Source organism: Lysinibacillus halotolerans, assembly GCF_003711845.1.
Classification (GTDB): domain Bacteria; phylum Bacillota; class Bacilli; order Bacillales_A; family Planococcaceae; genus Ureibacillus; species Ureibacillus halotolerans.
In genome coordinates, this window is record NZ_RHLQ01000009.1 from 1 (window position 1) to 57,021 (window position 57,021).

Annotated in this window: 68 protein-coding genes and 2 other annotated features (1 of these 70 only partly in view); of the genes, 67 read left to right on the forward strand and 1 reads right to left on the reverse strand. The window is 37.9% G+C overall.

Translation table 11 applies throughout. The annotated features are described in order from the left end of the window. Positions 1-177: 177 nt before the first annotated feature. A complete protein-coding gene (locus EC501_RS05160) occupies positions 178-1,488 on the reverse strand; it encodes a globin-coupled sensor protein (protein WP_174232653.1) in 1,311 nt (436 codons plus the stop codon). A gap of 248 nt (positions 1,489-1,736) precedes the next feature. On the opposite strand from EC501_RS05160, the gene EC501_RS05165 reads away from it, so the two are divergent. From EC501_RS05165 to EC501_RS05500, 67 genes are all read left to right on the forward strand, one after another. Next, a complete protein-coding gene (locus EC501_RS05165; protein WP_122971237.1) occupies positions 1,737-1,967 on the forward strand; it encodes an accessory gene regulator B family protein in 231 nt (76 codons plus the stop codon). A gap of 146 nt (positions 1,968-2,113) precedes the next feature. Then, positions 2,114-2,419 carry a magnetosome magnetite crystal formation protein family gene (locus EC501_RS05170; protein WP_122971238.1) on the forward strand — a complete coding sequence of 102 codons (306 nt, stop codon included), beginning with the start codon at positions 2,114-2,116 and terminating at the stop codon, positions 2,417-2,419. A gap of 295 nt (positions 2,420-2,714) precedes the next feature. After that, positions 2,715-3,179 carry a CtsR family transcriptional regulator gene (locus EC501_RS05175; RefSeq protein ID WP_122971239.1) on the forward strand — a complete coding sequence of 155 codons (465 nt, stop codon included), beginning with the start codon at positions 2,715-2,717 and terminating at the stop codon, positions 3,177-3,179. 76 nt (positions 3,180-3,255) lie between these two features. Further along, the gene (locus tag EC501_RS05180; protein ID WP_122971240.1) at positions 3,256-3,807 is read left to right on the forward strand and encodes a UvrB/UvrC motif-containing protein; all 552 of its coding nucleotides are present in this window, start codon (positions 3,256-3,258) and stop codon (positions 3,805-3,807) included. Beyond that, entirely contained in the window at positions 3,804-4,901 is a 1,098-nt protein-coding gene (locus tag EC501_RS05185) for a protein-arginine kinase McsB (RefSeq protein WP_122971241.1), read from the forward strand. The genes EC501_RS05180 and EC501_RS05185 overlap by 4 nt, the downstream gene beginning before the upstream one ends. Next, the gene (locus tag EC501_RS05190; RefSeq protein WP_122971242.1) at positions 4,891-7,335 is read left to right on the forward strand and encodes an ATP-dependent Clp protease ATP-binding subunit; all 2,445 of its coding nucleotides are present in this window, start codon (positions 4,891-4,893) and stop codon (positions 7,333-7,335) included. Before EC501_RS05185 ends, EC501_RS05190 begins: the two co-directional genes overlap by 11 nt. Positions 7,336-7,474: 139 nt before the next feature. Beyond that, positions 7,475-8,851, forward strand: a complete 1,377-nt coding sequence (radA, locus tag EC501_RS05195) for a DNA repair protein RadA (protein ID WP_122971243.1) — start codon at positions 7,475-7,477, stop codon at positions 8,849-8,851. Between the two features lie 220 nt (positions 8,852-9,071). Next, positions 9,072-10,169: a PIN/TRAM domain-containing protein gene (locus tag EC501_RS05200; protein WP_122971244.1), complete on the forward strand. Its 1,098-nt coding sequence runs from the start codon at positions 9,072-9,074 to the stop codon at positions 10,167-10,169. A 35-nt stretch (positions 10,170-10,204) separates the two neighbouring features. Beyond that, the gene (gene ispD, locus EC501_RS05205) at positions 10,205-10,897 is read left to right on the forward strand and encodes a 2-C-methyl-D-erythritol 4-phosphate cytidylyltransferase (protein WP_122971245.1); all 693 of its coding nucleotides are present in this window, start codon (positions 10,205-10,207) and stop codon (positions 10,895-10,897) included. A 2-nt stretch (positions 10,898-10,899) separates the two neighbouring features. Continuing rightward, on the forward strand, positions 10,900-11,376 hold the full coding sequence (gene ispF, locus EC501_RS05210) for a 2-C-methyl-D-erythritol 2,4-cyclodiphosphate synthase (protein ID WP_122971246.1): 477 nt from the start codon (positions 10,900-10,902) through the stop codon (positions 11,374-11,376). A 186-nt stretch (positions 11,377-11,562) separates the two neighbouring features. Next, positions 11,563-13,023, forward strand: coding sequence for a glutamate--tRNA ligase (gltX, locus tag EC501_RS05215; RefSeq protein WP_122971247.1), 1,461 nt, complete (start codon positions 11,563-11,565; stop codon positions 13,021-13,023). 92 nt (positions 13,024-13,115) lie between these two features. Further along, positions 13,116-13,348: a binding site (T-box leader), on the forward strand. Between the two features lie 81 nt (positions 13,349-13,429). Then, positions 13,430-14,077 (forward strand): serine O-acetyltransferase, encoded by a 648-nt coding sequence (gene cysE, locus EC501_RS05220; RefSeq protein WP_122971248.1) that lies wholly within the window; start codon positions 13,430-13,432, stop codon positions 14,075-14,077. Positions 14,078-14,079: 2 nt separating this feature from the next. Continuing rightward, entirely contained in the window at positions 14,080-15,483 is a 1,404-nt protein-coding gene (cysS, locus tag EC501_RS05225) for a cysteine--tRNA ligase (RefSeq protein WP_122971249.1), read from the forward strand. Between the two features lies 1 nt (position 15,484). Beyond that, positions 15,485-15,901 carry a Mini-ribonuclease 3 gene (locus EC501_RS05230; protein WP_122971250.1) on the forward strand — a complete coding sequence of 139 codons (417 nt, stop codon included), beginning with the start codon at positions 15,485-15,487 and terminating at the stop codon, positions 15,899-15,901. A 1-nt stretch (position 15,902) separates the two neighbouring features. After that, complete coding sequence (gene rlmB, locus EC501_RS05235) at positions 15,903-16,655, forward strand: 23S rRNA (guanosine(2251)-2'-O)-methyltransferase RlmB (protein ID WP_122971251.1); 753 nt, start codon at positions 15,903-15,905, stop codon at positions 16,653-16,655. A gap of 5 nt (positions 16,656-16,660) precedes the next feature. After that, on the forward strand, positions 16,661-17,176 hold the full coding sequence (locus tag EC501_RS05240; protein WP_122971252.1) for an NYN domain-containing protein: 516 nt from the start codon (positions 16,661-16,663) through the stop codon (positions 17,174-17,176). Positions 17,177-17,248: 72 nt separating this feature from the next. Next, positions 17,249-17,896 carry an RNA polymerase sporulation sigma factor SigH gene (gene sigH / locus EC501_RS05245; protein ID WP_122971253.1) on the forward strand — a complete coding sequence of 216 codons (648 nt, stop codon included), beginning with the start codon at positions 17,249-17,251 and terminating at the stop codon, positions 17,894-17,896. A gap of 83 nt (positions 17,897-17,979) precedes the next feature. Then, positions 17,980-18,126, forward strand: a complete 147-nt coding sequence (gene rpmG / locus EC501_RS05250; RefSeq protein WP_122971254.1) for a 50S ribosomal protein L33 — start codon at positions 17,980-17,982, stop codon at positions 18,124-18,126. Between the two features lie 59 nt (positions 18,127-18,185). After that, positions 18,186-18,371 (forward strand): preprotein translocase subunit SecE, encoded by a 186-nt coding sequence (gene secE, locus EC501_RS05255; protein WP_122971255.1) that lies wholly within the window; start codon positions 18,186-18,188, stop codon positions 18,369-18,371. 161 nt (positions 18,372-18,532) lie between these two features. Beyond that, the gene (gene nusG / locus EC501_RS05260) at positions 18,533-19,069 is read left to right on the forward strand and encodes a transcription termination/antitermination protein NusG (protein ID WP_122971256.1); all 537 of its coding nucleotides are present in this window, start codon (positions 18,533-18,535) and stop codon (positions 19,067-19,069) included. A 280-nt stretch (positions 19,070-19,349) separates the two neighbouring features. Beyond that, positions 19,350-19,775 (forward strand): 50S ribosomal protein L11, encoded by a 426-nt coding sequence (rplK, locus tag EC501_RS05265; RefSeq protein WP_141396955.1) that lies wholly within the window; start codon positions 19,350-19,352, stop codon positions 19,773-19,775. Between the two features lie 132 nt (positions 19,776-19,907). After that, positions 19,908-20,606, forward strand: coding sequence for a 50S ribosomal protein L1 (gene rplA / locus EC501_RS05270; protein ID WP_122971257.1), 699 nt, complete (start codon positions 19,908-19,910; stop codon positions 20,604-20,606). A gap of 67 nt (positions 20,607-20,673) precedes the next feature. Beyond that, positions 20,674-20,817, forward strand: a sequence feature (ribosomal protein L10 leader region). Between the two features lie 33 nt (positions 20,818-20,850). Beyond that, complete coding sequence (rplJ, locus tag EC501_RS05275) at positions 20,851-21,351, forward strand: 50S ribosomal protein L10 (protein ID WP_122971258.1); 501 nt, start codon at positions 20,851-20,853, stop codon at positions 21,349-21,351. An 80-nt stretch (positions 21,352-21,431) separates the two neighbouring features. Next, positions 21,432-21,794, forward strand: coding sequence for a 50S ribosomal protein L7/L12 (gene rplL, locus EC501_RS05280; RefSeq protein WP_122971259.1), 363 nt, complete (start codon positions 21,432-21,434; stop codon positions 21,792-21,794). 88 nt (positions 21,795-21,882) lie between these two features. Further along, positions 21,883-22,485 (forward strand): class I SAM-dependent methyltransferase, encoded by a 603-nt coding sequence (locus EC501_RS05285; protein WP_122971260.1) that lies wholly within the window; start codon positions 21,883-21,885, stop codon positions 22,483-22,485. Positions 22,486-22,759: 274 nt separating this feature from the next. Continuing rightward, positions 22,760-26,323, forward strand: a complete 3,564-nt coding sequence (gene rpoB, locus EC501_RS05290) for a DNA-directed RNA polymerase subunit beta (RefSeq protein ID WP_174232654.1) — start codon at positions 22,760-22,762, stop codon at positions 26,321-26,323. 125 nt (positions 26,324-26,448) lie between these two features. Next, a complete protein-coding gene (rpoC, locus tag EC501_RS05295) occupies positions 26,449-30,132 on the forward strand; it encodes a DNA-directed RNA polymerase subunit beta' (RefSeq protein ID WP_122971262.1) in 3,684 nt (1,227 codons plus the stop codon). Between the two features lie 155 nt (positions 30,133-30,287). Further along, a complete protein-coding gene (locus EC501_RS05300; protein WP_122971263.1) occupies positions 30,288-30,539 on the forward strand; it encodes a ribosomal L7Ae/L30e/S12e/Gadd45 family protein in 252 nt (83 codons plus the stop codon). Between the two features lie 94 nt (positions 30,540-30,633). Beyond that, positions 30,634-31,053 (forward strand): 30S ribosomal protein S12, encoded by a 420-nt coding sequence (gene rpsL / locus EC501_RS05305; RefSeq protein ID WP_122971264.1) that lies wholly within the window; start codon positions 30,634-30,636, stop codon positions 31,051-31,053. 166 nt (positions 31,054-31,219) lie between these two features. Next, a complete protein-coding gene (rpsG, locus tag EC501_RS05310; RefSeq protein ID WP_122971265.1) occupies positions 31,220-31,690 on the forward strand; it encodes a 30S ribosomal protein S7 in 471 nt (156 codons plus the stop codon). Between the two features lie 91 nt (positions 31,691-31,781). After that, positions 31,782-33,860, forward strand: a complete 2,079-nt coding sequence (fusA, locus tag EC501_RS05315; RefSeq protein WP_122971266.1) for an elongation factor G — start codon at positions 31,782-31,784, stop codon at positions 33,858-33,860. A gap of 129 nt (positions 33,861-33,989) precedes the next feature. Continuing rightward, positions 33,990-35,177 carry an elongation factor Tu gene (gene tuf, locus EC501_RS05320; RefSeq protein WP_122971267.1) on the forward strand — a complete coding sequence of 396 codons (1,188 nt, stop codon included), beginning with the start codon at positions 33,990-33,992 and terminating at the stop codon, positions 35,175-35,177. 139 nt (positions 35,178-35,316) lie between these two features. After that, positions 35,317-36,000: a response regulator transcription factor gene (locus tag EC501_RS05325; protein ID WP_122971268.1), complete on the forward strand. Its 684-nt coding sequence runs from the start codon at positions 35,317-35,319 to the stop codon at positions 35,998-36,000. Between the two features lie 218 nt (positions 36,001-36,218). After that, positions 36,219-37,019 carry a sensor histidine kinase gene (locus EC501_RS05330; protein ID WP_241559279.1) on the forward strand — a complete coding sequence of 267 codons (801 nt, stop codon included), beginning with the start codon at positions 36,219-36,221 and terminating at the stop codon, positions 37,017-37,019. A gap of 103 nt (positions 37,020-37,122) precedes the next feature. Then, a complete protein-coding gene (locus EC501_RS05335) occupies positions 37,123-37,884 on the forward strand; it encodes an ABC transporter ATP-binding protein (RefSeq protein WP_122971270.1) in 762 nt (253 codons plus the stop codon). Further along, positions 37,874-39,844, forward strand: a complete 1,971-nt coding sequence (locus EC501_RS05340; RefSeq protein WP_122971271.1) for an ABC transporter permease — start codon at positions 37,874-37,876, stop codon at positions 39,842-39,844. The genes EC501_RS05335 and EC501_RS05340 overlap by 11 nt, the downstream gene beginning before the upstream one ends. A 142-nt stretch (positions 39,845-39,986) precedes the next feature. Beyond that, positions 39,987-41,318, forward strand: a complete 1,332-nt coding sequence (locus tag EC501_RS05345; RefSeq protein WP_122971272.1) for a Na+/H+ antiporter family protein — start codon at positions 39,987-39,989, stop codon at positions 41,316-41,318. Positions 41,319-41,671: 353 nt separating this feature from the next. Further along, the gene (gene rpsJ / locus EC501_RS05350) at positions 41,672-41,980 is read left to right on the forward strand and encodes a 30S ribosomal protein S10 (RefSeq protein WP_036172433.1); all 309 of its coding nucleotides are present in this window, start codon (positions 41,672-41,674) and stop codon (positions 41,978-41,980) included. Positions 41,981-42,029: 49 nt separating this feature from the next. Next, complete coding sequence (gene rplC / locus EC501_RS05355; protein WP_122971273.1) at positions 42,030-42,659, forward strand: 50S ribosomal protein L3; 630 nt, start codon at positions 42,030-42,032, stop codon at positions 42,657-42,659. A 26-nt stretch (positions 42,660-42,685) separates the two neighbouring features. Then, complete coding sequence (gene rplD / locus EC501_RS05360; RefSeq protein ID WP_122971274.1) at positions 42,686-43,309, forward strand: 50S ribosomal protein L4; 624 nt, start codon at positions 42,686-42,688, stop codon at positions 43,307-43,309. Next, complete coding sequence (rplW, locus tag EC501_RS05365; RefSeq protein ID WP_122971275.1) at positions 43,309-43,593, forward strand: 50S ribosomal protein L23; 285 nt, start codon at positions 43,309-43,311, stop codon at positions 43,591-43,593. Before rplD ends, rplW begins: the two co-directional genes overlap by 1 nt. Positions 43,594-43,638: 45 nt before the next feature. Further along, on the forward strand, positions 43,639-44,469 hold the full coding sequence (gene rplB / locus EC501_RS05370; RefSeq protein WP_122971276.1) for a 50S ribosomal protein L2: 831 nt from the start codon (positions 43,639-43,641) through the stop codon (positions 44,467-44,469). A gap of 60 nt (positions 44,470-44,529) precedes the next feature. Continuing rightward, positions 44,530-44,808 carry a 30S ribosomal protein S19 gene (rpsS, locus tag EC501_RS05375; protein WP_036183148.1) on the forward strand — a complete coding sequence of 93 codons (279 nt, stop codon included), beginning with the start codon at positions 44,530-44,532 and terminating at the stop codon, positions 44,806-44,808. A 22-nt stretch (positions 44,809-44,830) separates the two neighbouring features. Further along, a complete protein-coding gene (gene rplV, locus EC501_RS05380) occupies positions 44,831-45,175 on the forward strand; it encodes a 50S ribosomal protein L22 (RefSeq protein WP_122971277.1) in 345 nt (114 codons plus the stop codon). 3 nt (positions 45,176-45,178) lie between these two features. Continuing rightward, on the forward strand, positions 45,179-45,835 hold the full coding sequence (rpsC, locus tag EC501_RS05385; RefSeq protein ID WP_122971278.1) for a 30S ribosomal protein S3: 657 nt from the start codon (positions 45,179-45,181) through the stop codon (positions 45,833-45,835). Between the two features lie 2 nt (positions 45,836-45,837). Beyond that, a complete protein-coding gene (gene rplP, locus EC501_RS05390) occupies positions 45,838-46,272 on the forward strand; it encodes a 50S ribosomal protein L16 (protein WP_122971279.1) in 435 nt (144 codons plus the stop codon). After that, a complete protein-coding gene (gene rpmC, locus EC501_RS05395) occupies positions 46,262-46,462 on the forward strand; it encodes a 50S ribosomal protein L29 (protein ID WP_004233646.1) in 201 nt (66 codons plus the stop codon). Before rplP ends, rpmC begins: the two co-directional genes overlap by 11 nt. A gap of 17 nt (positions 46,463-46,479) precedes the next feature. Then, positions 46,480-46,743, forward strand: a complete 264-nt coding sequence (gene rpsQ, locus EC501_RS05400) for a 30S ribosomal protein S17 (protein ID WP_122971280.1) — start codon at positions 46,480-46,482, stop codon at positions 46,741-46,743. Between the two features lie 42 nt (positions 46,744-46,785). Further along, entirely contained in the window at positions 46,786-47,154 is a 369-nt protein-coding gene (gene rplN, locus EC501_RS05405; RefSeq protein ID WP_097149259.1) for a 50S ribosomal protein L14, read from the forward strand. 36 nt (positions 47,155-47,190) lie between these two features. Beyond that, positions 47,191-47,499, forward strand: a complete 309-nt coding sequence (gene rplX, locus EC501_RS05410) for a 50S ribosomal protein L24 (protein ID WP_122971281.1) — start codon at positions 47,191-47,193, stop codon at positions 47,497-47,499. Positions 47,500-47,527: 28 nt separating this feature from the next. Then, the gene (gene rplE, locus EC501_RS05415; RefSeq protein WP_122971282.1) at positions 47,528-48,067 is read left to right on the forward strand and encodes a 50S ribosomal protein L5; all 540 of its coding nucleotides are present in this window, start codon (positions 47,528-47,530) and stop codon (positions 48,065-48,067) included. Between the two features lie 21 nt (positions 48,068-48,088). Continuing rightward, positions 48,089-48,274, forward strand: coding sequence for a type Z 30S ribosomal protein S14 (locus tag EC501_RS05420; protein ID WP_118876548.1), 186 nt, complete (start codon positions 48,089-48,091; stop codon positions 48,272-48,274). Between the two features lie 29 nt (positions 48,275-48,303). Then, on the forward strand, positions 48,304-48,702 hold the full coding sequence (rpsH, locus tag EC501_RS05425; protein ID WP_122971283.1) for a 30S ribosomal protein S8: 399 nt from the start codon (positions 48,304-48,306) through the stop codon (positions 48,700-48,702). A 31-nt stretch (positions 48,703-48,733) separates the two neighbouring features. After that, positions 48,734-49,273, forward strand: coding sequence for a 50S ribosomal protein L6 (rplF, locus tag EC501_RS05430; RefSeq protein ID WP_122971284.1), 540 nt, complete (start codon positions 48,734-48,736; stop codon positions 49,271-49,273). A 32-nt stretch (positions 49,274-49,305) separates the two neighbouring features. Then, positions 49,306-49,665, forward strand: a complete 360-nt coding sequence (gene rplR / locus EC501_RS05435) for a 50S ribosomal protein L18 (RefSeq protein ID WP_122971285.1) — start codon at positions 49,306-49,308, stop codon at positions 49,663-49,665. A 21-nt stretch (positions 49,666-49,686) separates the two neighbouring features. Next, positions 49,687-50,187 (forward strand): 30S ribosomal protein S5, encoded by a 501-nt coding sequence (gene rpsE / locus EC501_RS05440; RefSeq protein ID WP_122971286.1) that lies wholly within the window; start codon positions 49,687-49,689, stop codon positions 50,185-50,187. A 13-nt stretch (positions 50,188-50,200) separates the two neighbouring features. Then, positions 50,201-50,383: a 50S ribosomal protein L30 gene (gene rpmD, locus EC501_RS05445; protein ID WP_122971287.1), complete on the forward strand. Its 183-nt coding sequence runs from the start codon at positions 50,201-50,203 to the stop codon at positions 50,381-50,383. Between the two features lie 33 nt (positions 50,384-50,416). Next, positions 50,417-50,857: a 50S ribosomal protein L15 gene (gene rplO, locus EC501_RS05450; protein ID WP_122971288.1), complete on the forward strand. Its 441-nt coding sequence runs from the start codon at positions 50,417-50,419 to the stop codon at positions 50,855-50,857. Further along, the gene (gene secY, locus EC501_RS05455; RefSeq protein ID WP_122971289.1) at positions 50,857-52,149 is read left to right on the forward strand and encodes a preprotein translocase subunit SecY; all 1,293 of its coding nucleotides are present in this window, start codon (positions 50,857-50,859) and stop codon (positions 52,147-52,149) included. Before rplO ends, secY begins: the two co-directional genes overlap by 1 nt. A 65-nt stretch (positions 52,150-52,214) precedes the next feature. Continuing rightward, a complete protein-coding gene (locus EC501_RS05460; protein WP_122971290.1) occupies positions 52,215-52,871 on the forward strand; it encodes an adenylate kinase in 657 nt (218 codons plus the stop codon). 421 nt (positions 52,872-53,292) lie between these two features. Then, complete coding sequence (infA, locus tag EC501_RS05470) at positions 53,293-53,511, forward strand: translation initiation factor IF-1 (protein WP_016839390.1); 219 nt, start codon at positions 53,293-53,295, stop codon at positions 53,509-53,511. A gap of 37 nt (positions 53,512-53,548) precedes the next feature. Then, on the forward strand, positions 53,549-53,662 hold the full coding sequence (gene rpmJ, locus EC501_RS05475; RefSeq protein ID WP_000868344.1) for a 50S ribosomal protein L36: 114 nt from the start codon (positions 53,549-53,551) through the stop codon (positions 53,660-53,662). A gap of 23 nt (positions 53,663-53,685) precedes the next feature. Beyond that, positions 53,686-54,051 (forward strand): 30S ribosomal protein S13, encoded by a 366-nt coding sequence (gene rpsM, locus EC501_RS05480; protein WP_122971291.1) that lies wholly within the window; start codon positions 53,686-53,688, stop codon positions 54,049-54,051. A 25-nt stretch (positions 54,052-54,076) separates the two neighbouring features. After that, positions 54,077-54,466: a 30S ribosomal protein S11 gene (gene rpsK, locus EC501_RS05485; RefSeq protein WP_036172483.1), complete on the forward strand. Its 390-nt coding sequence runs from the start codon at positions 54,077-54,079 to the stop codon at positions 54,464-54,466. A gap of 141 nt (positions 54,467-54,607) precedes the next feature. Beyond that, entirely contained in the window at positions 54,608-55,552 is a 945-nt protein-coding gene (locus EC501_RS05490; protein ID WP_122971292.1) for a DNA-directed RNA polymerase subunit alpha, read from the forward strand. 48 nt (positions 55,553-55,600) lie between these two features. After that, positions 55,601-55,981, forward strand: coding sequence for a 50S ribosomal protein L17 (rplQ, locus tag EC501_RS05495; RefSeq protein WP_122971293.1), 381 nt, complete (start codon positions 55,601-55,603; stop codon positions 55,979-55,981). A gap of 504 nt (positions 55,982-56,485) precedes the next feature. Next, positions 56,486-57,021, forward strand: partial view of an energy-coupling factor ABC transporter ATP-binding protein gene (locus EC501_RS05500; protein ID WP_122971294.1) — the 5' portion only. Its footprint extends 310 nt past the window's final position; the window shows 536 of its 846 coding nt (coding positions 1-536); the start codon lies at positions 56,486-56,488; its stop codon lies beyond the right edge, outside the window.

Below are 57,021 nucleotides of genomic sequence, written 5' to 3' on the forward strand. Positions count from 1 at the left end.
TAAGGATGTTTCTTGAGTAATTTCTGTTCTTGATCTGTAAATAACTTTTTCGACATGTTCTTCCGCTCCATCAACCATTTATTTTATTTCATTATAAATAAAAGTACCCTATAAGAGAGACCTTTTTTCAAGTGTCTTTCTTATAGGGTACATTTTAATAGAGAAGGTCCTTTCTATTTAATCTGTTAATTCGTGAACAACATTTAGCAATGAATCGGAAGAAGCGGATACTTGGTCTACACTTTCGGTTAATTCGTGGATTAGTCTTGAAATCTCAGTAATGTCTTTAGTTGTGTTTGTATATTGTTCTTTAATCCCTGATACAGCTTTGGCTATAGAATTAAAGGATTCCTCAAGACTACGTTGTGTTTGTACACTCTTTTGCACTTGTTCATCCACATTGCCTACTGATGAAGTCATATTTTCGATATTTTCTTCTGTTTCGCGAATTAAGTGAGAAACATTTTGAACTGCGCTCTTCGTCTCTTCGGCTAGTTTACGAACCTCTTCAGCAACAACTGCAAAGCCTTTTCCATGCTCACCAGCCCGTGCAGCTTCAATGGAAGCATTTAATGCTAATAAGTTTGTTTGATCGGCGATACCTGTTACTAAACCAACGATTTCTGTTATTTTCTGAGAAGAAGCTCGTAAGTTGATCATCGATTTTTCTAACATATTGACTCGTTCTAAAATAACATTCATTAACTCTGTTTGTGTTTCAATATGTGCTTTTCCATAATTTGATTTTTCTTCTGTATCCGCTACAAAATCTAGTCCTTGTTTTGTTGCTGTAGCAATACTTCCAGATTCCGAAGAAATGGCATGTAATGAAGCAGTCGTTTCTTGGCTGATAGCATGTAATTCTTCAGCAGTATTTTGTACTGTGTTCAATAAGGAATGTTTCATATCTTCCACAATCTGACGAATTCGTTGTTGTTCCGCATCGTAAGCTTGAATAACTAATTGTTGTTCCAAATTAATGATTTTCGAAAAGGCATTAATCGCTTTTGTCGTATCTTCTTTTGAAATATCTAATCCATTAACAAAATGGATAAATGTAGTCATTAATGATTGGAAGGAGCTTATATACCATTGGGATTCTAATCCAATACGTACATGAGTAGCGGCAATTTTTTTTCGTTCTTCTATATAGTTGCTATTAATACGACTTTCAAAAATATCGGTAATATGTTTTGTAAGGGTTACTTTTAATCGTTCAATTTTCGAATGTTTATTAATAATCCCCATTAAATGATCGCTTTGCATAATTGCTGCATAAAATTGATTCACCATTTCTGGAATAAATTGTTCAGTGAAAGGTTTTAATTGTCTTAAAATCGCTAATTCTTCTTTTGTTAATTTAATTAATTGAATTTGTTTAGTTAAGTCTGGGTACTTTGCAACATCTAGCTCGACTTCGTTTATGTATTTTTCAACTTCGAAATAGTTTGCTAACACTTTTTGTGAATTACTTCTGAAAATAGCCATCCTTTTATCCATTCCATTCCATTATGTATTTACCTATATTATCGTTCTATTTTCATAGATTGTAACAATAATATATTGAAAATATTATGAAATTTTACATAGATTGTTAGTTGGATTAAATTATGAAATAGTAACCTAACTATAGGGCTAATTTGTATTTTGTTTTTATCCCATGTAAAATACGAGTAGTTTATGATGTAACTAACGTGGAAAAGTGAAGTAAATATTTATAGAAAAGGAAGTTAAAGATGGAAAAGCACCGCTTTAAATTTGTTATCCCAACAATGGTCATTGTTGCTATAGGCTCTATTTTCATGTTAAGAAACTATTTTCAGGAAGTTTCAACCCGTGATAGTGTATTACTTGTAGTAATAGCAACTATCTTTTCTGGAATGATTGCTTATTTATTATTCCCGTATAATAATGAAGAAAAACCAGATCCAAAGCCAGAAAGTAGTAAGAAAAAAGTATCCAAATAATGAATTATGTTGATAGACCGCTAGTTTTACTGGCGGTTTTTTATTTTTAAATAAGGTTTATTCGTTTGAAAAAAAGTGAAACTATTTAGTACGAACTTCGTAAATATACTATAACTATAAAAACGAAACGAAAGGTTGATTTATAAATGGATAATAAATGGGCAAAGGTAATCATACATGCAAGTGCCTTTTTGATGCCTGTACTTATTCCAGTCCTATTCTGGCTACTAAGTTCAGAACATGAAATTAAAAGAATTTCGATCCAAGCTTTACTATTCCAAGGTGTTATGTGGATTTTAAATACTATTTCAATAATCTTTAGCTTTTTAATTATTGGAATTCCGTTTTTAATTGTCTTCGGAATTATGACGGTTGTTGTTCCGATTATTGGCATTGTGAAAGCGTTAATGGGTGAAAATTGGAATTACCCGATTGTTGGTCGTTGGGTATAAAAATAGGTTTAGTTTAAGTGAATAAAAGGAATACTAAGAAATAAATCCAAAATTAACCAGAATGGTATGTGGAGACTATTTCTTAATCCTTCGCTCAAAAAGCTAAAATGAGGGTGGTCTCAACTATTAATGAGACCGCCTTTTTTATGGATATAAATAGGATAGCTATAAAATAATTTAAACGCTATTCGAACGAAAAAATAGTATAGGCATTTGATTTGCATTTTGATTTTGATGTTAATATAATATAGTCAAATATAGTCAAAGTCAGAAATGGATGGGGTGAGGTATAAAAATGAGAAATATATCTGACATCATTGAAGGGTATTTGAAACAAGTTATCGAATTAGGTGGTCAAGGACATATTGAAATCAAACGAAGTGAATTGGCGGATAAATTTCAATGTGTACCATCGCAAATCAATTATGTTATTAATACGAGATTTACCGCCGAAAGAGGCTACTTAGTTGAAAGTAAACGTGGTGGTGGGGGATATATTCGAATTTTACGAGTAAGAGCTCATTCTAAGATTGATTTGATTGAAGATATGATAGACCAAATTGATAACGGTGCTACCCAATCGATGGCAGAGGATATTATCTATCGTTTGATCGATGAAGAAGTCATTTCTAAACGGGAAGCAAAATTAATGCTTGCTGCAATTGATCGGTCGACTCTTCGAATACAATTGCCGACGAGGGACCAATTGAGGTCATTGATTTTAAAGTCTATGTTAACAACATTAAAATACGATAAATAGGAACAATAGGTAATATAAAGGAAGTTCATTACTTATTTATTACTTTCCATACTTATTTGATAAAAGAGGTGAGGTCATGAATTGTGAACACTGTAAGGAACGTCAGGCTACAGTAACGGTTACACAAGTAATTAATGGCCAAAAAAGCGAAAAACACTATTGTGAGGTATGTGCACAAAATTTTCATCCTTTCAATTTAGATTTTCATAAAGAAGAACAAATTCCAATTCATCAACTTGTTTCCAATTTATTTGGTTTACCAGTGTGGAATAACGGGGTAGAAAAGGTCCAATCGACAAGTCAGAAAGCAACTGAATGCCCAAAATGCGGTTTTACTTTTCGTAAGTTCTTGAATGAAGGGAAGCTTGGTTGTCCACAATGTTATGAAACTTTCAGTACACAGCTTCCACAAGTATTAAATAAAATTCAAGCTGGAACAAAGCATAGCGGTAAAGCTCCGGGCAAACCAAGTCATCATAACGAGTGGATCAAAAAACAAATTGAAACAGCTCGAGAACAACTACAATTAGCGATTGCAGATGAACGTTTTGAAGATGCTGCCAAGCTGCGGGATGAAATAAGAGATATGGAACGCAAGCTTGATCGTGGAGGTGTTGATACACCATGAATTTAGAACATTTTTTGAAAAGTGAGGCGCCAGGCTGGATGGATGTTAAAGGTCTTGATGCAGATATTGTATTAAGTACACGCATTCGATTAGCAAGAAACTTAGATGGATATCGTTTCCCTTTAAGTTTTACGGATGGGGAAGCACAACAAATTGATGACGTTGTCACACAAGCTTTAATGGCGATTAATGACGAGCATAAGTTTTCCCATTTTACAATTAAAGAAATGCCTTCATTGCAACGTCAAGTGTTAGTTGAAAAACATTTAATTAGCCCTCTATTAGCTAAAAAAGAAAAGTCAGCTTCCGTTCTTATTTCAAATGACGAAACGATCAGCATTATGGTAAACGAGGAAGATCATTTACGAATCCAATGTTTAGCTCCTGGATTACAGCTTTTAGAAACATATGCAGAGGCTTCGAAATTGGATCATCAATTGGAGAAACATTTACCATATGCGTATAATGATACATTTGGTTATTTAACAAGTTGCCCAACGAATGTTGGAACAGGACTTCGTGCATCCGTTATGATGCATCTACCTGCCCTAACGATGTCTAAGCAAATTAAGGTTGTTACACAAATGCTAGCCCGCTTAGGAATGGTTGTAAGAGGGATATATGGAGAAGGTAGTGAAAACCTAGGAAACATTTATCAAATCTCCAACCAAGTAACTCTTGGAAAGTCGGAAGAGGAAATTTTAGAAGACTTACAAAATGTAGTTGTCCAAATTATTAAAAATGAACGAGGCGCACGAGAGGCATTATTCAAAAATTCTCGAATAGTATTAGAAGACCGCTTTAATCGCTCATTAGGTATTTTAAAATATGCGTGTATTATGACGAGCGAAGAAGCTGCTGCTTGTTTATCCAATGTTCGCCTTGGAGTGGATTTAGGAATCATTAAGGAAGTTCCATTACATGTTTTAAATGAGTGTATGATCCTCATACAACCCGGCTTTGTACAACAATATGCCGGTACAACTCTTCAAGCAAGTGAACGCGATATGTATAGAGCAAAACTTTTACGTGAAAAGCTTAATACGAACAATCAAAAGTTAATGGGAAAAGGAGAGGAAAGATATGATGTTTAACCGTTTTACTCAACGTGCACAAAAAGTATTGCAATTAGCACAAGAAGAAGCTATTCGTTGGAAGCACGAATCTATAGGAACAGAACATATTTTACTTGGCCTTATTCGTGAAGGCGGTGGAATTGCAGCAAAAGCATTAGAAGCAATCGATGTAAGTCCACAAATTATTGAATCAGGCATTGAGGAGTTAGTGGGGAAAGGTTCAAAAGATGTCGGTCCAATCGTTCATTATACTCCAAGAGCTAAAAAGGTAATTGAATTATCGGTAGATGAATCTAGAAAATTAGGTCATGCTTATATAGGAACAGAACATATATTACTTGCTTTAATCCGAGAAGGTGAAGGAGTAGCTGCTCGAGTTTTAGCGAATGCGGGTGTTAGCTTAAACAAAGCTCGTCAACAAGTTCTTTTATTACTTGGAAACAATGACGCAGCTCAAAACTCAACAAACCCAACTCAATCGGTAAATACACCGACTTTAGATGGATTAGCTCGTGACTTAACGGCCATTGCCCGTGAAGGTTCATTGGATCCAGTGATTGGCCGTAGCAAAGAAATTACACGAGTAATTGAAGTACTATCCCGCCGTACGAAAAACAACCCTGTATTAATTGGTGAACCCGGGGTAGGTAAAACGGCTATTGCAGAAGGTCTTGCACAACAAATCGTCAATAATGAAGTACCTGAAACCCTTCGTGATAAACGGGTGATGACATTAGATATGGGTACTGTTGTTGCGGGTACTAAATATCGCGGTGAATTTGAAGACCGCTTGAAAAAAGTAATGGATGAAATTCGCCAAGCAGGTAACGTAATTCTTTTCATTGATGAATTACACACATTAATCGGTGCTGGCGGTGCAGAAGGTGCTATTGATGCATCGAATATTTTAAAACCTTCATTAGCCCGTGGTGAACTACAATGTATTGGGGCTACAACATTAGATGAATATCGTAAATACATTGAAAAGGATGCAGCGTTAGAACGTCGTTTCCAACCAATTCAAGTAGATGAACCAACTGTAGATGAAACAATTCAAATTATTAAAGGTTTAAGAGATCGTTATGAAGCGCATCACCGTGTGAAAATTACGGATGAAGCAGTAGAAGCGGCAGCAAAATTATCTGATCGATATATTTCCGATCGTTTCTTACCAGATAAAGCGATTGATTTAATCGATGAAGCAGGTTCAAAAGTACGCTTACGTTCTTTCACAGTGCCACCAAACTTAAAAGCTTTGGAAGATAAATTAGAAAACGTTCGTAACGAAAAAAATGCGGCAGTTTCAAGCCAAGAGTTTGAAAAAGCGGCTGCCCTTCGTGATACAGAACAAAAAATTAAAGATGAATTAGAGCAAACAAAGAAAACATGGAAAGAAAAACAAGGTAAAGAAGAGTCTAAAGTGACTGTTGAAGACATTGCAATGGTTGTTTCCATGTGGACTGGAATTCCTGTTTCAAAAATTGCTCAAGAAGAATCAGCGAAATTACTAAACTTAGAAGAAGAATTGCACAAACGTGTCGTTGGTCAAGGAGAAGCGGTTGAAGCGATTTCTCGTGCTATCCGCCGTGCCCGTGCAGGGTTAAAAGATCCAAAACGACCAATCGGTTCATTCATTTTCCTAGGTCCTACTGGTGTTGGTAAAACAGAACTTGCCCGTGCTCTAGCAGAAGTAATGTTCGGCGATGAAGATGCAATGATTCGAATCGACATGTCAGAATACATGGAGAAACATTCGACTTCCCGTCTTGTAGGTTCACCTCCAGGTTACGTTGGATTCGATGAAGGCGGACAGTTAACTGAAAAAGTTCGTCGTAAACCATACTCTGTTGTATTGCTGGATGAGATTGAAAAGGCTCACCCAGATGTGTTCAACATTTTACTTCAAGTATTAGATGACGGTCGTTTAACGGATTCAAAAGGTCGTACAGTAGACTTCCGAAACACGGTTGTTATTATGACTTCTAACGTCGGCGCAGATGCCCTTAAATATCAAAAATCTTTAGGTTTCGGAATTGGTGATAATTCTGCTAACAAATATAAAGATATGAAAGGGACAATGCTTGAGGAATTGAAAAAAGCATTCCGTCCTGAATTCTTAAACCGTATCGATGAAATGATTGTGTTCCACTCTCTAGAAAAAGACGAATTAAAACAAATTATTTCATTAATGGCAAACTCTTTAACAACTCGCTTAAAAGAGCAAAATATTGAGCTTGAGTTGACAGATGCTGCATTAGAGAAAATTGCAGAAGAAGGATACGATCCACAATACGGAGCTCGTCCATTACGTCGTGCCCTTCAAAAACATGTGGAAGATCGTTTATCCGAAGAGTTGCTAAAAGGTACGATTTCAACAGGTCAAAGTGTTGTGATTGACTATGTTGATAATGAATTTATCGTCTTACCCAAAAGCGAAGTTCTTTCAAATTAATGCATAATTATAGGTGGTTGACTTAATTTCTAGTCAACCACCTTTTTAATATGGAAGGATTTTACGTGGGGAAATATAAGGAACTTTCAAAGGTTGTCATGTACAATGAACATAAGATTACTAATGAAGGAGAGACGATATGGTAAAAAAGAAAACGAAATTCTGTTGTAACTCCTGTGGCTATGAATCTCCAAAGTGGATGGGGCGTTGTCCGGGCTGTGGTGGATGGAACACGATGGTTGAGGAAGTAGAAGTAATAACGAAAGGTCCTCGAGGTGCTTTTCAACATTCAAATTCCATCTCGCAAAAAGCCACTCCTATTATCAATGTAGAAACTTCGGATGAACCGCGTGTTGAAACCGAAATGGAAGAGTTAAATCGGGTGCTAGGTGGAGGGATTGTTCCGGGATCCCTCGTATTGATTGGCGGAGACCCTGGGATAGGGAAATCAACTTTACTGCTTCAAGTATCAGCCCTTTTATCCAATAAAGGTCATCGTTTATTGTACATATCCGGAGAAGAATCAATGCGTCAAACAAAGTTGCGGGCGGCAAGAATTGGTGTGAAATCTCCTGAGCTATATATCCTTTCCGAAACGAATTTGGAATTAATTAACCAATCAATCGAAGAAGTACAACCTAAATTTGTTATTGTCGATTCCATTCAAACAATTCATCATCCAGAAGTTACAAGTGCTGCTGGTAGTGTCTCTCAAGTTCGTGAATGTACTTCGGAATTAATGCGCATTGCTAAAACAAAAGGAATCGCCATTTTCCTAGTAGGCCACGTAACAAAGGAAGGGCAAATTGCAGGTCCAAGATTACTAGAACATATGGTAGATACAGTTTTATATTTCGAAGGGGAACGGCATCATACGTATCGAATATTGCGCAGCGTAAAAAATCGTTTTGGTTCGACGAACGAAATTGCAATATTTGAAATGGTTCATGCAGGTTTAAAAGAAGTTTCTAACCCTTCAGAGCTGTTTTTAGAGGAGCGTTCCCACGATGTAGCAGGTTCGACCATTGTTGCTTCTATGGAAGGTACAAGGCCGATTTTAGTCGAGATTCAATCACTCGTCACACCGACTAGTTTTAATTATCCTAAACGGATGGCTACGGGAGTAGAACAAAATCGGGTTCAATTACTTATGGCGGTTTTAGAAAAACGAATGGGGATGCTTTTACAAGCCCAAGATGCCTATATAAAAGTAGCGGGTGGAGTTAAACTAGATGAACCAGCGATTGACTTAGCTGTTTTAACTTCCATCGTTTCCAGTTTTAAAGATCAACCAGTTAAAGGTACAGATTGTTTTGTTGGCGAAGTAGGGCTAACTGGTGAGGTTCGACGGGTTTCAAGAATTGAACAACGAGTTCAAGAAGCAGCGAGACTAGGTTTTAAACGGGCATTTATTCCAGCTTCCAATTTAGGGGGATGGGATTATCCGAACGGTATTCAAGTCATTGGAGTAGAAACAATCAATGAAGCATTAAGAGCGTGTTTCCAAGACTTGTAGCCATTCTTTTTAGTAAAAAAATAATAAATGGAGTATGCCTATACAATCATTTTTAGTGTATAGGCATTTTTCCGTTTGATTTTGGTTAGAAATAGACATAACTTAACATATAAGTAAAACAGTAGCTAATTTTTCCAAATGAAAAATTAGCTGATGTATTTATAGGGCAAACTATACTGGAACTATGTATAATTGTTATTAAAGAAAAGGAGGTGGAAGTATGTTAAAAAGAGTAATACAAATTGCTTTCTTATTAATTGGAGGGGCGTTAGGCTTTGTTTTTTTACCGCCATTATACGAATTCATTAATTTATCATCTAATCCTTGGCTTAACAATCCATATGTATCCATATTACTAGGAGCAATCTTGTTATTCCTTTTATCATTCTCGTTATCAGACTACTTTGTTAAGTTGATTGAGTGGATGGAAAACGTGTTATTTAAAATCCCAGCAGCTGATCTATTGTTTGGGACATTTGGACTTATTGTAGGGTTAATTGTTGCGTTTTTAGTTGGGTTTGCCATTGAACGTATTCAGATTCCTATTATTACGGAGATTATACCGATCTTATTATCAATTATCCTTGGTTATTTAGGTTTCCGTGTAGGGTTTACAAAGCGGGATGAACTATCGCAAATGTTTACGAAATCAAGTTCCCTTCCTAGGAAAAAACAACTGGATGTATCAACGCTCCAAGTAAATGAAGTGAAGACAAATTATAAATTGCTTGATACAAGCGTCATTATCGATGGGAGAATTGCTGATATTTCATCAACAGGATTTATTGAAGGTGTGCTAATTGTACCTCAATTCGTTTTAACGGAACTTCAGCATATTGCCGATTCGTCCGATACGTTAAAGCGTACCCGCGGTCGAAGGGGTCTTGATATATTGAAAAAACTTCAAGATGAACGGGCAACAACCGTGCAAATTTCAGAAGAAGACTTTGAAGATGTCCAGGAAGTTGATTTAAAACTAGTACGTCTAGCGAAAAAGATGGGAGCACAAATTTTAACGAATGATTTTAATCTAAATAAAGTTTGTGAGCTACATCATGTGGAAGTACTAAATATAAATGATTTAGCAAACGCCGTAAAGCCGGTTGTAATACCTGGAGAGGAAATGCAAGTGGTTGTGATTAAAGACGGGAAAGAGCACAATCAAGGCGTCGCCTACTTAGATGATGGTACGATGATTGTCGTAGAAGGTGGACGTAGCTATATTGGCCAATCGATTACGGTAACAGTAACAAGTGTCCTGCAAACATCTGCAGGGCGTATGATATTTGCAAAACCTAAGGATGAACAAGTAGCGTAAGCAACTTAGGTTTTTTGAGATTAGGAAGTGGATATGTGAATTACGAAGTAGTACTCCCTGCAGCTGGCAGTGGTAAACGGATGGGCGCGGGGCAAAATAAATTATTTTTATCCCTTGGGGGTAAACCAATTTTAATTCGTACTTTAGAAGTTTTTCAAAATGATGATAATTGTACAGGTATTTGGTTAGCGGTAAAGGCTGAAGAACGGGATTATATTCAACATTTGTTGGAAGAGTATGGCATAACAAAGGTAAAGGGATTGCCAAATGGAGGCGAAGAGCGACAACACTCTGTATATGCTTGCATTAAAGAAATGGAACAAGTTGATATTGTGCTTGTTCATGATGCTGCTAGACCATTTATTACAAAGCCTATTATATCCCGTCTCGTAACGGAAGCCTATGAAAAAGGGGCAGTAATTGCTGGAGTTAAGGCAAAAGATACGATGAAGAAAGTAAACAATGGTGTCATTGTTGAAACAGTTGATCGGGAAAGTTTATGGATGATTCAAACGCCTCAAGCCTTTCGTTTTGAATTGTTAAAGCGGGCAGAAGAAGAGGCTGAGGCAATCGGCTTTTTAGGAACCGATGAGGCAATGCTAGTTGAGCGTTTAAATCATCAGGTTTATATTGTAGAAAGCACCTATGAAAATGTAAAAATAACAACAAAGGAAGATTTAGTTTTCGGGGAAGCGATATTAAGGCACCGTAACGAGCTAGGAGGATAATGATGTTTAGAGTAGGACAAGGATTTGACGTTCATGCGTTTGCAGAAGGACGTCCATTAATTTTAGGTGGGATTACAATTCCCCATGATCGCGGATTGTTAGGGCATTCTGATGCAGATGTCCTATTACATACTGTGACAGATGCGGCTCTAGGCGCTATTGGGGAAGGAGATATCGGACATCATTTTCCAGATACAGACCCGGCGTTCAAAGACGCGGATAGCGCGAAATTGCTAGAGTACATTTGGAAAATTGTTGAAGATAAAGGGTATGTTTTAGGGAATGTGGATTGTACAGTTATGGCTCAGCGTCCAAAGCTTGCGCCATATATTGAGCAAATGCGGAATCGAATCGCCGAACTATTAAATGCCGAACCTACCCAAGTAAATGTAAAAGCAACTACAACAGAAAAGTTAGGATTTACTGGACGTGAAGAAGGAATAGCTGCAATGGCGACCATTTTATTAATCAAAAAATAAAAGTTTCACGGACTAGTTGGAAAAAGTTCTATCGGAATACTGGATATAACTTCAACTACCTTTCTTTTCATTCTGATTTTAGAGTGGTAAAATGTACAAGATTAATCAAGGACGTTCAGTTTTTAAAAAGTTATCGTATTTTTAAAAAATGGTTATAACTGAACCAATTTAGGAGGCACTTATTTTATGACGAAGGAAGTTCGCGTTCGTTATGCGCCAAGTCCAACAGGTTTTTTACACATTGGTGGGGCACGTACAGCGCTATTTAACTATTTATATGCAAAACACCATAACGGTAAATTTATCGTACGTATTGAAGATACAGATATTGAACGAAATGTAGAAGGCGGAGAAGCGTCCCAACTAGATAATTTGCGTTGGTTAGGGATTATTCCTGATGAGTCGATTGATATTGGTGGACCGTATGCCCCTTACCGTCAAATGGAACGATTAGATATTTATAAAAAACATGCCGAAGAATTGTTAGAGCGCGGAATTGCTTATAAATGTTTTTGTACTTCAGAAGAGTTAGAAGCTTCCCGTGAAGCGCAACGAGCAAAAGGTGTTGCTGCACCTACTTATGACGGAAAATGCCGTCACTTAACAAAAGAAGAGGTAGCTGCGAAAGAAGCGGAAGGAATTCCTTATACGATTCGTATGCGTGTTCCTGAAAACACAACTTATCGCTTTAATGACTTAGTACGTGGTGAAGTAACGTTTGAGTCAAAGGATATTGGTGATTGGGTAATTGTGAAAGCAAACGGTATCCCGACTTATAACTATGCTGTTGTATTAGATGACCACTTCATGGATATTACCCATGTATTCCGTGGGGAAGAACATTTATCGAATACACCAAAACAGATGATGATTTTTGATGCTTTTGGTTGGGAATACCCACAATACGGCCATATGACATTAATTGTTAATGAAGATCATAAAAAATTATCTAAGCGCGATGAATCGATTATTCAATTCGTTACCCAATATAAAGAACTTGGTTATTTACCAGAAGCGATGTTTAACTTCTTTGCCCTTTTAGGTTGGTCACCAGAAGGAGAAGAAGAAATCTTTACAAAAGACCAATTCATCGAAATTTTTGATGAAAAACGTCTTTCAAAATCACCATCTATGTTCGATAAAAATAAACTAACATGGATGAACAACCAATATATTAAAAAGCTTTCCCTTGAGGAAGTAGTAGAATTATCATTACCACATCTTCAAAAGGCTGGTTTACTTCCAGAACAATTAACGGAAGAACAACAAGCGTGGGCTACAGCATTAATCTCTCTATATCATAACCAAATGAGTTATGGTGCTGAGATCGTTGAATTATCTAGCCTATTCTTTACAGAAGAAATTGAATATGATGAAGCTGCGAAAGAAGTTTTAGCAGGGGAACAAGTACCTGAAGTAATGGCTGCATTCAAAGCGCAACTTGAAGCACTTGAAAGTTTTGACGCGCCATCGATTAAAGCAGCAATTAAAGCTGTTCAAAAAGAAACAGGCCATAAAGGGAAAAATTTATTTATGCCAATTCGTGTTGTAACGACTGGTCAAACTCATGGTCCAGAACTTCCGGATTCCATTGCTTTAATTGGAAAGGAAAAAGCGATTGCACGCATTGAGAAATTCGTAAAATAACGAACTTGCATTTTAGTTGACTTTTCAATTACCTATTGTAAAATGTATTTAACTTTGCAAGAAGAAACTATACGTGAAAAGATATAAATCATTTTAAAGCGTTGATAAGGAGAAGTACGTAAAAAATGTTTTAAAGAGAGGGTCATCACCGGCTGAAAGTGACCTAGACCGCTATTTTACGGAAATGCACCTTTGAGTACTTAGCTGAAATGTAGTAGGCTAGTCGGTTCGTCACCGTTAATGGACTTTTGAGTGGAAAGTAGGGACTTCTAGTATGGGTATCTTGCTTTCAATCAGAGTGGAACCGCGCAGTAGCGTCTCTGTCTTTCTTATGGAAAGATAGGGACGTTTTTATTTTGGGGGAAATATCAAAACTATAAAATGAGAATGGTAAGGGGTGTTCATCGTGTTTAAAAGAATTAAAGAAGATATTGATAACGTATTTGAAAACGATCCAGCAGCTCGCAGTGTGTTAGAGGTTGTATTAACTTATTCGGGTCTCCATGCGACTTGGGCTCACCGCATTGCCCATTGGTTTTATAAAAGAAGATTTTTCTTCATTGCACGTGCTATCTCACAGATTAGCAAATTTTTCACTGGGATTGAAATTCATCCTGGTGCCAAAATTGGCCGCCGCTTCTTTATAGACCATGGAACTGGTGTTGTCATTGGTGAAACTTGCGAAATAGGTGATAATGTTATTTTATATCAAGGTGTAACATTAGGTGGTACAGGGAAAGAGAAAGGAAAGCGTCACCCAACGTTAAAAGATAATGTATTAGTTGCTTCAGGAGCAAAAGTATTGGGATCAATTACGATTGGTGAAAATAGTAAGGTAGGAGCAGGTTCTGTTGTGTTAAAGGATGTTCCACCTAACGCGACTGTTGTAGGTATTCCAGGGAAAGTAGTTATTCAAGATGGTGTAAAAACAACAACGAATAAGAAGCTTGACCATCAAAATATCCCTGACCCAATAAATGATCGTTTTGTGAAGCTTGAAAAGGAAATAAAAGAATTAAAACAACAGCTAGTGGAATCTCAAAAGGAGAGATAGAATTGACTATTCAAATATTTAACTCTTTAACGAGACAAAAGGAACCCTTTGTCCCGCTTGAAGAAGGAAAAGTGAAAATGTACGTATGTGGTCCGACAGTATATAACTTTATTCATATTGGGAATGCTCGTCCTGTTATTGTTTATGATACTGTTCGCCGTTATTTCCAATATAAAGGCTATGATGTGAAATATGTTTCCAACTTTACAGATGTGGACGATAAAATCATTAAAGCAGCAAATGAATTAGGCGAAGATGTTTTTGAATTAACGAATCGCTTTATTAATGCTTACTTTGAAGATATTACAGCTCTTGGTTGCCACAAGGCTGATGTTCATCCCCGCGTAACGAATCATATGGATGATATTATTTCTTTCATCGGTGTTTTAATTGAAAAAGGCTACGCTTATGAATCTCAAGGGGATGTTTATTACCGTACACGTAAATTTGACGGCTATGGTAAACTGTCCCATCAATCGATTGATGATTTAAAAGTTGGTGCCCGTATTGAAGCAGGAGAGAAAAAGGAAGATCCTCTTGATTTTGCATTATGGAAAGCAGCAAAACCTGGTGAAATTAAATGGGAAAGTCCGTGGGGTGAAGGGCGACCAGGTTGGCATATTGAATGTTCTGTTATGGCTCGTGAACATTTGGGTGACACAATTGATATTCATGCTGGCGGTCAAGATTTAACATTCCCGCACCATGAAAATGAAATAGCCCAATCGGAAGCTTATACGGGGAAAACATTTGCTCGTTATTGGATGCATAATGGGTACATTAATATCGACAACGAAAAAATGTCAAAATCACTTGGTAACTTTGTATTAGTGAATGATATTCGTCAACAAATTGACCCACAAGTTTTACGATTCTTTATGTTATCGGTACATTATCGTCATCCCATTAATTTTGCACAAGATTTAGTAGAGTCAGCACGTTCTGGATTAGAACGTCTTCGTACTGCCTATTCCAATGTACAATATAGACTGGCATCTTCAGCAAACCTTTCTGATAATGGTGACGAGTATATCGAGAAAATCAATGAAGTGAAAAAGCAATTTGAACTGGCTATGGACGATGATTTTAATACGGCCAATGGGATTTCTGCTTTATTTGAACTTGCTCGTATTGCGAATACTTACTTAAACGAAAGTAATACAGAGGAACGTATTTTAAAAACATTGATTGAAACCTTTGATACACTAGGTGACGTCCTAGGTATTAAATTCTTAACAGAAAATGAACTTTTAGATGAAGAAATCGAAGCATTAATTGAAGAGCGAAATATGGCGCGTAAAAACCGTGACTTTGCTCGTTCCGATGAAATCCGAGACCAACTATTGAGTATGAATATTATTTTAGAAGATACTCGTCAAGGTACACGTTGGAAACGAGGTTTATAGTATGACGCAACTTCGGATAGCAGATGTAAAGCAATTAAATGCATTAGCATTAGCATATATGGGAGATGCTGTTCTTGAACAACGAGTTCGAGAACATCTTCTCTTAAATGGGAGAGCAAAACCGAATCGATTGCATAAGGAAGCAACGAATTATGTTTCTGCTAAAGCCCAATCTATGGTTGTTCATCGTTTAATCGAAGAGCATTATTTAACTGAAGAGGAACTCGCTGTATTTAAGCGAGGACGTAATGCAAAATCAGGTTCTGTTCCAAAAAATACGGACGTTCAAACTTATCGAAATAGTTCGGGTTTTGAAGCGGTACTAGGAAGCCTTTATTTAACGAAGCAAATTGAGAGAGTAAATGAAATTATTGACTATGCCATTACAATCGTTGAGCAATCGAAGGGAGCATCTTAACATGAGTGAACACAACGGCGAAATGATTGCTGGAAAAAATCCAGTTCTTGAAGCGCTTCGGTCTGGACGTGAAATTAATAAATTATGGATAGCAGAGGGAGTCAAAAAAACTGGAGTCAATGAATTGTTAGACTTAGCACGTGAGCGCGGTGTATTAGTTCAATTTGTTCCTAAGAAAAAAGTTGATCAATTGTCGGATGCGAACCATCAAGGAATAGTAGCTTCTGTGGCAGCTTATCATTATGCAGAAATTGAAGATTTATTTAATGCGGCTAAAGAAAAAAATGAAGATCCGTTTTTCCTCATTCTTGATGAATTGGAAGATCCCCATAATTTAGGTTCGATTATGCGTACTGCAGATGCAATAGGGGTTCACGGTATTATAATTCCTAAAAGACGGGCAGTTGGTTTAACAGCAGTTGTTGCAAAAGCTTCGACTGGTGCAATCGAACATGTACCAGTTGTTCGTGTAACGAATTTAGCTCAAACAGTTGATGAATTGAAAGACCGTGGTGTTTGGATTGCGGGGACGGATGCAAAAGGATCTGTAGATTATCGCAAAATGGATGCGACGCTTCCGCTAGCTGTCATTATAGGCAGCGAGGGTAGAGGGATGAGTCGATTACTAAAAGAAAAATGTGATTTCTTATACCATTTGCCGATGGTAGGTCATGTAAATTCATTAAATGCTTCAGTTGCTGCTGCCTTATTAATGTATGAAGTATACCGTAAACGACAAGAAAAGAATGGATAAGAATTATGCAAACGATTTTGATTGTTGATGGTTACAATATGATCGGCGCATGGAAAGAATTGCGGCCTCTTCGGGAAACAAACTTTGAAGAAGCCCGCAATCACTTGCTTGATCTAATGGCGGAATACAGAGCTGCCCTTGGCTGTCGAGTAATTGTTGTGTTTGATGCCCACCTAGTTCCAGGTGCTCAACAAAATTATGTGAAAAATGCAGTTGAAATAATTTATACTAGAAAAAATGAAACTGCCGATGAATGTATCGAAAAGTTAACAAATGAACTAAAGGGTAGAAAAGTCCAAATTTATGTTGCCACTTCCGATTTAACAGAACAAAACGTTATTTTCGGAAATGGCGCTCTACGGAAATCGGCTCGTGAATTAGAAATTGAAATGGCAATTATCAAATCGAATATTTCTCAAGAAGTAAAAAAAATGACGAATGAAGAAAAACCGAAATCTAGAATTCAATTATCAGAAGAAGTAGAGTTAGCTTTTGAAAAATGGCGACGGGGTTTGAAATAACTGATTGACCTATATTTTCCAATTCCGTTATACTGTTCCTATGACAATACAGAACGTTCTGGGGTGAGGCCAATGCTAAAAAGTAATCAGACACAAGTGTTGCAACGATTTGAAGACCTTTCAGATGAACAACTGATTGAAGAAGTGCATCAAGGTAATACAGAAGCGTTAGATTATTTAATTACGAAATATCGTATGTTTGTTAAAGCGAAGGCACGCTCTTATTTTTTAATTGGAGCAGATAAGGAAGATATCATTCAAGAAGGAATGATAGGTTTATATAAAGCGATAAGAGATTTTAAAGGGGATAAGCTGTCGTCTTTTAGAGCGTTTGCGGAACTTTGTATTACTCGTCAAATTATTACAGCTATTAAAACAGCTACGAGACAAAAACATATTCCGCTAAATTCCTATGTATCTCTTGATAAACCAATCTATGACGAAGAATCAGATCGTACCTTGATGGATATCATCACTAGCTCTGAATCGGATGATCCAGAACATTTAATGATTAATCGTGAGGAATATTCCCATCTTGAAGAAAAAATTGGCGAAATATTAAGTGAATTAGAACAACAAGTGTTATCCTTATATTTAGATGGACAATCCTACTTTGAAATATCAGAAGAGTTAAATCGGCATGTAAAATCGATCGACAATGCTCTTCAACGGGTAAAACGTAAATTGGAGCGTCATCTAGAAATAGGTGAGATAAGCTAGCGGTACAGCACCACTTGTTGACAGCAAAACTTTTAGGTGGTAGTCTTTAAAAGACAAAATGCCGAAATAGGTGAATTTTCAAGATGGCAAAGAAAATTGTTTTATGTTGTGAAAAATGTAGCTCTCGAAACTATTCGGTTCCTGAAAGAGTTGGCTCAACTGAACGACTAGAATTGAAAAAGTTTTGCTCACATTGTAACGAACACACTGTACACAAACAAACACGATAATTATGTAGTAAAGTCAATTGAAACATAGAATAGATGATTTGTTCGGAGGTTAAGCTAGAATGGGCAAGATTAAACAGTTTTTTCAAAATGTAACGTCTGAAATGAGAAAGACAAGCTGGCCAAAAGGTAAAGAGCTTACAAAATATACGATTGTCGTAGTTTCAACAGTGATTTTTATGGCAATATTTTTTGTGTTAGTTGACTTAGGCGTTTCAGAACTATTCCGTTGGTATATAGATTTATAATAATACGATGTTAATATTTCGAAAATAGCCCGTCTTTCAATGTTAACGGGTTTTTTTCATTTGTTTTGTTAATTGTATTATTTATGGTAAACAATTTATAAGACTTCGTCAGTGTATATGTGATAAGTGAAGGAGGGACGGACGACTAGTCCGAAAACGTTATGGAGAAAAGATGGTATGTAGTTCATACTTATTCAGGATATGAAAATCGTGTAAAGGCAAACCTTGAAAAACGTGTAGAAACGATGGGGATGCAAGATAACATTTTCCGTGTTATCGTACCTGAACATGAAGAAACGGATTTAAAAGATGGTAAAAAAAGAACGGTAATGCGTAAAGTTTTCCCAGGTTATGTATTAGTTGAAATGATTTTAACGGATGAATCATGGTATGTAGTACGTAATACACCGGGTGTAACAGGCTTTATTGGTTCTTCTGGTGGTGGTGCAAAACCAACACCTTTATTACCTGAAGAAGTAGATCGTCTATTACGTCAAATGGGAATTACGAAGAAAACAGTTGGCGAGTTAGACGTTACAGTTGGTGAAGTAGTCGAAGTTTTAGACGGACCATTTGCTCATTTCCAAGGTAAAGTAGAAGAGATTGATGCTGATAAAGGCAAAATTAAAGTAACAATTGATATGTTCGGTCGTGAAACGAAAATGGAATTAGACTTCGAACAAATTCAAAAAATTTAGGTTTATAAATGAATGTTAGGAACTTACTTATATCTATAGAAAATCGCCATAATAAGCGCGATGATAAACTATCGAAAAGTTATGTTGCCGAAATTGCTTTATAATTTCACTTGCTTATATAAATTAAAAGTGGTATCATTTCATAGGTCAGACCGTCTAAATGATAGTTTGTCAAATTAAAGTTAATCTTTTAATGTTATCGGCAATTAGCTGACAGACAGATATTTGAGTGGGAGGGGCAACCCAATTACCACATCACGGACTTAAGGAGGTGTGTCTCGTGGCTAAAAAAGTTATTAAAATTGTAAAACTTCAAATCCCTGCTGGTAAAGCTAACCCAGCTCCACCGGTTGGTCCTGCATTAGGTCAAGCAGGTGTAAATATCATGGGATTCTGTAAGGAGTTCAACGCTCGTACTGCTGATCAAGCTGGTTTAATTATTCCAGTAGAAATCACAGTTTTCGAAGACCGTTCTTTCACTTTCATTACAAAAACTCCACCTGCAGCAGTATTACTTAAAGTTGCAGCAGGTATCCAATCTGGATCAGGTGAACCAAACCGTAAAAAAGTTGCAACGGTTAAACGTGATAAAGTTCGCGAAATCGCTGAACAAAAAATGCCAGACCTAAACGCTGCATCAGTTGAAGCAGCTATGGCGATGGTTGAAGGTACAGCACGAAGCATGGGTATTGTTATCGAAGACTAATCGTTAACAAGTCCTGGTTACTTGATGATGAAGGCTTTTGTTTTGGAGGTTGCGGTAAGTTCTTTTTTGAACTCGCAACCTCTATTCGTGGGAGGAATATCCGCTAAAACCACAATCAAGGAGGAAAATATAATGGTAAAAAAAGGTAAAAGACTGCAAGAAGCAGCTAAATTAGTTGACCGTTCAAAATTATATAATGCTGAAGAAGCTATCGCTTTAGCAAAACAAACAAGCACAGTAAACTTCGACGCAACTGTTGAAGTGGCTTTCAAACTTGGTATCGATACTCGTAAAAACGACCAACAAATCCGTGGTGCAGTAGTACTACCAAACGGAACTGGTAAAACTCAACGTGTATTAGTATTCGCTAAAGGTGAAAAACTTAAAGAAGCTGAAGCTGCAGGTGCAGACTATGTAGGCGATGCAGAATACATCAACAAAATCCAACAAGGTTGGTTCGATTTCGATGTAATCGTTGCAACTCCAGATATGATGGGTGAAGTTGGTAAACTTGGTCGTGTATTAGGACCTAAAGGTTTAATGCCAAACCCTAAAACTGGTACTGTTACTTTCGATGTAACAAAAGCGATTCAAGAAATCAAAGCTGGTAAAGTAGAATACCGTGCTGACAAAGCTGGTATTATCCACGCTCCAATCGGTAAAGTTTCTTTCGATACAGAAAAATTAGTAGAAAACTTCTTAGCTGTATTTGATGTTATTCAAAAAGCTAAACCAGCTGCAGCTAAAGGTACTTACATGAAGTCTGTTAATGTAACAACTACAATGGGACCATCTGTAAAAGTTGATACTACTAGCGTAACTGTACGATAATATAGATCGTTTGAAATAAAATATATATGTTGACAACGCTCCTCTTTCTTGGTAAGATGGATGACGTTGTGAATATCCATTTGTACCGTAGACAGTAGGGGTGCTTGCACTTAATTATCCTACCGAGGACATCGAAATCGGATTCTTTTTTAGATGATGAATTTTCCGCCTCTAGTCTACTCTATTGACTAGAGGCTTTTCTTTTGTCGGTATAAATGACCCATTCTAATAGGAGGTGTCAATCATGGGCAATGCAATTGAAACAAAAAAAGTTCAAGTACAAGAAATCGCTGAAAAATTCCAAGCTGCTTCTTCTGTAGTAGTAGTGGATTACCGTGGTTTAACTGTTGCTCAAGTTACAGAACTTCGTAAACAACTTCGCGAATCAGGTGTTGAGTTCAAAGTTTACAAAAACACTTTAACTCGTCGTGCAGCTGAAATCGCTGGTGTTGCTGGAATTAACGAATTCTTAACTGGTCCAAACGCTGTTGCGTTCTCTAACGAAGACGTAGTAGCTCCAGCGAAAATCATTAATGAATTCGCTAAAAAGAACGAAGCGCTTGAAATCAAAGCTGGTATTATCGAAGGTAACGTTTCTTCTGCTGATGACGTTAAAGCACTTGCAGAACTTCCATCACGCGAAGGTTTACTTTCAATGCTTTTATCAGTTCTTCAAGCTCCAGTGCGCAACTTCGCACTTGCAACAAAAGCTGTTGCAGAACAAAAAGAAGAGCAAGGCGCTTAATCGCAGCCTAAACTTCAAACAAATTAATTTCGGGCAAGTAGCCTAATAAAATAACCATATCCATATAGGAGGAAAATAAAATGAACAAAGATCAAATCTTAGAAGCTATCAAAGCTATGACAGTTCTTGAGTTAAACGATTTAGTAAAAGCAATCGAAGAAGAATTCGGTGTAACAGCTGCTGCTCCTGTAGCAGTAGTAGGTGGCGCTGGTGCAGCTGCTGCTGAAGAAAAAACTGAATTTGATGTAGTACTAGCTAACGCTGGTGACCAAAAAATCAAAGTTATCAAAGTGGTTCGTGAAATCACTGGTCTTGGCTTAAAAGAAGCTAAAGAAGTTGTAGATAACGCTCCAAAACCATTAAAAGAAGGCGTATCTAAAGAAGAAGCTGAAGAAATTAAAGCTAAACTTGAAGAAGTTGGCGCTTCAATCGAAGTTAAATAATTTCTCCATTTACCTATTTTCAATAAATAAAGAAAGCTCGTCTATTTTGACGGGCTTTCTTCATTTTCTTTGAGGAGGGCACGGTTCGATGTCTGAACATTATTATTCAAAAAAGCCTCAAACTGAAAGTAAACCACGCCAATGGAAATTTACATTACTCGGACATACTTTCTTATTTGAAACAGATTCGGGTGTTTTTAGTAAAAGCGAAGTAGATTTTGGATCCCGTGTTTTAATTGAAACTTTTCAACTTCCTGAAATAGAAGGTGCTATTTTGGATGTAGGCTGTGGATATGGCCCAATTGGGTTATCGATTGCTAAACAAAATCCAGATCGTACAATTTATATGATGGATATTAATGAAAGGGCAGTTGCGCTAGCGAATAAAAATGCGCAAATAAACGGAGTTCAAAATGTACGTATTTTTGAAAGTGATGGTCTTGCTGCTGTTGGAGAAGAATTGCCGATTGCCGCAATTTTAACTAACCCACCGATTCGAGCTGGGAAAGATACGGTCTTTAAATTTTATGACGGTGCTTTCGAGAAATTAACGGTTGGGGGAGAGCTGTGGGTCGTCATTCAAAAGAAACAAGGTGCTCCATCTACAGTAAATCATTTAGAAGAAAAGTTTGCAGAAGTAGAAATAGTCGAGAAGAAAAAAGGCTATTGGATTATACGAGCAAAAAAATAATTAACCATTCATTGTAAGAATGGAAATAAATGAGTATAAGATATAAAATATTGACTTGACAAAATGGCTATGATAACATAATAAAATGCAAAATTATTATTTTGTGGGAGTTTGCCCTTTTGTATGCAATATATTTTATGTGGGTATACTTACCATGAATAAGTTTAGTTTAACCGAAAATGAGATCTAAGAAAAGACTCGTTTTCTTTTTGTCTTTCGAAATCATACACTATTTAGTTGATTTTGCAAAGACCTATTATCGCTTTAATGAGGGGTGAATGAGTTGACAGGTCAACTAGTTCAGTACGGACAACACCGCCAGCGTAGAAGCTTTGCGCGTATTAAAGAGGTGCTGGAGCTTCCGAATTTAATTGAGATTCAAACAGCATCTTACGAGTGGTTCCTTGAAGAAGGGTTGCGTGAGATGTTCCGCGACATTTCTCCAATCGAAGATTTTACAGGCAATCTTTCACTTGAATTCATCGATTATAGTTTAGGTGAGCCTAAATATGATGTTGATGAATGTAAAGAACGCGACGTAACTTATGCTGCACCATTGCGCGTAAAAGTACGTCTCCACAACAAAGAAACAGACGAAGTAAAAGAGCAAGATGTCTTCATGGGTGACTTCCCATTGATGACAGAAACAGGCACATTTGTAATCAATGGTGCCGAACGTGTTATTGTTTCACAATTAGTTCGTTCTCCAAGCGTTTACTTCCACGATAAAACTGATAAAAACGGTAAAAAAGGCTTTGGTGCAACTGTAATTCCAAACCGCGGTGCTTGGTTAGAGTACGAAACTGATGCAAAGGACGTAGTGTATGTACGTATTGACCGTACACGTAAACTTCCAGTAACAGTATTATTACGTGCTTTAGGGTTCGGTTCAGATCAAGAAATCATTGATATTCTTGGTGATAACGAGTATTTACGAAACACGCTTGAAAAAGATAACACTGATAGCACTGAAAAAGCGTTATTAGAAATCTATGAGCGTCTTCGTCCAGGTGAACCACCTACAGTTGAAAGTGCAAAAAGCTTATTATATTCTCGTTTCTTCGATGCTAAACGTTATGATTTAGCAAACGTTGGACGTTATAAAATGAACAAAAAGCTTCACATTAAAAATCGTTTATTCAATCAAACGGTTGCAGAAACTCTTGTCGATCCAGAAACAGGAGAAATTTTAGTTGAAAAAGGTACTACACTTGATCGTCGTACTTTAGACCGTATTATTCCTTATTTAGAAAATGGAATCGGCTTCCGTACATTATCCCAAGTTGGTGGGGTATTAGAAGAAGACGTAACGATTCAATCAATTAAAATCTTTGCACCAAATGATGAAGCGCAAAAAGAAATCAATGTTATTTCAAACGCTTATGTAGATGAAGAAGTGAAAAATATCACACCAGCTGATGTGATTGCATCGATGTCTTACTTCTTTAACTTATTACATGGTGTAGGAAATACAGATGATATCGACCACTTAGGTAACCGTCGCTTACGTTCAGTAGGTGAATTGTTACAAAACCAATTCCGTATCGGTTTATCCCGTATGGAACGTGTTGTACGTGAACGTATGTCTATTAATGACACTGCGTCTATCGTACCTCAACAATTAATTAATATTCGTCCAGTTATTGCATCAATAAAAGAGTTCTTTGGTAGCTCTCAATTATCGCAATTCATGGACCAAACAAACCCGTTAGCTGAGTTAACTCACAAACGTCGTCTTTCTGCTTTAGGACCTGGTGGTTTAACTCGTGAGCGTGCAGGTATGGAAGTACGTGACGTTCACTACTCTCACTACGGTCGTATGTGTCCGATTGAGACTCCAGAGGGTCCAAACATCGGGTTAATCAACTCACTTTCTTCTTATGCAAAAGTAAATAAATTTGGTTTCATTGAAACACCATATCGTCGTGTTGATCCTGAAACAGGTCAAGTGACAGATCAAATTGATTACTTAACTGCTGACGAAGAAGATAATTATATTGTTGCGCAAGCGAACTCCAAGTTAAATCCGGATGGAACTTTCGCAAATGATGAAGTTTTAGGTCGTTTCCGTGGGGATAACACAGTATTCAAAAAAGACCGTGTTGACTATATGGACGTTTCGCCTAAACAAGTAGTATCTGCTGCCACAGCGTGTATTCCATTCTTAGAAAACGATGACTCTAACCGTGCGCTTATGGGTGCGAACATGCAACGTCAAGCTGTTCCTTTGTTAAACCCAGAGGCACCATTTGTTGGTACTGGTATGGAACACGTTAACGCTCGTGACTCAGGGGCTGCTGTAGTAAACAAATACCACGGTATTGTAGAACACGTTGAAGCACGTTCTATTCATGTACGTCGTATTGAAGAAATTGATGGGAAAGAAGTAAAAGGTGAATTAACGAAATACAAACTTCAAAAATTCACTCGTTCGAACCATGGTACTTCAATTAACCAACGCCCAATCGTAAAAGTTGGCGATCGTGTTAAACCGAAGGACATTTTAGCCGATGGTCCATCAATGGAAAAAGGTGAACTTGCCCTTGGACGTAACGTTTTAGTTGCCTTCATGACATGGGAAGGGTTCAACTATGAAGATGCCGTTATTATGAACGAACGTCTAGTAAAAGACGATGTTTACACTTCTGTTCATATTGAAGAATATGAATCAGAATCTCGTGATACAAAATTAGGACCTGAAGAAATCACTCGTGATATTCCAAATGTCGGGGAAGATGCACTTCGCAACTTAGACGACCGTGGAATTATCCGTATTGGTGCTGAGGTTCGTGATGGCGATATTCTAGTAGGTAAAGTTACACCTAAAGGGGTAACGGAGTTAACTGCTGAAGAGCGTTTATTACATGCTATCTTCGGTGAGAAAGCTCGTGAAGTACGTGATACTTCATTACGTGTACCTCATGGTGCTGGCGGTATCGTTCTAGATGTTAAAGTCTTCAACCGTGAAGATGGCGATGAGTTACCACCAGGCGTTAACCAATTAGTTCGTGTTTATATTGTTCAAAAACGTAAAATCCGCGTTGGGGATAAAATGGCCGGACGTCACGGTAACAAAGGGGTAATTTCACGTATTTTACCTGAAGAAGATATGCCGTTTATGCCAGACGGAACTCCTGTTGACATCATGTTAAACCCACTTGGTGTACCATCTCGTATGAACATCGGACAAGTTTTAGAGCTTCATTTAGGTATGGCTGCTCGTTACTTAGGTCTTCATATGGCAACGCCAGTATTTGATGGAGCCAACGAAGAAGATGTTTGGGAAACAATGGAAGAAGCAGGTATGAACCGCGACGGTAAAACAATTCTTTATGATGGTCGTTCGGGTGAACCATTCGACAACCGAGTTTCAGTTGGTATCATGTACATGATCAAATTAGCTCACATGGTTGACGATAAACTTCACGCTCGTTCAACTGGACCTTATTCACTAGTTACGCAACAACCACTTGGTGGTAAAGCGCAATTTGGTGGTCAACGTTTCGGTGAGATGGAGGTTTGGGCACTTGAAGCTTACGGTGCTGCATACACTCTTCAAGAGATCTTAACGATTAAATCCGATGACGTTGTTGGTCGTGTGAAAACTTATGAAGCAATTGTTAAAGGTGAAAGTGTTCCAGAACCAGGTGTTCCAGAGTCTTTCAAAGTATTAATTAAAGAGCTTCAATCATTAGGTTTAGATGTGAAAATGTTAACAGTTAATGATGAAGAAGTTGAACTTCGCGATTTAGACGATGAAGATGAACTTCAACCAACAGATGCATTAAACATCTTACCAGCTAGTGAAAAAGAAGATGCTGTAGAATCAATGGAATAATTATAATAATTGGGCAGGAGAAAGATTTTCTGCCTGCCCATTATTAAAATACATTATTAATTTTTAAAATTAATGTTGAGCTTCGGAAAGTCTCAGAGGACTTATACTAAAGGGAGGTAGGCTCCTTGATAGATGTTAATGAATTTGAATATATGAAAATCGGTTTAGCTTCACCGGATAAGATTCGTTCATGGTCATATGGAGAAGTAAAAAAACCTGAAACTATTAACTATCGTACTTTAAAACCAGAAAAAGACGGTCTGTTCTGTGAACGTATTTTCGGACCTACAAAAGACTGGGAATGTCACTGTGGTAAATACAAACGTGTGCGCTATAAAGGCGTAGTTTGTGACCGTTGTGGTGTAGAAGTTACTCGTGCAAAAGTTCGCCGCGAACGTATGGGTCATATTGAACTAGCAGCACCTGTATCTCATATTTGGTATTTCAAAGGTATTCCAAGCCGTATGGGACTTATTCTTGATATGTCACCACGTGCATTGGAAGAAGTTATTTATTTTGCATCATACGTTGTAATCGAACCAGGTGATTCTAGCTTAGATAAAAAACAACTTTTATCTGAAAAAGAATACCGTGCATACCGTGAAAAATTCGGTAACAGCTTCGAAGCGGCAATGGGTGCAGAAGCAATTAAAAAACTTCTAGAACAAATTGATCTAGAAGAAGAAACAATTTCATTAAAAGAAGAGTTGAAAACTGCTCAAGGCCAACGTCGCACACGTGCAATTAAACGTCTTGAAGTAATCGAATCATTCCGAAACTCTGGTAATAAACCAGAATGGATGATCTTAGATGTACTACCTGTCATTCCACCTGAGCTTCGTCCAATGGTGCAATTAGACGGTGGTCGTTTTGCTACTTCTGACTTGAACGATCTATATCGTCGAGTAATTAACCGTAACAACCGTTTAAAACGTCTACTTGACCTTGGTGCACCAAGCATCATTGTTCAAAACGAAAAACGTATGTTACAAGAAGCGGTTGACGCATTAATTGATAATGGTCGTCGTGGTCGTCCTGTTACAGGACCTGGTAACCGTCCTTTAAAATCCCTATCACATATGTTAAAAGGGAAACAAGGTCGTTTCCGTCAAAACTTACTTGGTAAACGTGTAGACTATTCTGGTCGTTCCGTTATCGTAGTAGGTCCAAACTTAAAAATGTACCAATGTGGTCTTCCAAAAGAAATGGCAATCGAGTTATTCAAGCCTTTCGTTATGAAAGAACTTGTTGAACGAGGCCTAGCTCATAACATTAAAAGTGCAAAACGTAAAATTGAGCGTATGCACAACGAAGTATGGGACGTTTTAGAAGATGTAATCCGTGAACATCCAGTGTTACTTAACCGTGCACCGACTCTTCACAGACTTGGTATTCAAGCATTCGAGCCAACATTAGTAGAAGGCCGTGCGATTCGTCTACACCCATTAGTATGTACAGCTTACAACGCTGACTTCGATGGTGACCAAATGGCGGTTCACGTTCCATTATCAGCAGAAGCACAAGCGGAAGCTCGCTTACTTATGTTAGCTGCTCAAAACATCTTAAATCCAAAAGATGGTAAACCAGTTGTAACTCCATCTCAAGATATGGTATTAGGTAACTATTACTTAACGCTTGAGCGTGCAGGAGCTCGTGGTGAAGGTTCTGTATTCTACGGTACTGACGAAGTATTAATTGCTTACCAAACTGGTAATGTACATTTACACACTCGCATTGCTGTAAAAGCAAGTTCATTAAATAACCCTACGTTTACAGAAGAACAAAATAAACAGTTCTTATTAACAACAGTAGGTAAGGTGATTTTCAACGAAATTCTTCCTGAATCATTCCCTTATATTAATGAACCAACAGCTGTGAATTTAGAACAAAAAACACCTGAGAAATACTTCACAACGTTAACAATTGATGAAGAAACGTTAAAAGAGCTAGAAGCTACTGAAGGTTACAATGAACTTTCAGAAAATGAAAAAGTAGAAGCACAACGCCAAGCTGTGTTACAAAAACACTTTGCTTCAGTTAAAACAATTAGCCCATTCCGTAAAAAATTCTTAGGAAATATCATTGCGGAAGTATTTAAACGATTCCATATTACAGAAACGTCTAAAATGCTTGACCGTATGAAAGACCTAGGATTTAAATATTCAACTAAAGCTGGTATTACAGTTGCTATTTCAGATATCGTTGTATTACCTGAAAAAGTTGAAATTTTAGAAGAAGCACAGAAAAAAGTAGATAAAGTAATGGTTCAATTCCGTCGTGGTTTAATTACGGAAGAAGAACGTTATGATCGTGTCATCTCAAGCTGGTCTGCGGCGAAAGATGAAATTCAGTCTAAACTGATGGACTCTTTACCAGATACGAACCCAATCTTCATGATGAGTGACTCTGGTGCCCGTGGTAACGCATCTAACTTTACACAACTTGCTGGTATGCGTGGATTAATGGCCAACCCAGCTGGACGTATTATCGAACTTCCAATCAAATCTTCATTCCGTGAAGGTTTAACAGTATTGGAATACTTCATCTCTACTCACGGTGCTCGTAAAGGTCTAGCCGATACAGCATTAAAAACTGCGGACTCAGGTTACTTAACTCGTCGATTAGTAGACGTTGCCCAAGATGTCATCGTACGTGAAGACGATTGTGGTACTGACCGCGGCTTAACAATCGGTGCTTTAATGGAAGGCACTGAAGTAATTGAAACTTTAGAAGAGCGTATTATTGGTCGTCATACGAAGAAAACAATTCGTCACCCTGAAACAGGTGCGGTTATTTTAGAGCGTGATCAATTAATCACTCAAGATATAGCTCGTGAAATCGAAGATGCTGGTATTAAAGAAGTGACAATTCGTTCTGCATTCACATGTAATACAAAACATGGTGTATGTAAAAAATGTTACGGTATCAACTTAGCAACTGGTGAAGAGGTTGAAGTAGGTGAAGCGGTAGGTATTATCGCTGCTCAATCAATCGGTGAACCAGGTACACAATTAACAATGCGTACATTCCATACTGGTGGGGTTGCTGGTAACGATATTACACAAGGTCTTCCACGTATTCAGGAGATTTTCGAAGCTCGTAATCCTAAAGGGCAATCGGTTATCTCTGAAATCTCAGGTACTGTTTCTGAGATCGAAGAAATTCGTGAAGGCTTAAAAGAAATTACAATCCAGGGTGAAATCGAAACACGTAAGTACCAAGCGCCATACAATGCTCGCTTAAAAGTACAACTTGGTGATGTGATTAAACCTGGTCAAGTTTTAACTGAAGGTTCTATTGATCCAAAACAATTATTAAAAGTTAAGGACGTAGCAACTGTTCAAGAATATTTATTAAAAGAAGTGCAAAAAGTATACCGTATGCAAGGGGTAGAAATTGGAGATAAACATATTGAAGTAATGGTACGCCAAATGCTTCGTAAAGTTCGTGTAATTGAAGCAGGTGATACAGAGTTATTACCAGGTTCATTACTTGATATCCACCAATTCACTGAAGCAAATAAAGATGCAATTATTAACGGTAAAGTTCCTGCAACTTGTCGTCCTGTTATCCTAGGTATTACAAAAGCATCTCTTGAAACAGAATCATTCTTATCTGCTGCATCATTCCAAGAAACAACTCGTGTGTTAACGGATGCTGCTATTAAAGGTAAACGTGATGAACTTCTTGGTCTGAAAGAAAATGTTATTATCGGTAAACTAGTTCCGGCTGGTACTGGTATGCAACGTTATCGTCAGATTCGTATCGAAGAAACTGAAGCAGTTGAAGAACTGACATCTGCAGAATAAATATACAATTCAAATGTATATTTCATATAAAAATCTTCCGGGAGAAGGGTAATTCTTCCGGAAGGATTTTTATAAAAATATTTGACAGTTTAAATTGATAGTGTTAATATACTTAAGGTTGATAGTTAACTGTCTGTACTTTGGAGGATATGAAAATGTCTTATGAAAGAGTAGAACAGGCCAGTAAAACAATCATAGGTACAAAGCAAGCAGTGAAAGCAATCCGCGCTGGTCAAGTTATAGAGCTTTTTGTAGCACTTGATGCAGACAGTTGGGTAACCGATCCAGTAATTGTTCTTGCAAAAGAAGTCGGCGTACCAGTGAGTCTCGTCGAGTCTAAAAAAGAACTTGGCAAAGCTTGTGGTATTCATGTTGGAGCTGCGGTTGTTGCAATTACTGCAAGATAGTTTTTGTGTAAAAACACAAAGACTTTGTTTTTACCCTAAAAATGAACCACCTGGATGTGTGGTATTAAGGAATAAATGAAGGGAGGAAAAACCGATGCCTACAATTAACCAATTGGTACGTAAGCCTCGTAAATCCAAAGTAACGAAATCAAATTCACCAGCGTTAAACAAGGGATATAACAGCTTTAAAAAATCTTTAACAGATGTTAATTCTCCTCAAAAACGTGGGGTTTGTACTCGTGTTGGTACTATGACACCTAAAAAACCAAACTCAGCGTTACGTAAATATGCTCGTGTACGCTTAACTAACCAAATCGAAGTTACAGCTTACATTCCTGGTGAAGGTCACAACTTACAAGAACACAGCGTAGTATTAATCCGCGGTGGACGTGTAAAAGACTTACCAGGGGTACGTTACCATATCGTACGTGGTGCTCTTGATACTGCTGGTGTAAACGGCCGTATGCAATCTCGTTCTCTATATGGTACAAAACGTCCAAAAGAGAAAAAATAATTTAATTATTTGAAATGATGTATGCCTTTTTAATCGTGACGGTTTTTGAATTATTTAACGTGCGCACGGTTCAAAATCTAAACGACTATATTGCGCCTAATTAACGCAATACATAAAAGGCGACTTGATACTATAAAATAGATATTTGTTGAAAGGAGGAAAACACATGCCTCGTAAAGGTCCTGTTTCCAAACGTGACGTGTTACCAGATCCAATTTATAATTCAAAACTAGTAACTCGTTTAATCAATAAAATGATGATTGATGGTAAAAGAGGTACTTCTCAAAAGATCTTATACGGTGCGTTCGAATTAGTAAAAGAACGTTCTGGTAAAGATCCAATCGAAGTATTTGAAGCTGCATTAAATAACGTAATGCCAGTTCTTGAAGTACGTGCTCGCCGTGTTGGTGGTTCTAACTACCAAGTACCGGTTGAAGTTCGTCCAGAACGTCGTATTACATTAGGTCTTCGTTACTTAGTTAACTATTCTCGTCTTCGTGGTGAAAAAACTATGGAAGAACGTTTAGCTAACGAAATTCTAGATGCATCTAACAACACTGGTGCTTCAGTGAAAAAACGCGAAGATATGCATAAAATGGCAGAAGCAAACAAAGCATTCGCACACTATCGTTGGTAATTTAGACTACGTGCTAGCTGTTAGCTAGTACGTAGGTTTAAATATATATTCAACAATTAGCGAAACCCAATATGGAAGGAGAAAATTTCCTATGAAACGCGAATTCTCACTAGAGAATACACGTAATATTGGGATCATGGCTCATATTGATGCTGGTAAAACAACAACAACTGAGCGTATCCTTTATTACACTGGTAAGATTCACAAAATCGGTGAAACTCACGAAGGTGCTTCTCAAATGGACTGGATGGAGCAAGAGCAAGAACGTGGTATTACAATCACTTCTGCTGCGACAACAGCTCAATGGAAAGGTAACCGTGTAAACATCATCGACACACCAGGACACGTAGACTTCACTGTAGAAGTTGAACGTTCATTACGTGTACTTGATGGTGCAGTAACAGTACTTGATGCTCAATCAGGTGTTGAGCCACAAACTGAAACTGTATGGCGTCAAGCTACAACTTATGGTGTTCCACGTATCGTATTTGTTAACAAAATGGATAAAATCGGTGCGGATTTCTTGTACTCAGTGAATACTCTTCACGATCGTTTACAAGCAAACGCTCACCCAATTCAATTACCAATCGGTGCTGAAGATGAATTCGAAGCAATTATCGATTTAGTTGAAATGAAAGCTACATTCTACGGAAACGACCTAGGTACTGATATCCAGGAACGTGAAATTCCAGAAGAATATAAAGCACAAGCTGAAGAATACCGTGAAAAACTTATTGAAGCGGTAGCTGAACTTGATGAAGAACTTATGGAGAAATACTTCGCTGGTGAAGAAATCACTAACGAAGAGCTTAAAGCTGGTATCCGTAAAGCTACTTTATCTGTAGAGTTCTACCCTGTACTTTGTGGTACTGCATTCAAAAACAAAGGTGTTCAATTAATGCTTGATGCTGTAATTGATTACTTACCAGCTCCAACTGATGTTGAAGCTATTAAAGGTGTAGATCCTGATACAAGTGAAGAAATCGTTCGTCATTCAAGTGATGAAGAGCCATTCTCTGCACTAGCATTCAAAGTTATGACTGACCCTTATGTTGGTAAATTAACTTTCTTCCGTGTTTACTCTGGTATTTTAGAATCAGGTTCATACGTTCAAAACTCTACTAAGGGTAAACGTGAACGTGTAGGTCGTATTCTACAAATGCACGCGAACTCTCGTGAAGAGATTTCAAAAGTTTACGCAGGGGATATCGCAGCTGCTGTAGGTCTTAAAGATACTACAACTGGTGACACTCTTTGTGACGAGAAAAACCTTGTTATCTTAGAGTCTATGGAATTCCCAGAACCAGTTATTGATTTATCATTAGAACCGAAATCAAAAGCAGACCAAGATAAAATGAGCCAAGCTTTACAAAAGCTTCAAGAAGAAGATCCAACATTCCGTGCTTATACAAACCAAGAAACTGGTCAAACAATTATTTCTGGTATGGGTGAACTTCACCTTGATATCATTGTTGACCGTATGAAACGTGAATTCAAAGTTGAAGCTAACGTAGGTGCTCCACAAGTTTCTTACCGTGAAACATTCCGTGGTTCAGCACAAGTTGAAGGTAAATTCGTTCGCCAATCTGGTGGTCGTGGTCAATTCGGTCACGTTTGGATTGAATTCTCTCCAAACGAAGAAGGTAAAGGCTTCGAATTCGAAAACGCTATCGTTGGTGGGGTTGTTCCTCGTGAATATATCCCTGCTGTTGAAGCTGGTTTAAGAGATGCACTAGAAAATGGTGTACTTGCTGGTTTCCCAGTAATTGATATTAAAGCGAAATTATTCGATGGATCATACCATGACGTTGACTCCAACGAAATGGCATTCAAAATCGCTGCTTCTATGGCACTTAAAAACGCAGTTTCTAAATGTAACCCAGTTCTTTTAGAGCCTGTGATGAAAGTAGAAGTAGTAATTCCTGAAGAATACCTTGGGGATATTATGGGTAACATCACTTCTCGTCGTGGACGTGTAGAAGGTATGGAAGCTCGTGGTAACGCTCAAGTTGTTCGTGCAATGGTTCCACTTTCTGAAATGTTCGGATATGCGACTACATTACGTTCTGCAACTCAAGGTCGTGGTGTATTCTCAATGGTATTCGATCACTATGAAGAAGTGCCAAAATCAATTGCTGAAGATATCATCAAAAAAAATAAAGGTGAATAATTGAAATTTCATCTTGTATCAAGTATAAATAATTTGTAAGCTATGATTGACTGGCTGAGAAGGGCCCTTATCAGCCAGCAGTTGTAACATAAAAAAATAATAAAAACACATATTAGGAGGCTAACTCTAATGGCTAAAGAAAAATTTGACCGTTCGAAAACGCATGCTAACATTGGTACAATCGGACACGTTGACCATGGTAAAACTACATTAACTGCTGCAATCGCTACAGTTCTTTCAAAACGTCTTGGTGGGGAAGCAAAATCTTACGACCAAATCGATAACGCTCCAGAAGAAAAAGAGCGTGGAATTACAATCAACACTTCTCACGTTGAATATGAAACAGCTACTCGTCACTATGCACACGTTGACTGCCCAGGACACGCTGACTATGTTAAAAACATGATCACTGGTGCTGCTCAAATGGACGGCGGTATCTTAGTAGTATCTGCTGCTGACGGCCCAATGCCACAAACTCGTGAGCACATCTTATTATCACGTCAAGTAGGTGTACCTTACTTAGTAGTATTCTTAAACAAATGTGATATGGTTGATGACGAAGAATTATTAGAATTAGTAGAAATGGAAGTACGTGACTTACTTTCTGAATATGACTTCCCAGGTGACGATGTTCCTGTAATTAAAGGTTCTGCTCTTAAAGCTCTTGAAGGTGAAGCAGAATGGGAAGAAAAAATCGTTGAGTTAATGGACGCTGTTGACAGCTACATCCCAACTCCAGAACGTGACACTGATAAACCATTCATGATGCCAGTTGAGGACGTATTCTCAATCACTGGTCGTGGTACAGTTGCAACTGGCCGTGTTGAACGTGGTCAAGTTAAAGTTGGTGACGTTGTAGAAATCATCGGTTTAGTTGAAGAACCAAAATCAACTACTGTAACTGGTGTTGAAATGTTCCGTAAATTATTAGACTATGCTGAAGCTGGTGACAACATCGGTGCTTTACTTCGTGGGGTTTCTCGTGAAGAAGTACAACGTGGACAAGTATTAGCTAAACCAGGCTCAATCACTCCACACACTACTTTCAAAGCAGAAGTTTATGTATTATCAAAAGAAGAAGGTGGACGTCACACTCCATTCTTCTCTAACTACCGTCCTCAGTTCTACTTCCGTACAACTGACGTAACTGGTGTTATTAACTTACCAGAAGGCGTTGAAATGGTAATGCCTGGTGACAACATCGAAATGAACGTTGAATTAATCTCTCCAATCGCTCTTGAAGAAGGTACTAAATTCTCTATCCGTGAGGGTGGACGTACTGTTGGAGCTGGAGTAGTAGCTTCAATCCAAAAATAATTTTAGCCTAGCTAAAACCTTTGACCAATTCGTGGGGACGCCTACGAATTGGTTTTTTTATTCTTTTATAAATGAAAAGGGGGCGGCAGGTTCAAACATAAGAAAACAAATGCTACAATGATGGAAAAGGAGGGTGATTATGGAATTAAAAGTGTTATTAATAGAAGATGATCCATCAATTTTTGAAATGATACAAGAGCGATTTGAAGGGTGGCAAATGCAAGTTGTTGGCCCTTCCGACTTTCAAAAGGTGATGGATTATTTTATCGAAGAGAGACCACATTTAGTGATTATCGATATTCAATTACCTGCTTTTGATGGTTTTCACTGGTGTAGGGAAATTCGTGAAGTTTCCAAAGTTCCCATCGTATTTTTATCCTCCCGAGACCATCCTATGGATATGGTCATGGCGATGCAAATGGGCGCAGATGATTTTGTACAAAAACCATTTAATATGGATGTGTTATTAGCAAAAGTACAAGCTATATTACGACGTACGTATGACTATGTAGAGGAACAATCTGAACTTACTCGATGGAATGGGGCAACAGTTGACTATGCAAAAGGGGTAGTTCGTTTTAAGGAAAAGGAATGTAGTTTAACTAAGAACGAATTGTTTATTTTAAGAGGACTTTTAAAACATGTTGATAAAGTCGTTTCAAGAGATGAGTTAATGCGAATGCTTTGGGATGATGAACGTTTTGTAAATGACAATACGCTTTCCGTAAATGTCAACAGACTTCGATTGAAACTTGAAGATATTGGGTTAGAAGATGTAATTATTACAAAAAAAGGGCTTGGCTATATGGCCGTTACAAAGTGAGGTCGTTTATGTTTTTATTATTTTTACGGGAACGTATGGCATGGATTATGTTCTTAGTACTGCTTATTATTTGTATGGACATCCTCTTCTATTTAGACTTCGGGTTTTCTGGGGTTAGCGTCACCTATTTTAATATAGTTATCATTTCTTTCATTACCATTTTTCTAATATGGCGCTACATAAAAGAAACTCGGGAGATTAAGAATTTCCTGGGAAATTTGTCGAATGCATCGGACTTGTTATGTTTAGAAGATGTACATCTATCTCCTTTTCAAAAACGTTTAATGAAACAAATTTTAGAAGTATATGAAGAAAAGGATTCATTTATAAACAAGTCAAAGATTCAACTGCAAGAACATGTAGATGACTTATTAGCATGGGTTCATGAAGTGAAAACACCATTAACTGCAATGAAACTGATGATAGAGCAAACAAATGATGAGAAATTACGTAAGAGACTTGAAAGTGAGTGGGTACGGATTCATCTATTATTAGATCAACAGCTTCATCATACAAGACTTGCTACAATCGAGAAGGATAATCGTTTAGAAAAAGTAATACTACGTGATGTTGTTTATAAAGAAATACGAGAGTTCCGTTCATGGTGTTTAGAAAAGGGAATTGGTTTTCAAGTTGAAGAATTGGAACAAGAAATTACAACTGATAAGAAATGGCTTGCCTTTATTGTTCGCCAAATTTTATCGAATGCCATTAAATATAGCCATGAAAATGAAGAAGTCCATATTTATACCGAAATCAACGAAACCGGTCATTTATTACTTCATATTAAAGACTTTGGTATAGGGATCAACGAGGAAGATCTTCCGCGTATTTTTCAAAAATCTTATACAGGTACGGTTGGAAGAGAGTCTGTTCAATCGACGGGTATGGGTCTTTATTTAGCAAAGAATGCAGCACAGAAATTAGGCATTCTTATTTCTGTGAAATCGCAAGTAAATAATGGTTCAACCTTTACATTACAATTTCCACAACAAAATGAGTATCAAAAAACGTGGTAGATGACGAAATTGTCACCTACCCTTTTATTTTGTCATCTAGAACGAAGGCAGAGAAACGGTTATGTAAGTAAAATGAAAATAGATAAAGAAAGGGGAGTAAAAAATGACAGTTTTAGTTGGTAGAAAAATTAAAAAAACATATGGGAAAAAATCTACAGCACAAGAAGTGTTAAAAGGTATAGATATAGAAGTAAGTAAAGGTGAATTTGTAGGAATCATGGGGCCATCTGGTTCGGGAAAAACAACATTACTAAATGTGTTATGTTCCATTGATCATCCGACTGAAGGTGTAGTAGAAATCAACGGAAAAAATTTACGAAATATGAAGGAAAAACAATTGGCCAACTTTAGACGGGAGCAGCTTGGCTTTGTATTTCAAGATTACAATTTGCTTGATACATTAACGGTAAAGGAAAATATTTTGCTTCCTTTATCAATCAGTAAGCTTCCAAGAGCTGTGGCGGAAAGTCGTTTAAAGGAACTAGTTAAATTATTAGGGATATCGGAAATTTTGAATAAGTATCCAAATGAAATTTCAGGAGGACAAAAACAACGGACTTCTGCTGCACGCGCTTTAATTTCAGGGCCAACATTAGTTTTTGCTGATGAACCTACAGGTGCCCTTGACTCAAAATCTGCTACGGCATTACTTACGAACTTAGAAAATATTAATAAGCAAAAATCCGTTACAATCATGATGGTGACCCATGATTCGGTAGCAGCAAGTTTTTGTTCACGAGTGTTATTTTTAAAAGATGGTTCAATTTATACGGAGTTATATCGTGGAGATAAAACGAGACAACAATTTTTCCAACAAATATTAAATACGCAAAGCATTCTAGGCGGTGATGGATATGACGCTTAGTAGACTCGTATTTCGAAGTATGAGGAAAAACGTAAAACATTATTATTTATATTTCTTTGCCTTAATATTTAGTGTTACTTTATGCTTCTCTTTTACGACTCTACACCATAATCCAACAGTTGTAGAAGCTTTAAAAGAAAGCGGTACGGCGTCTGCTGGATTCCAGTCGGCAACTTATGTGTTGTACTTTATCGTTACATTTTTTGTTCTCTATGCGAATCACTTATTTATGAAACGACGAAGTAAAGAAATGGGCCTTTATCAGTTGATAGGGATGACGAAAGGGTTAATTGTAAGATTAATTGCCCTTGAAAATATTATTTTATTTATTTTAGCAGTAGCCGTAGGTATGGTGATTGGCTTCTTTAGTTCAAGGCTCTTTGCCATGATCTTAATTAAGCTGTTAAAACTAGACTTAGTCATTGATTTAGTATTTTCTTCTGAAGCGTTTATACAATCAGTAATTATATTTTCAATCTTACTACTAGTTATTTTATTTCAAATGACATGGATGGTGTATCGTGTTACATTATTATCTTTATTCCATGCATCAAAAAAAGCGGATGAGCGTATAAAACGTTTTAATTTTTTCCAAATGGCGTTTGGTTTAATAGGCTTGTTTCTTATCGTTTACGGCTACTATCAATCTTCCGTATTATTTGATATGGAAAAAAGTCATTTTAAAGATTTATTTTTACACATGATTGTTATTCTAGCATCCACGATTTTTGGAACATTTTTATTCTTTAGATATTCAGTATCATTTATTATGAATATTTTCAGAGCAAGTAAAAAGGGACATTTAAAAATTCGAGACGTTATGGCAGTTACTCCGATTATGCATAGAATGAAAGGAAATGCCAAGTCATTAACGTTAATTACCGTGTTAACTGGATTAGCGGTTGGGATTATGAGTTTATCGTATATTTCTTATTTCTCATCTGCAACAAGAGCTCATCAATATTCACCATATGATTATATTTTACTAAACGATAAAGGAATTAGTTTTTTAGATCGGTTACATCAAGAAGGAATTGAATTTGAAAAGGATACGTATCGTGTAGCGGAAGTAAAGTTTGACTTCCAGGATTTAATTGGTGATTTCGCTAATCAAAATTTAACCTTTGCTAGCGAATCCTCTATGTATGTAGTTCCATTAAGCGACTTTAAACAAGTAAGCCCTGATGCGCAACTGAATGATGGAGAGGCTATTGTTACGAGTTACCAAAATATGTTTTCAGAAATTATGCCTCTTGAAAAAGGGGGAGATCTTTCCGTTCGTTTTAATAATGAAGAGGAGAAGGTTATAATAAAGGAAATACAAGAAGAATTTATGCTTTCAGGTACAGTAACAATGGCAAGTCCATTACTAGTCGTTACAGATACTACATTTGAAAATATATCTGCAAATCAAAGCCCAGAGAGTTTCTTCAATTATCAAGTCGGTGTAAACTTAGTGGATAATGAAGATAGTCCAAAAGCGGAAGAGATCTATAACGAACTGCAAGAGGAAAGAAAATTAGTAGTTAACGGGCAAGAATATTTACCACTATCTTACGAAGAAGAGCATCATAGTTACTTATCAATATATGGTACAACAATTTTTATTACTGCATTTCTTGGACTAGCATTTTTATTAACAACAGGTAGTATTCTTTACTTTAAACAAATGTCAGAAGCTGAAATGGAGAAAGAATCCTATACTATATTAAGAAAGATTGGATTTTCAACTTCTGACTTAATGAAAGGAATTTATGCAAAACAAGCTTTTAACTTTGGTGTACCGCTCGTAATAGGGTTGTTGCATAGTTATTTTGCGGTAAAATCTGGTTGGTTCTTATTCGGAACAGAAATGTTTACCCCTCTTGTCGTGACGATGGTGTTATACGTTATCATGTATGCGGTCTTCGCCGTCATTTCAACACAGTATTATAAACGAATAATCAAAGCATCATTATAATAGAAGAAAGCCGTTATATTTTCCGAAAATTTCAGGAATATATAGGGGCTTTTTCTTATATTGACTTTTCCTTTAGAAGGAGTTAGACTTTAATACGTTACTAGTTTAATAATTTAGCAGACGAAAGTAAGAGGGATATAAAATGAATGCAGTTGTAGTAGCGGTCGTTGTAATGCTCCTATTGAGTGTTCTTCGGATTAACGTTGTATTTTCATTAGTAATAGGGGCAGTTGCTGGAGGAATTACAGCAGGAATGTCCCTTGATGATACATTAATTGCCTTTGTAGAAGGTTTAGGCGGAGGAGCGGAAGTTGCTCTAAGCTATGGGATGCTCGGTGGGTTAGCCATTGCCATTTCAAAAACAGGAATTTCAGAATTGCTTGTTGTAACGATATTAAAGTTAGTTCAACGTAAAGGTGATTCCCAAAAAAGAGGATTAGTAAAAGCGTTACTATTTTTCGTTATTTTATTAATGTCCATTTTCTCACAAAATTTAATTCCAATTCACATTGCGTTTATACCATTATTAATTCCGCCGATTATTAAGATATTAAACATGTTAGAAATTGATCGTCGTTTAATTGCGTGTATTTTAGCATTCGGCTTAATTACACCATATATGAGTTTACCATTCGGTTTTGGGTTAGTATATCAAGGAATCGTAGCGGATAATATTTCAGCAGCCGGTCTTGAAATTACAAAATCCGATGTGTATGGTCCAATGTTAATTCCAGCTCTTGGAATGGTTGTAGGGTTAGTTGTAGCGTTCTTTATTTTCCGTAAACCAAGAAAGTACGAAGACCGACAAGTGGAAACAGAAATTAACGTTACGATTAAAAAGAAAAATGTCGTTTATACGGTTATTGCACTAATAGCTGCTGTAATCGTTCAAATACCTAGTATCGTTCCGTTAACTTCGGGTTCTATGTTTTTCGGTGCTCTTGTAGGAGTTTTAATTTTATACATTACAGGTGCATTAAAGTGGAGTGAAGCAGATCAAGTGCTAACAGACGGTATGCGTTTAATGGCATTTATCGGATTAGTAATGATTGCCTCAAGTGGTTTTGCTTCTGTTGTTACTGCAACAGGCCATGTCGAACAGTTAGTAGATGCTGCTAATAATATATTAGGGGACAACAAAGGGTTAGCGGTATTAATTATGTTATTAATTGGGTTATTGATTGATATGGGAATTGGTTCATCCTTTGCAACGATACCGATTATTGCTGCCATTTTTGTACCGATTGGTTTAGAATTTGGTTTAAGCACTGCAGCTATTATTACATTAATAGGTACGGCAGGCGCTTTAGGGGATGCAGGGTCGCCAGCATCGGATTCTACATTAGGACCTACTGCCGGGTTAAATGTAGATGGACAACATGATCATATTCGCGATACATGTATACCAACTTTCTTCATATTTAATATTCCGCTTATTATTTTTGGGTGGGCGGCAGTAATGTTCTTTTCATAATATAGTGACAGGGTGTCCAGATGAGTGGGCACCCTTTTTATATAGAAGAAACAAAAACATATGGAACCATATATAACCATAGATAATTGATTGATATTGATGCATAGATTCATTATACTTAAAAAGGCTTTGAAACAAATGTTGAAAAGCAATGCATAAAAGAATTACAATTTCAAAGAATTTAGCAGAAAATACTTGCTTATTCTTAGTAAATTGTATATACTGTTGAATGTTGGTCTTTGACTGCGATGAAGCGGGAGGTTGCCGACACACCCGGCCGCTTTGCCATGGCGCGTGTGTGGGAAATTTCCGTGGAGAATGTCTAGTAAATAGGCGAAAAAGGAGGGAAAATAATGGCAAAACAAAAGATTCGTATCCGTTTAAAAGCGTATGATCACCGTGTTCTAGATCAATCCGCTGAGAAAATTGTGGAAACTGCTAAACGTTCAGGTGCTAGTGTATCAGGTCCGATTCCGTTACCAACTGAGAAGTCTGTGTACACAATTCTTCGTGCGGTTCACAAGTACAAAGATTCTCGTGAACAATTCGAAATGCGTACGCATAAACGTTTAATCGACATCATTAACCCAACACCACAAACTGTTGATGCGTTAATGAAACTTGATTTACCATCTGGCGTTGATATTGAAATCAAACTTTAATGGTAAAAACAAATAGAACTTTTTTAATAATCACAGGAGGTGTGACAAAATGGCTAAAGGAATCTTAGGTAGAAAAGTTGGTATGACACAAGTTTTCGCTGAAAATGGTGATTTAATCCCTGTAACAGTTATCGAAGCTGCTCCAAACGTAGTTCTTCAAAAGAAAACTGTAGAAACAGATGGTTACGAAGCAATCCAAGTTGGTTTCGAAGATAAGCGCGTGAAGCTTTCAAACAAACCAGAACAAGGTCACGTAGCTAAAGCGAATACTGCTCCTAAGCGCTTCATTCGTGAATTCCGCAACGTTAACGTGGAAGAGTACGAGGTTGGTCAAGAAGTCAAAGTAGAAATTTTCGCAGAAGGCGATGTAGTAGACGTAACAGGTGTTACGAAAGGTAAAGGTTTCCAAGGTGTTATTAAACGTCACGGACAATCTCGTGGTCCTATGGCCCACGGTTCTCGTTACCACCGTCGTCCTGGTTCAATGGGTCCAGTTGCTCCGAACCGCGTATTTAAACAAAAGAAATTACCAGGTCAAACTGGTGGTGTTGTAGTTACGATCCAAAACTTAGAAATCGTTAAAGTTGATGCTGAACGTAACTTATTACTAGTTAAAGGTAATGTTCCTGGTTCTAAAAAAGCATTAGTTACAGTAAAAACAGCTGTAAAATCTAAATAATTTCCCGAAGAAAGGAGGAAACAGGAATGACAAAGGTATCTGTACTTAGTCAAACAGGCGCTTCTGTTGGTGAAATTGAGTTAAACGATGCAGTTTTTGCAATTGAGCCTAACGAAGCAGTATTATTCGACGCAGTAATCGCTCAACGCGCTTCTCTACGTCAAGGTAATCATAAAGTAAAAAACCGCTCTGAAGTCGCTGGTGGTGGTCGTAAACCATGGCGTCAAAAGGGAACTGGTCGTGCTCGTCAAGGTTCTATCCGTTCTCCACAATGGCGTGGCGGTGGTACTGTATTCGGTCCTACACCACGTAGCTACAGCTATAAATTACCGAAGAAAGTTCGTCGCTTAGCTCTTAAATCAGCTTTATCAGCTAAAGTTGGAGAACAAAACTTCGTAGTTCTTGATGCATTACAATTAGATGCACCAAAAACTAAAGATTTCAAAGCAATTTTAGGTAACCTAAACATTGATACGAAAGCATTATTCGTTACAGCTGAATTAGATGAAAACGTAGCATTATCTGCTCGTAACATCCCTGGTGTAACTGTTTTAACAGCTGCTGGAATCAACGTTCTTGATCTTGTAGGTCATGACAAAGTTGTATTCACGAAAGCTGCAGTAGAAAAAGTTGAGGAGGTGCTTGGATAATGGAAGCACGTGATATTCTAAAACGTCCGGTCATTACTGAGCGTTCTTCTGAGCTTATGGCTGAGAAAAAATACACTTTTGAAGTTGATGTTCGCGCAAACAAAACTCAAGTTAAAGATGCAGTAGAAGCAATCTTTGATGTAAAAGTTGAAAAAGTAAACATCATGAACTACAAAGGTAAATTTAAACGTGTTGGTAAATTCGGCGGATACACAAACAAACGTCGTAAAGCAATCGTTAAATTAGCTGCTGATAGCAAAGAAATCGAAATTTTTGATATCTAATTCCGATAAGGAAAGAATCGAAGAATAAAGAAGGAGGGAAAACAAATGGCGATTAAAAAGTATAAACCAACCTCAAATGGTCGTCGTAACATGACGTCATCTGACTTTGCGGAAATTACAACTAATAAGCCTGAAAAGTCTTTATTAGAACCAATTAAACGCAAAGCTGGTCGTAACAACCAAGGTAAAATTACTGTTCGTCATCATGGTGGTGGTCATAAGAAGCAATACCGCGTAATCGACTTCAAACGTCTTAAAGACGGAATTCCAGGACGCGTTGCTACTATCGAATATGATCCAAACCGCTCTGCGAATATCGCATTAATCAATTACGCTGACGGTGAGAAACGTTACATCTTAGCTCCAAAAGGATTAGAAGTTGGTCAAACAATCGTATCTGGTCCTGATGCAGACATTAAAGTAGGTAACTCTCTACCATTAGCAAACATTCCAATGGGTACAACAATCCATAACATCGAGTTAAAACCTGGTAAAGGTGGACAATTGGTACGTTCTGCTGGTACTTCTGCTCAAGTACTTGGTCGTGAAGGTAAATACGTAATCGTTCGTCTACAATCTGGTGAAGTTCGTTTAGTACTTGCAACTTGCCGTGCTACAATCGGTCAAGTAGGTAACGAACAACATGAACTTATCCACATTGGTAAAGCAGGTCGTTCTCGTTGGTTAGGTAAACGCCCAACTGTTCGTGGTTCTGTAATGAACCCTAACGATCACCCACACGGTGGTGGTGAAGGACGTTCTCCAATTGGACGTAAATCTCCAATGACACCATGGGGCAAACCAGCTCTTGGTTACAAAACTCGTAAGAAGAAAAACAAAACTAATAAGTTAATCATTCGTTCTCGTAAAAAATAAAGTGATTGTACTGCGGTTCGCTAGTCGTACCGTGGTGGAGTCACGGAGGGAGGTTCCTAAATGGGTCGCAGCTTGAAGAAAGGACCTTTTGTGGATGATCACTTAATGAAAAAAGTTGAAGCACAAGAAGGTTCTGAGAAAAAACAAGTTATTAAAACTTGGTCTCGCCGTTCTACTATCTTCCCGAACTTCATCGGTTTAACAATCGCTGTATATGATGGACGTAAACATGTTCCTGTATACGTGACAGAAGATATGGTAGGTCACAAATTAGGCGAATTCGCACCGACACGTACTTACAAAGGTCACGGTGCAGATGACAAGAAAACAAGACGCTAATTTTGAGAGGAGGTAAATCCTAATGACACAAGCTAAAGCTATCGCTCGCACAGTGCGCATCGCTCCTCGTAAAGTACGTCTAGTAGTAGACTTAATCCGAGGCAAGCAAGTTGGTGAAGCAGTTGCAATTTTACGTCATACTCCAAAAGCGGCGTCTCCAGTCGTTGAGAAAGTATTAAAATCTGCAGTTGCTAATGCTGAGCACAACTATGAATTAGATGTAAACAACTTAGTTGTTTCTGAAGTTTTTGTTGACGAAGGTCCAACATTAAAACGTTTCCGTCCACGTGCACAAGGACGTGCAAGCGCAATTAACAAACGCACAAGCCACATTACAATCGTGGTATCTGAGAAGAAGGAGGGTTAATCCGTGGGTCAAAAAGTACATCCAATAGGACTACGAGTTGGTATTATTCGTGACTGGGAGTCAAAATGGTACGCTGAGAAAGACTATGCTACTCTTTTACACGAAGATATTAAAATTCGTAAATATATCGAATCTGCTTTAAAAGACGCTTCAGTTTCTAAAGTAGAAATCGAACGCGCTGCAAACCGCGTAAACATTACAATTCACACTGCGAAACCAGGTATGGTAATCGGTAAAGGCGGTACGGAAGTTGAAAACTTACGTAAATACCTTAACGATTTAACTGGTAAACGTGTACACATTAATATCGTAGAAATCAAAAAAGCTGATCTTGATGCTCGTTTAGTAGCAGAAAACATCGCTCGTCAACTTGAGAACCGCGTATCATTCCGCCGTGCTCAAAAACAAGCAATCCAACGCACAATCCGCGCTGGTGCAAAAGGGATTAAAACACAAGTATCTGGTCGTTTAGGTGGCGCTGACATCGCGCGTGCTGAACATTATAGCGAAGGAACTGTTCCACTTCATACTCTTCGTGCTGACATCGACTATGCTCATGCAGAAGCTGACACTACTTATGGTAAATTAGGTGTTAAAGTATGGATTTACCGTGGTGAAGTCCTTCCTACGAAGAAGAACTCTGTGGAAGGAGGCAAATAATAATGTTATTACCAAAACGCGTTAAATACCGTCGTGAACACCGTGGTAACATGCGTGGTGAAGCGAAAGGCGGTAAAGAAGTAGCATTTGGTGAATGGGGCTTACAAGCAACAACTGCAAGCTGGATCACAAACCGTCAAATCGAATCTGCACGTATCGCTATGACACGTTACATGAAACGTGGCGGTAAAGTTTGGATTAAAATTTTCCCACATAAACCTTACACGAAAAAGCCTCTAGAGGTACGTATGGGTTCCGGTAAAGGTTCTCCAGAAGGTTGGGTAGCAGTAGTAAAGCCAGGAAAAGTTATGTTTGAAGTTGCAGGTGTATCTGAAGAGGTTGCACGTGAAGCACTTCGTTTAGCATCACACAAACTTCCTGTTAAATGTAAGATTGTTAAACGTCAAGAAACTGGTGGTGAATCTAATGAAAGCTAATGAAATCCGTGACCTTGCCACTTCTGAAATTGAATTAAAAGTGAAATCACTGAAAGAAGAGCTTTTCAACCTTCGCTTCCAATTGGCGACTGGTCAATTAGAAAACACAGCTCGTATTCGCGAAGTTCGTAAAGCGATTGCGCGCATGAAAACTGTGATTCGTGAAAGAGAAATCAGTGCAAATAACTGATAAGGAGGTTCCAAAGTATGTCTGAGCGTAATCAACGCAAAGTTTACACAGGCCGTGTTGTTTCAGATAAAATGGACAAAACAGTAACTGTTCTTGTTGAAACTTATAAGAAACATAAATTATATGGTAAACGTGTAAAGTACTCTAAAAAGTTTAAAGCTCATGATGAGTTGAACGAAGCGAAAATCGGTGATATCGTACGTATCATGGAAACTCGCCCGCTATCTGCTACAAAACGTTTCCGTTTAGTGGAAGTTGTAGAAAAAGCGGTTATTATTTAATACATTTCGGAAACATTCCTATTCCGAAGGGAGGTAACCTAAGTGATCCAACAAGAAAGTCGTATGAAAGTTGCTGACAACTCAGGTGCACGTGAAGTTTTAACAATTAAAGTGCTTGGTGGTTCTGGCCGTAAAACTGCTAACATCGGTGATATCGTTGTATGTACAGTTAAGAAAGCAACACCAGGAGGCGTTGTCAAGAAAGGTGACGTTGTTAAGGCTGTTGTCGTTCGCACAAAATCTGGTGTACGCCGTAAAGATGGTACTTATATTAAATTTGACGAAAATGCTTGCGTAATCATCAAAGACGATAAGTCACCACGCGGAACTCGTATTTTCGGACCTGTTGCACGTGAATTACGTGATAGCAACTTCATGAAAATCGTTTCATTAGCTCCAGAAGTTCTTTAATTTCATGATAGTACCAATCAAGGAGGTGCGACACTAATGCATGTTAAAAAGGGCGACAAAGTAAAAGTTATTACTGGTAAAGACAAAGGTAAAGAAGGCGTTGTTTTAGCCGCTTTCCCAAAACAAGACCGTGTTCTTGTTGAAGGTGTTAATATCGTGAAAAAACATATTAAACCTAACCAGTTAAACCCACAAGGTGGAATTGTGAGCCAAGAAGCAGCAATCCACGTATCGAACGTAATGCTAATCGATCCTAAATCTGGCGAGCCGACTCGTGTAGGTTATAAAATCGAAGATGGCAAAAAAGTTCGTGTTGCAAAAAAATCAGGTGCAGTAATCGACTAATAAGTAAATTGAGAAGGGAGGTACGAACATGAGCCGCCTAAAAGAAAAATATTTAAATGAAGTTTCTCCTGCTCTTATGAGCAAGTTTGAATATAAATCAGTAATGCAAGTTCCAAAAGTAGAAAAAATCGTTATCAACATGGGTGTTGGTGATGCAGTACAAAACTCTAAAGCACTAGATGCTGCTGTTGAAGAGTTATCAATCATCACTGGTCAAAAACCAGTTGTAACTCGTGCGAAAAAATCGATCGCAGGTTTCCGTCTACGTGAAGGAATGCCTATCGGTGCAAAAGTTACATTACGTGGTGAACGTATGTATGAATTCTTGGATAAATTAATTTCTATCGCACTTCCACGTGTACGCGACTTCCGCGGTGTTTCTAAAAAAGCATTCGATGGTCGTGGAAACTACACTTTAGGTGTTAAAGAACAATTAATTTTCCCTGAAATCGATTACGATAAAGTTTCAAAAGTACGCGGTATGGACATCGTGATCGTAACAACTGCGAATTCTGATGAAGAAGCTCGCGAGTTATTGACACAATTCGGTATGCCGTTCCAAAAGTAATAAAATAAGGAGGGCGAAAACGTGGCTAAAAAATCAATGGTCGTTAAACAACAACGTAAGCAAAAGTTTAAAGTTCAAGAATATACACGTTGTGAACGCTGTGGTCGTCCACATTCTGTATATCGTAAATTTAAACTTTGCCGTATTTGTTTCCGTGAACTTGCATATAAGGGACAAATTCCTGGCGTTAAAAAAGCTAGCTGGTAATCCCCTAAATTGGGAAGGAGGTAAAATTTATGACAATGACAGATCCGATTGCAGATATGCTAACACGCATTCGTAATGCTAACATGGTTCGTCACGAAAAGTTAGAAGTACCAGCTTCCAACTTAAAGAAAGAAATCGCTGAGATCTTAAAGCGTGAAGGTTTCGTTCGTGATGTTGAGTATGTTGAAGATAATAAGCAAGGTATCATCCGTATCTTCTTAAAATATGGAAAAGATAACGAACGCGTTATCACTGGTTTAAAACGTATTTCAAAACCTGGCTTACGCGTATATGCTAAAACTAACGAAGTACCAAAAGTACTTAACGGTTTAGGTATCGCTTTAGTATCAACTTCTCAAGGTGTATTAACTGATAAAGAAGCACGTGCTAAAAAAGTTGGCGGAGAAATCTTAGCTTACATTTGGTAATAAGTAATAAAAGAATGGAGGTGCAACCTAAATGTCTCGTGTAGGTAAAAAACCAATCGAGGTTCCAGCTAACGTTACTGTGACTGTTGCTGATGACAACACAGTTACTGTTAAAGGACCTAAAGGCGAATTAACTCGTCAATTCAACAAAGATATGAAAATTGAGCAAGAAGGAAACATCATCACTGTTGTTCGCCCTTCTGAATCAAAAGAACACCGTACTGTTCATGGTACGACTCGTGCGCTTCTAGCGAACATGGTAACTGGTGTTTCTGAAGGATTCTCTCGTTCACTAGAACTTATCGGTGTAGGTTACCGTGCGCAATTACAAGGTAAAAAACTTGTTCTTAACGTTGGTTACTCTCATCCAGTAGAGTTCACACCAGAGGAAGGTCTAGAAATCGAAGTTCCTTCAAACACAAAAGTGATCGTTAAAGGTATTAGTAAAGAACGTGTTGGTGCATTTGCATCTAACATCCGTGACGTACGTCCACCAGAACCTTATAAAGGTAAAGGTATCCGTTATGAAGGCGAATACGTTCGTCGTAAAGAAGGTAAAACAGGTAAATAATGCTTAATGAGCGTTAGAAAGGAGTGACCTCTGTGATTACGAAACAAGATAAAAATCAAGTTCGTAAAAAACGTCATGCGCGTGTTCGTTCTAAAATCTCGGGTACTGCTGAACGTCCACGTTTAAATGTATTCCGTTCAAACAAACACATCTACGCGCAACTTATTGACGATGTAGCAGGCGTAACACTTGTTAGTGCATCTACTCAAGAAAATGGTTTTGAGGGTGCAGGTAGCAATGTAGAAGCTGCGACAAAAATTGGTGAAACAATCGCTAAACGCGCTGCGGAAAAGAATATTACTGCTGTTGTATTTGACCGCGGTGGTTACTTATATCATGGACGTGTAAAGGCTTTAGCTGAAGCTGCACGTGAAAACGGCTTAGAATTTTAATAAGAAGGAGGGACATACTTCATGAGTCGCATTGACGCAAACAAACTTGAACTTGAAGAACGCGTAGTTACGATTAACCGCGTTGCTAAAGTTGTTAAAGGTGGACGTCGCTTCCGCTTCACAGCATTAGTTGTTGTAGGTGATAAAAACGGCCATGTTGGTTTCGGTACTGGTAAAGCTCAAGAGGTTCCAGATGCGATCCGCAAAGCTGTTGAAGACGCGAAGAAAAACTTAATCGAAGTACCACGTGTTGGTGGAACAACTCCACACGATGTAGTTGGTCACTTTGGAGCAGGTAAAATTTTAGTAAAACCTGCTGCTCCAGGTACTGGAGTTATCGCTGGTGGTCCTGTACGTGCCGTACTTGAACTTGCTGGTATTACTGATATTCTTTCAAAATCTCTTGGTTCAAACACACCAATTAACATGGTGCGTGCAACTATTGCAGGTTTAACTGAACTAAAACGCGCAGAGGACGTTGCAAAACTTCGCGGTAAATCAGTGGAAGAACTATTAGGATAAGGGGGGAATTATAATGGCTAATAAATTAGAAATCACCCTTACTAAATCTTTAATTGGTACTAAACCTCAACAACGCAAAGTTATTGAAGCTTTAGGCTTACGTAAAGTTAACCAAACTGTAGAACAAGCTGACAACGCAGCTATTCGCGGTATGTTAGATAAAGTAGCTCACTTAGTTACTGTAAAAGAAAATTAATTTTCAATCATTGAACAAGGAGGTGCCACCTATATGAAACTTCATGAGTTAAAACCAGCTGAAGGATCTCGTAAAGAGCGTAACCGTGTTGGTCGTGGTATCGGTTCTGGTAACGGTAAAACTGCAGGTAAAGGTCATAAAGGTCAAAACGCTCGTTCTGGCGGCGGCGTTCGTCCTGGATTTGAGGGGGGTCAAAACCCACTATTCCGTCGTTTACCAAAACGCGGCTTTACGAACATCAACCGTAAAGAATTCGCTATCGTTAACCTTGATGCATTAAACCGTTTTGAAGATGGTGCAGAAGTAACACCTGCATTATTGTTAGAAACAGGTGTTGTGAGCAACGAAAAAGCTGGAATTAAGATTCTAGGTAATGGAACTCTTAACAAAAAGCTTTCTGTTAAAGCTCACAAGTTCTCAGCTTCAGCTAAAGAAGCGATTGAGAACGCTGGCGGAACAACTGAGGTGATTTAATGTTTCAGACAATCTCAAACTTTATGCGCGTTCGAGATATACGAAATAAAATCATTTTCACCCTATTAATGTTGATTGTTTTCCGTATTGGAACATTTATTCCAGTACCTAACGTCGACGCTAATGTATTAAAGGTAGCCGATCAATTTAATTTAATTGGTTTCCTTAATACATTTGGCGGTGGTGCATTGTCTAACTTCTCAATCTTTGCATTGGGAATTATGCCTTACATTACTGCTTCAATTATTGTTCAATTGTTACAAATGGATGTTGTTCCGAAGTTTGCTGAATGGGCAAAACAAGGTGATGTCGGTCGACGTAAGTTGGCTCAATTCACTCGTTACTTAACGGTTGTTTTAGCTTTCATACAAGCAATTGCTATGTCATTTGGTTTTAACCAAATGTATGGTGGATCGTTAATCACGGATACAAGCGTGTTATCATATATCACAATTGCACTCGTATTAACTGCAGGTACCTCTTTCCTATTGTGGTTAGGAGAACAAATTACGGCTTACGGAGTTGGTAATGGTATTTCAATCATTATCTTCGCAGGTATCGTTGCTGCCATTCCAACAACAGTAAACCAAATCTATGCACAACAAATCGAGGGTGCTGGTGATCAGCTATTTATTAAAATTGCTATCTTAGTATTACTTGTATTAGTTATGCTGGCAGTTGTAGTTGGAGTTATTTACATTCAACAAGCGTTGCGTAAAATTCCAATTCAATATGCAAAACGAGTTGCGGGTCGTACTGGTCATGGTGCACAACAAACTCATTTACCGTTAAAAGTAAATGCTGCAGGGGTTATTCCAGTAATCTTTGCCATTGCGTTCGTTGTTACACCTCAAACATTAGCTACGTTCTTCGGCCAAAATAGTGTTACTTCGTTTATTCAAAATACTTTTGATTATACGAAGCCTATAGGGATGATCATCTATATTGCATTGATTATTGCTTTCACATATTTCTATGCATTTATTCAAGTGAATCCTGAAAACTTGGCTGACAACTTGAAAAAACAAGGTGCATACATTCCGGGTATTCGTCCTGGTAATGATACACAAAGTTACTTAACAAAAGTTTTATACCGTTTAACATTTGTCGGTGCTATATTCTTAGTAGTTATTTCTGTAATGCCAATACTATTTATTAACTTTATGAACCTACCTGCTTCGGCACAAATCGGTGGTACTAGTGTAATAATTGTTGTTGGTGTTGCTTTAGAAACAATGAAACAATTAGAATCTCAACTGGTTAAACGTCACTATAAAGGCTTTATGAAATAATATGCAGGTTTTAGGAAACTTAATTGTTTCCTAAGCCAGCTAGCTTTAAGGGGGAGTCATTACGTATGAATATCGTTTTAATGGGTTTGCCTGGTGCTGGTAAAGGTACTCAAGCAGACAAAATTGTTGAGAAGTACGCAATCCCTCATATTTCTACAGGCGATATGTTCCGTGCAGCTATTAGTGCTGGTACAGAATTAGGTTTAGAAGCTAAATCGTATATGGATAAAGGTGCACTTGTGCCGGATGAAGTTACGATTGGTATCGTTCGTGAACGACTTGCACAAAAAGATTGTGAAAAAGGTTTCTTATTAGACGGGTTCCCACGTACAGTTCCACAAGCAGAGGCTTTAGATAGCATCTTAGAAGAACTTGGGAAGAAAATTGATCATACAATCAATATCCAAGTTGAAAAAGATGAACTAATTGCACGTCTTAGTGGTCGTCGTATTTGTAAAACTTGTGGTGCATCATATCATGTTATATTTAACCCACCAAAAGTGGAAGGTAAGTGTGATAAAGATGGCGGCGAATTATATACACGTGCGGACGATAATCCGGAAACGGTAGCCAACCGTCTGGAAGTAAATATGAATCAAGCTCAACCTTTACTTGATTTCTACCAAGCTAAAGGTGTTTTAACGAATATCGATGGACAGCAAGATATTGAAAAAGTTTTTGCTGATCTTGACGCTCTATTACTACAGGGCAGCCGCAGCTGATACCCGGCATTAGGCGAAAGTCAAACTGCTTTTCGCGGTAGATTGCGGGTGCAACAAAAAACTTTATGAGAGTTGCAAAAGCATATTGTGCCCGGTATACACTAGAAGCAAAAGGGATAAAATCTATTTTGTGGAAAAGTGTAATGGGTTTCGTGGAAGCATCTGTGTAACGGGTATGAATCTCTCATCCAAAGACATTCCGGCTATCGTGAATAACATAAGGAAGACTTTCCTAACCGGAAGTTGTCATTCCCTGGATTGTGTGAAGCGAAACCAGACGAGCGTCTTTCGAACATCTCTCATACAATCCAAGCATATGTTGATGGAGTTGCTTCTAAGTTGGAAGAAAACAGTTGCACAGATTCTCTTAATCATGTATGTTAGAGAATCGGAAAACGCATATAGAAGGGAGACAGGGTTGATGGCGAAAGACGATGTAATTGAAGTCGAAGGAACAGTTGTTGAGACTTTGCCAAACGCGATGTTTAAGGTAGAATTAGAAAATGGACACACGGTGCTTGCACACGTATCTGGAAAGATTCGTATGCACTTTATCCGAATTTTACCTGGAGACAAGGTTACTATCGAGTTATCTCCATATGATTTAACTCGCGGTCGTATCACATACCGTTTTAAATAATCTTTTGCACTCCGGAATATTAAGGAGGTTGGGTTAGATGAAAGTGAGACCATCTGTGAAACCGATCTGCGAAAAATGTAAAGTAATTCGCCGACGCGGTAAAGTAATGGTAATCTGTGAAAATCCTAAACATAAACAAAAACAAGGATAATTATAAAGGAGGTGCTCTAGCGAATGGCACGTATTGCTGGTGTTGATATTCCTCGCGACAAACGCGTGGTAATTTCATTAACTTACATTTACGGAATTGGTAAAACTACATCTCAAAAAGTATTAGCTGCTGCTGGTGTTAACGAAGATACTCGTGTGCGCGATCTTACTGAAGATGAATTAAACAAAATCCGTGAACAATTAGATAAATACAAAGTTGAAGGTGACTTACGTCGTGAAGTTTCACTTAACATTAAACGCTTGATGGAAATCGGTTCTTTCCGTGGTATCCGTCACCGTCGTGGTTTACCTGTTCGTGGTCAAAATACGAAAAACAATGCGCGTACGCGTAAAGGTCCTCGTAAAACTGTAGCGAACAAGAAAAAATAATAAGTAAAGGGGGTTCCTTCTTAACATGGCTCGTAAACAACAAACTCGTAAACGTCGTGTGAAAAAAAATATCGAATCTGGTATTGCACACATCCGTTCTACATTTAACAATACAATCGTAACGATTACAGATATGCAAGGTAACGCAGTATCTTGGTCTAGTGCTGGTGCGCTTGGATTCAAAGGCTCACGTAAATCTACACCTTATGCTGCTCAAATGGCTGCTGAGGCTGCTGCAAAAGCATCCCTTGAACATGGTCTGAAGACGTTGGAAGTAACTGTTAAAGGTCCTGGTGCTGGTCGTGAAGCTGCTATTCGTGCACTTCAAGCTGCTGGTTTAGAAGTAACTGCAATTAAAGATGTTACTCCAGTTCCACATAACGGTTGCCGTCCGCCAAAACGTCGTCGTGTGTAATGGGTGCATCTCAAAGTACTTTTGAGTTCATCATTGCTTGTACAAAACAAATTCTTGTGCAAATCTTATAAAGTCAATCGATTTTGACTATTATGATGTTATGAACCTATACATTCGATGTTTTGAAGGAGGGTAAATTGAATGATCGAAATTGAAAAACCAAAGATTGAAACTGTTGAGATCAGCGAAGATTCCAAATATGGCAAGTTTGTTGTAGAACCGCTTGAACGCGGATATGGAAACACTTTGGGTAATTCTTTACGTCGTATCCTTCTGTCTTCTTTACCAGGAGCTGCTGTTACATCTATTCAAATTGATGGCGTATTACACGAATTCTCAACTGTAGAAGGCGTAGTAGAAGATGTTGCTTCAATTATCTTGAATATTAAAAAGCTTGCACTAAAAATCTACTCTGACGAAGAAAAAGTTATTGAGATTGACGTGAAAGGTGATGCAACGGTTACAGCTGCTGATATCACGCATGACAGTGACGTGGAGATTTTAAATCCGGACCTATATATCGCAACAATTGCTAAAAATGGTCATCTTCGTATGCGTATGTATGCTCGCCGTGGCCGTGGATATACTCCTGCTGATCAAAACAAACGTGAGGATCTTCCTATCGGCGTGATCCCGATCGACTCTATTTACACTCCAGTTTCACGCGTTAATTTTCAAGTGGAGAACACTCGTGTTGGACAGAATTCTGATTTCGACAAGTTATCACTTGATGTGTGGACAGATGGTAGCATCGGTCCAAAAGAGGCGATTTCGCTCGGAGCAAAAATTTTAACTGAGCACCTTAATATCTTTGTAGGCTTAACGAATGAAGCACAAACTGCTGAAATCATGGTCGAAAAAGAAGAGGATCAAAAAGAAAAAGTTTTAGAGATGACGATTGAAGAACTAGATCTTTCTGTTCGTTCTTATAACTGCTTAAAACGCGCTGGTATTAATACAGTACTGGAACTTGCGAATAAATCAGAAGACGATATGATGAAAGTGCGCAATCTTGGTCGTAAGTCACTAGAAGAAGTAAAAGCTAAATTAGAAGAGCTTGGTTTAGGATTACGTAAAGAAGACTAAGCGAAGACATCTATTTTATGCAGATCAGATATAAAGGAGGGAACATCCATGGGTTACAGAAAACTTGGTCGTACAAGTTCTCAACGTAAAGCTTTATTACGTGATTTAGCTACTGACTTAATCGTTAACGAACGTATTGAAACAACTGAAGCACGTGCGAAAGAATTACGTTCTGTAGTTGAAAAAATGATTACTTTAGGTAAGCGTGGAGATTTACATGCTCGTCGTCAAGCGGCTGCATTTATCCGTCGTGAAGTAGTAACAACTACTGATGAAGAAGGTAACGAATCAACTTCATTTGCACTTCAAAAGCTATTTAATGATGTTGCACCACGTTACGCTGATCGTCAAGGTGGTTACACTCGTATCCTTAAAGTAGGACCTCGCCGTGGTGACGGTGCACCTGTAGTTGTAATCGAATTAGTTTAATATTCTAATTCTATAACGAAAGGTAAGAGGGTGTCCGGTTCACCGGTTGAACCCGGACCCCTCTATTTTTATAATGTGTTTTTCACATTGATGTATACACGAATAGTGTCTATACAAATTGATTTATACGACAATAAAATGGCTTGAGCGTTATAATGAGCGGGCACTTCATGTGTGGCGTCTCGTCTAGCTCTCCGCACCTCATTCAAAAGAACACGGAAATGAGCAGCCGTGTTCTTATTATAAATGTAGAAGTAAAGCGCATTTCTCTTGAATGGGGTGCGCGCTTTTTTATTCTCTTAATAATGGCAAAGGATACCAATTTGCTAGTTTTTTTATTTATACATATACGAAAATAAAGTACGTTTTTAATCAAAGTGGAATTTCATCGTGATTTGAAAACGTACCTTATTTTTATATATGTCACCTATTTCTAAGGGTAGCATTACAGCACAAAACAGTGTAATTTAGTTAGTAGAGCGCCAAAGAGAGGAGCTAAGATTAGTGACCGAGATTTTATCGTTTCAAAACGTTAGTTTTTCATATACACCAGATCAACCAGATAAACGAAAGGCAGTACAAAATGTTTCCTTCTCAGTCAATGAAGGAGAATGGATTGCAATCGTTGGTCATAACGGTTCTGGTAAATCAACAATGGTCAAGCTAGTAAGCGGATTACTTTTCCCTCAGGAAGGTGAAGTCCGTGTTATGAGAAATGTATTAACAGAAGAAAATTTATGGGAAACCCGTTCAAATATAGGGATGGTTTTTCAAAATCCTGATAATCAGTTTGTCGGTGCTACTGTTCAAGATGATGTAGCATTCGCCTTAGAAAATAGCGGTGTTCCTTATGAAGAGATGGTTGAGCGTGTACACACATCCCTATCTCAAGTGAAAATGGACAAGTTTTTAAATCATGAACCTCATCATCTTTCGGGAGGACAAAAGCAACGGGTTGCCATTGCAGGCGCCATTGCCATGAAACCGAAGCTACTTATTTTAGATGAAGCAACCTCCATGTTAGATCCACAAGGTCGAGA

What these genes read in the sequence shown, in the direction of transcription:
- EC501_RS05240 (WP_122971252.1), top strand. Translation starts at nt 16,661, where the DNA reads ATGCAAACGATTTTGATTGTTGATGGTTACAATATGATCGGCGCATGG.
- infA (WP_016839390.1), top strand. Translation starts at nt 53,293, where the DNA reads ATGGCGAAAGACGATGTAATTGAAGTCGAAGGAACAGTTGTTGAGACT.
- rplX (WP_122971281.1), top strand. Translation starts at nt 47,191, where the DNA reads ATGCATGTTAAAAAGGGCGACAAAGTAAAAGTTATTACTGGTAAAGAC.
- rplE (WP_122971282.1), top strand. Translation starts at nt 47,528, where the DNA reads ATGAGCCGCCTAAAAGAAAAATATTTAAATGAAGTTTCTCCTGCTCTT.
- EC501_RS05460 (WP_122971290.1), top strand. Translation starts at nt 52,215, where the DNA reads ATGAATATCGTTTTAATGGGTTTGCCTGGTGCTGGTAAAGGTACTCAA.
- rpsG (WP_122971265.1), top strand. Translation starts at nt 31,220, where the DNA reads ATGCCTCGTAAAGGTCCTGTTTCCAAACGTGACGTGTTACCAGATCCA.
- rpsL (WP_122971264.1), top strand. Translation starts at nt 30,634, where the DNA reads ATGCCTACAATTAACCAATTGGTACGTAAGCCTCGTAAATCCAAAGTA.
- rpsE (WP_122971286.1), top strand. Translation starts at nt 49,687, where the DNA reads ATGAGTCGCATTGACGCAAACAAACTTGAACTTGAAGAACGCGTAGTT.
- EC501_RS05285 (WP_122971260.1), top strand. Translation starts at nt 21,883, where the DNA reads ATGTCTGAACATTATTATTCAAAAAAGCCTCAAACTGAAAGTAAACCA.
- secE (WP_122971255.1), top strand. Translation starts at nt 18,186, where the DNA reads ATGGGCAAGATTAAACAGTTTTTTCAAAATGTAACGTCTGAAATGAGA.
- rplF (WP_122971284.1), top strand. Translation starts at nt 48,734, where the DNA reads ATGTCTCGTGTAGGTAAAAAACCAATCGAGGTTCCAGCTAACGTTACT.
- ispF (WP_122971246.1), top strand. Translation starts at nt 10,900, where the DNA reads ATGTTTAGAGTAGGACAAGGATTTGACGTTCATGCGTTTGCAGAAGGA.
- rpmD (WP_122971287.1), top strand. Translation starts at nt 50,201, where the DNA reads ATGGCTAATAAATTAGAAATCACCCTTACTAAATCTTTAATTGGTACT.
- EC501_RS05340 (WP_122971271.1), top strand. Translation starts at nt 37,874, where the DNA reads ATGACGCTTAGTAGACTCGTATTTCGAAGTATGAGGAAAAACGTAAAA.
- tuf (WP_122971267.1), top strand. Translation starts at nt 33,990, where the DNA reads ATGGCTAAAGAAAAATTTGACCGTTCGAAAACGCATGCTAACATTGGT.
- EC501_RS05335 (WP_122971270.1), top strand. Translation starts at nt 37,123, where the DNA reads ATGACAGTTTTAGTTGGTAGAAAAATTAAAAAAACATATGGGAAAAAA.
- rpsS (WP_036183148.1), top strand. Translation starts at nt 44,530, where the DNA reads ATGGGTCGCAGCTTGAAGAAAGGACCTTTTGTGGATGATCACTTAATG.
- rplP (WP_122971279.1), top strand. Translation starts at nt 45,838, where the DNA reads ATGTTATTACCAAAACGCGTTAAATACCGTCGTGAACACCGTGGTAAC.
- rlmB (WP_122971251.1), top strand. Translation starts at nt 15,903, where the DNA reads ATGAGTGAACACAACGGCGAAATGATTGCTGGAAAAAATCCAGTTCTT.
- radA (WP_122971243.1), top strand. Translation starts at nt 7,475, where the DNA reads ATGGTAAAAAAGAAAACGAAATTCTGTTGTAACTCCTGTGGCTATGAA.
- EC501_RS05490 (WP_122971292.1), top strand. Translation starts at nt 54,608, where the DNA reads ATGATCGAAATTGAAAAACCAAAGATTGAAACTGTTGAGATCAGCGAA.
- fusA (WP_122971266.1), top strand. Translation starts at nt 31,782, where the DNA reads ATGAAACGCGAATTCTCACTAGAGAATACACGTAATATTGGGATCATG.
- EC501_RS05325 (WP_122971268.1), top strand. Translation starts at nt 35,317, where the DNA reads ATGGAATTAAAAGTGTTATTAATAGAAGATGATCCATCAATTTTTGAA.
- rplQ (WP_122971293.1), top strand. Translation starts at nt 55,601, where the DNA reads ATGGGTTACAGAAAACTTGGTCGTACAAGTTCTCAACGTAAAGCTTTA.
- EC501_RS05300 (WP_122971263.1), top strand. Translation starts at nt 30,288, where the DNA reads ATGTCTTATGAAAGAGTAGAACAGGCCAGTAAAACAATCATAGGTACA.
- rpmJ (WP_000868344.1), top strand. Translation starts at nt 53,549, where the DNA reads ATGAAAGTGAGACCATCTGTGAAACCGATCTGCGAAAAATGTAAAGTA.
- rpmG (WP_122971254.1), top strand. Translation starts at nt 17,980, where the DNA reads ATGGCAAAGAAAATTGTTTTATGTTGTGAAAAATGTAGCTCTCGAAAC.
- rplL (WP_122971259.1), top strand. Translation starts at nt 21,432, where the DNA reads ATGAACAAAGATCAAATCTTAGAAGCTATCAAAGCTATGACAGTTCTT.
- rplB (WP_122971276.1), top strand. Translation starts at nt 43,639, where the DNA reads ATGGCGATTAAAAAGTATAAACCAACCTCAAATGGTCGTCGTAACATG.
- rplW (WP_122971275.1), top strand. Translation starts at nt 43,309, where the DNA reads ATGGAAGCACGTGATATTCTAAAACGTCCGGTCATTACTGAGCGTTCT.
- secY (WP_122971289.1), top strand. Translation starts at nt 50,857, where the DNA reads ATGTTTCAGACAATCTCAAACTTTATGCGCGTTCGAGATATACGAAAT.
- EC501_RS05230 (WP_122971250.1), top strand. Translation starts at nt 15,485, where the DNA reads ATGACGCAACTTCGGATAGCAGATGTAAAGCAATTAAATGCATTAGCA.
- rplO (WP_122971288.1), top strand. Translation starts at nt 50,417, where the DNA reads ATGAAACTTCATGAGTTAAAACCAGCTGAAGGATCTCGTAAAGAGCGT.
- EC501_RS05345 (WP_122971272.1), top strand. Translation starts at nt 39,987, where the DNA reads ATGAATGCAGTTGTAGTAGCGGTCGTTGTAATGCTCCTATTGAGTGTT.
- EC501_RS05160 (WP_174232653.1), bottom strand. Translation starts at nt 1,488, where the DNA reads ATGGCTATTTTCAGAAGTAATTCACAAAAAGTGTTAGCAAACTATTTC.
- rplC (WP_122971273.1), top strand. Translation starts at nt 42,030, where the DNA reads ATGGCTAAAGGAATCTTAGGTAGAAAAGTTGGTATGACACAAGTTTTC.
- rpsM (WP_122971291.1), top strand. Translation starts at nt 53,686, where the DNA reads ATGGCACGTATTGCTGGTGTTGATATTCCTCGCGACAAACGCGTGGTA.
- EC501_RS05175 (WP_122971239.1), top strand. Translation starts at nt 2,715, where the DNA reads ATGAGAAATATATCTGACATCATTGAAGGGTATTTGAAACAAGTTATC.
- EC501_RS05170 (WP_122971238.1), top strand. Translation starts at nt 2,114, where the DNA reads ATGGATAATAAATGGGCAAAGGTAATCATACATGCAAGTGCCTTTTTG.
- EC501_RS05165 (WP_122971237.1), top strand. Translation starts at nt 1,737, where the DNA reads ATGGAAAAGCACCGCTTTAAATTTGTTATCCCAACAATGGTCATTGTT.
- rpsJ (WP_036172433.1), top strand. Translation starts at nt 41,672, where the DNA reads ATGGCAAAACAAAAGATTCGTATCCGTTTAAAAGCGTATGATCACCGT.
- EC501_RS05180 (WP_122971240.1), top strand. Translation starts at nt 3,256, where the DNA reads ATGAATTGTGAACACTGTAAGGAACGTCAGGCTACAGTAACGGTTACA.
- EC501_RS05200 (WP_122971244.1), top strand. Translation starts at nt 9,072, where the DNA reads ATGTTAAAAAGAGTAATACAAATTGCTTTCTTATTAATTGGAGGGGCG.
- nusG (WP_122971256.1), top strand. Translation starts at nt 18,533, where the DNA reads ATGGAGAAAAGATGGTATGTAGTTCATACTTATTCAGGATATGAAAAT.
- rplJ (WP_122971258.1), top strand. Translation starts at nt 20,851, where the DNA reads ATGGGCAATGCAATTGAAACAAAAAAAGTTCAAGTACAAGAAATCGCT.
- gltX (WP_122971247.1), top strand. Translation starts at nt 11,563, where the DNA reads ATGACGAAGGAAGTTCGCGTTCGTTATGCGCCAAGTCCAACAGGTTTT.
- rplD (WP_122971274.1), top strand. Translation starts at nt 42,686, where the DNA reads ATGACAAAGGTATCTGTACTTAGTCAAACAGGCGCTTCTGTTGGTGAA.
- rplA (WP_122971257.1), top strand. Translation starts at nt 19,908, where the DNA reads ATGGTAAAAAAAGGTAAAAGACTGCAAGAAGCAGCTAAATTAGTTGAC.
- sigH (WP_122971253.1), top strand. Translation starts at nt 17,249, where the DNA reads ATGCTAAAAAGTAATCAGACACAAGTGTTGCAACGATTTGAAGACCTT.
- EC501_RS05190 (WP_122971242.1), top strand. Translation starts at nt 4,891, where the DNA reads ATGATGTTTAACCGTTTTACTCAACGTGCACAAAAAGTATTGCAATTA.
- rplV (WP_122971277.1), top strand. Translation starts at nt 44,831, where the DNA reads ATGACACAAGCTAAAGCTATCGCTCGCACAGTGCGCATCGCTCCTCGT.
- rpsK (WP_036172483.1), top strand. Translation starts at nt 54,077, where the DNA reads ATGGCTCGTAAACAACAAACTCGTAAACGTCGTGTGAAAAAAAATATC.
- rpmC (WP_004233646.1), top strand. Translation starts at nt 46,262, where the DNA reads ATGAAAGCTAATGAAATCCGTGACCTTGCCACTTCTGAAATTGAATTA.
- EC501_RS05185 (WP_122971241.1), top strand. Translation starts at nt 3,804, where the DNA reads ATGAATTTAGAACATTTTTTGAAAAGTGAGGCGCCAGGCTGGATGGAT.
- rpsH (WP_122971283.1), top strand. Translation starts at nt 48,304, where the DNA reads ATGACAATGACAGATCCGATTGCAGATATGCTAACACGCATTCGTAAT.
- rpsQ (WP_122971280.1), top strand. Translation starts at nt 46,480, where the DNA reads ATGTCTGAGCGTAATCAACGCAAAGTTTACACAGGCCGTGTTGTTTCA.